Consider the following 57,150-nt stretch of genomic DNA (forward strand, 5'->3'; position numbering starts at 1 on the left):
GGCGATGGCGCTGTCGCAGTCGACCCATTGGCCGTCGTCCAGATAGGCGCGGATACCTTCGTCGGTTCGCTCCAGTCGTTGCAGGCCGCTGCCCAGGCGCAGTTGCGCGCCACTGGCGACCAGGCAGGCCTGCAGGCGGGCGCTGACCGCCGCCGGCATCAAGGACGCCAGCAGGCTGCTGGCCTGGTCGACCAGTACCACCTGCTTGCCGCTGCTGAGCAGATCCATTGCCAGCTCGCTGCCGATCAGCCCGGCGCCGAGCACCAGCACGCGGCGGGCGTCGCGCAGCTGCGCCTCGGCGGCCTGGTATTCGCCCTGGCTGTTGAGCGTCAGCAGCAGTTCATGGCCCGGCACCGGCGGCACCAGGGCGTTGGCCCCGGTGGCCAGCACCAGTTGCGCGTAGGCGTGGCTGCCGTCGGCGGTGTGCACGCGACGAGCCTGCGGGTCGATCGACTCGACCCGGGTGAAGGGTTGTATGGCGACCTGGTACTGCTCGGCGAAGCGCGCGGCGCTCAGACGGGTCAGCTCGGCACTGCTGCGGCCCTGGCTGAACGCATGGCTGATGTCCGGCTTGTTGTACTCGTCGCCGCTGTCGGCAGTGAGCAGGCGGATGGGCACCTGCGCGTCGAGCTTGCGCAGACTCTTGACCAACTGGCAGGCGGCGAACCCCGAGCCGATGATGAGGATTTCGTGGCTCATGCTGCTTTCTCCCGCAGTACTTCGAAGACATCCTTGCCCAGGCTGCATTCCGGGCAGAGGAAATTATCCGGCACCTCGCTCCAGGGCGTGCCGGCGGCCACGTTCTGCATCGGTTCGCCGAGCTCGGGCTGGTAGACCCACTGGCAGACGCTGCACTGCATGGCCGGGCCGGCATCTGCCGAAGCGGCGGCGGACGCCTGAGCGGCGGGCTTGGCCGCTGCCGGGGCAGCGGCTTGGCGGGTGCCCGGCGGGGTGGCCAACGCCCATTCGCGCGCCAGTTGCCGACCATGGGCGCGGCAGGCCTCCAGGGCGTTGCCGTCGGGACGCCATTTACTCTTCAGCGACAGCGAAGTGGTAAAGCCGGCGTCCATCAGACGGGTCTGGATGCGATCCACGGCGCCGCCGTTCCAGCCGTAGCTGCCGAAGGCGGCGGCCTTCTTGTTGCGAAAGCGCAGGCCGGTGATTTCCTCCAGCATGCCGGCGATCTTCGGCATCATCACGTTGTTCATGGTCGAGGAGCCGACCAGGATGGCCTTGGAGCGGAACACCTGGGTGAGGATCTCGTTCTTGTCGTGGCGGGCGACGTTGAAAATCTTCACCGCCACGCTCGGATCGGCCTCGTGGATGCCCTGGGCCAGGGCGTCGGCCATCATCCGGGTGTTGTTCGACATGCTGTCGTAGAACAGGGTGATGCGGTTCTCCTGGTAGTGGTCGGCCCACTCCAGGTACTTGCCGACGATCTGCGCCGGGTCGGTGCGCCAGACCACGCCGTGGGCGGTGGCGATCATCGACAGCGGCAGGTTGAAGCCGAGCACCTCGTTGATCTTGGCGGTGACCAGCGGGCTGAAGGGGGTGAGGATGTTGGCGAAGTAGCGCAGGCACTGCTCCATCAACTCCTGCTGGTCGACCTCGTCGTTGAACAGGTGTTCGTCGCAGTAGTGCTGGCCGAAGGCGTCGTTGCTGAACAGCACGGCGTCGCCGCTGAGGTAGGTCATCATGCTGTCGGGCCAGTGCAGCATCGGCGTCTCGATAAACACCAGTTGCTTGCCGTTGCCGATGTCCAGACTGTCGCCGGTCTTCACCGGGATGAAGTTCCACAGCGGCTGGTGGTGGTGGCCGGTGATCGAGTCGATGGCGTTGGCGGTGCAGTAGATCGGCGTGCCGGGGATGCGCGCCATCAGCTCGGACAGTGCGCCGGCGTGATCCTCTTCGGCATGGTTGATGACGATGTAATCGATGCTCGCCAGGTCGATCTGGCTGGCCAGGTTGAGAATGAACTCACGGCTGAAGCGATGGTCGACGGTGTCGATCAGCACGGTCTTCTCCTCGCGGATCAGATAGCTGTTGTAGCTGGTGCCCTTGAGGGTCTTGTATTCGGTGCCGTGAAAGTCACGAACCTCCCAATCGCGCTGGCCGACCCAGTGGATGTTTTCTTTGAGCAGAATAGTCATACAAATGCGTACCTTGCAGAGGTGGACAGATAAGCCTGCCCGTCTCTACTGCAGGGTGCGTGCCAGTATTTAAGTAATTGAAATATAAGAGATTTACAATGTACATTTGTCAAATGTACAGTGCCTGTGTAATGTCTTTCCGACATATCTTGGTCATAAAGACAGAACATGTCGCTTTCAATGGATAACCTGGCGCGTATCGCCCTCGACCTGCAGTGGGGCATCTCCAATCAGGATCGTTTTCAGCAGTTGATCAACAGCCTGCGCCAGCTGTTGCTGTGCGATGCCCTGGCCCTGCTGCGTTACGAGGGCCAGCTGTTCCGCCCGCTGGCGATCGATGGCCTGACCCCGGACGTGCTCGGCCGGCGCTTCCGCCTTGGCGAACACCCGCGCCTGGAGGCCATCGCCCGCGCCGGCGACGTGGTGCGCTTCCCCGCCGACAGCCAGCTGCCGGATCCTTACGACAACCTGATCCTGCCCAGTCGCGAGCAGCTCAAGGTGCATGCCTGCATCGGCCTGCCGCTGTTCGCCAACCAGACCCTGATCGGCGCGCTGACCATCGACGGCTACGACCCGGCCCAGTTCGACCATTTCAACGACGAGGAGCTGCGCCTGATCGGTGCCCTGGCCTCGGCGGCCCTGAGTAACGCGCTGCTGGTCGAGCGCCTGGAGCAGCAGACGATGGCGCCGATCGGCAACCCGCTGGCGAACAAACCGGGCGCGGATGAGATCGTCGGTCTGTCGGCCGGCATGCTGCAGCTGAAGAAGGAGGTTGGCGTGGTCGCCGGATCCGACCTCAACGTGCTGATCATGGGCGAGACCGGGGTCGGCAAGGAGCTGGTGGCCAAGGCCATTCACCTGGCCTCGTCGCGCGCCGAGCATGCGCTGGTGTATCTCAACTGCGCGGCGCTGCCCGAGTCGGTGGCCGAGAGCGAGCTGTTCGGCCACGTCAAGGGTGCCTTCACCGGCGCCATCCACCACCGCGCCGGCAAGTTCGAGATGGCCGACCAGGGCACCCTGTTCCTCGACGAGATCGGCGAGCTGTCGCTGACCCTGCAGGCCAAGCTGCTGCGCGTGCTGCAGTACGGCGACCTGCAGCGCATCGGCGACGACCGCAGCCTCAAGGTCAACGTGCGTATTCTCGCCGCCACCAACCGCGACCTGAAGGGCGCGGTGCTGGCCGGGCAATTCCGCGGCGACCTCTACCACCGCCTCAGCGTGTTCCCGATCACCGTGCCGGCGCTGCGCGAGCGGCAGGAGGACATCGCCCTGCTCAGCGGCTTCTTCTGCGAGCGCTGTCGCAGCCAGTTGGGCCTGGGCAGTCTGGCGCTGAGCAAGGCCGCGCTGGCGCTGTTGCAGCGTTACCCCTGGCCGGGCAACGTGCGCGAGCTGGAGCACGCCATTCACCGCGCCGCGGTGCTGGCGCGTGCCGAGCAAGGCCTGGGTGAGGTGCTGCTCAATCCGGCCTATTTCAACCTGGAAACCTCGGCCCAGGCGACCAGCCAGACCGCGCTGACGCCCGCCACGGCGGTCAGCGCAATGCCTGGCGTGGGCCTGCGCGAGGCACTCGACGAGTTTCAGGGGCAACTGATCCGCCAGACCCTGGAGAGCTTCAGCGGCAATTGGTCGGCCACCGCCCGCCACCTGCAGATCGACGGCGGCAACCTGCATCGTCTGGCCAAGCGTCTGGGGATCAAGTAGCGGCGCGGGCCGCCTGCGGTTACTGGACGAATCCGGCGTTCAGCATTAAATCCAGCAGCGGTTGCGGGTAGACGCCAAGGAAGAACGCCAGCAGGGCGACGATCAGCAGCATGATGCCGCCCGCCCGCTGGCCCCAGTTGAACGGCGCATCGTGGCGGCGCAGGTTGGGTTCGACCATGAACAGGGTGACCATCACCCGCAGGTAATAGAACACCCCGATCGCGCTACCGAGCACCAGTGCGCCGAGCAGCCACCAGAGCTCGGCCTGCACGCCGACGGTGATGATGTAGAACTTGCCGATAAAGCCCGCGGTCAGCGGAATGCCCGCCAGCGACAGCATCATCACGGTGAGCACGGCGGTCAGGTAGGGGCGGCGCCAGAACAGCCCGCGGTATTCGTAGAGCGCATCGCAGTCGCGGCCGTTGTAGGGCGTGGACATCAGGGTGACCACGCCGAAGGCGCCGAGCACGGTCAGCACGTAGGTGACCAGGTACACGCCGACCGCCTCGACCGCCAGGCCCTCGCTGGCGATCAGGGCGACCAGCAGGTAGCCGAAGTGGGCTATCGAGGAGTAGCCGAGCAGGCGCTTGAGGTTGCTTTGCAGCAGGGCCAGCAGGTTGCCGAAGAGCATCGAGGCGACGGCGATTACTGCCAGTAGAGCGTGCAGCGCCGGGCTCGCGGCCGCGGGCGACAGCTGGAACAGGCGCAACAGCACGGCGAACACGGCGACCTTGCTGGCCGTGGCGAGAAAGGCCGCAACCGGTGCTGGCGCGCCTTCGTAAACATCCGGTGTCCACAGATGAAAGGGCACCAACGACAGCTTGAACGCCAGGGCGACCAGCAGTATGGCCATGCCCAACTGCACCAGCGCGCCTGGCTGCGCGGCTGGCGCCAGGATGGCGCCGATCCCGGCAAAGCTCAGGCTGCCGGCGTCGGCATACAACAGGGCCATGCCGAACAGCAGAAACGCGCTGCCGGCGGCCGACAACACCATGTACTTGAGGCCCGCCTCCAGCGAGCGCTTGTTGAAGAAGGCATAGGCGACCAGCCCGTAGGTCGGCAACGAGAGCAGTTCCAGGCCGATGAACAGCCCGGCCAGGTGCTGCGCGCTGACCAGCACCAACCCCCCCACGGCGGCCAGCAGCATCAGCAGATACAGCTCCTCGCGGTTGCCGGGATAGCCCTTGCCCAGCTTTTCGCCGAGGTAGGCGTGGGCCAGGGTGATGCAGGCGAGGGTGGCGACCAATAGCAGGGCCATATAGAAACAGGCGAAGCGGTCGACGATCAGCAGCGCGGTGACTTCCAGTGGGGCGACCTGCAACGCCGGGAGCAAGGACAGCAAGGCCAGGTTGAGACCGATCACCGAGAGCACAAAGCTCTGGGTGTGATTACGTCGCCAGGCGATCCCGAGCATCACCAGCACGGCGGTGGCGCTGGTGATCAGCAGCGGCAGCAGGGCGATGAAATGGCGCAGGGTCAGATCCAATTCCATGTCCATGTGCACTACCGAGCCGAAAGCAGTTGAGAGAAGGCCGTGGCCAGCCATTGCTGCACGCCGTGCATGCTCGCCGCCGAGGTGTCCAGCACCGGTTGCGGATAGACCCCGAGCAGCAGCAGCAAGCCGATCAGGCCGAGCATCATGCTCAGCTCGCGGCCATCCAGCCCCTGCAATGGGCCTTCGGCCTTGGCCGGGCCATAAAACGCGCGTTGGATCATGCTCAACGAGTACACCGAGGCCAGCACCAGGCCGCCGGTGGCGATCACGGTGACCAGCGGGGCGACCTTGAAGGTGCCGAGCAGGATCAGGAATTCGCCGACGAAGTTGCCGGTGCCGGGCAGGCCCAGCGAGGCGGCGGCGAAGAACAGCATCACCCCCGGCAGGTAATTCAGCCGCCCCCACAGGCCGCCCATCAGGCGCAGGTCGCGGGTGTGCAGGCGCTCGTAGAGCTGGCCGCAGAGGATGAACAGCGCGGCGGCGGACAGACCGTGGGCGAGCATCTGAATCACCACGCCTTGCAGCGCCAGCTGAGTGCCGGAATAGATACCGATCAGCACGAAGCCCATGTGCGACACGCTGGTGTAGGCGATCAGGCGTTTGATGTCGGTCTGGGCGAAGGCCAATAGCGCACCATAGACGATGCCCAGTACGCCGAGGCCCATGGCGATCGGGGCGAATTCGGCCGAGGCATTGGGAAACAGCGGTACGCCGAAGCGCAGCAAGCCATAGGCCGCGGTTTTCAGCAGAATCCCGGCCAGATCCACCGAGCCGGCGGTCGGTGCCTGGGCGTGGGCATCCGGCAGCCAGGAGTGCAGCGGCACCACCGGCAGCTTGACCGCGAAGGCGATGAAGAAACCGAGCATCAGGGTGTATTCGACTGTCGGGTCGAGCTTGGCTTGCAACAGCAGGGCGTAGTCGAAGGTCAGCACGCCAGTTGTGTGGAAGTTGGCGAACACCAGGCCGAGAATCGCCACCAGCATGATCAGGCCGCTGGCCTGGGTGTAGATGAAGAACTTGGTCGCCGCGTTGATCCGCGAGGTCTTGCCGTCCGCCGCGCTGTGCCCCCACAGGGCGATGAGGAAGTACATGGGCACCAGCATCATTTCCCAGAAGAAGAAGAACAGGAACAGATCCAGGGCCAGGAACACGCCGATCACGCCACCGAGGATCCACATCAGGTTGAGGTGGAAGAAGCCGACACGCTGCTGGATTTCCTGCCAGGAGCAGAGTACCGAAAGCACCCCGAGCAGGCCGGTGAGCAGGATCATCAACAGCGACAGGCCGTCCAGCGCCAGGTGCAGGCTGATGCCGAAGCGGGCGATCCACAGGTACTTGAATTCCAGCTCCCAGGTCGGTTCGCGGCCGCCGCCCGGTGCCAGCTGGAAGTCGCCCTGCTGCCACAACCACAGGCCGATCAGCAGCACCAGGCCCATGGTCAGCAGCGCCAGCCAGCGCGGCAGGGTGCTGCTGTGGCGCTCGGCCAGCCAGCAGAGCAGGCCGCCGATAAAGGGAATCAGGATCAGCCAGGGCAGAATCACGTGGTCACGCTCCTTGGTTGCATGATCAGAGCACCTTCAGCAGGCCGAGCAGCAGCACGGCGCCGCCGACCAGGGTTGCGGCATACCAGCGCACCTGGCCGGTCTGGCTGCGGCTGAGCAGCAGGTGCAGAAGCCGGGCCAGGCGCGGCAACAGGCCAATGCTGCGGTCGAACGGGTCACGCCGCAGCACCCGGCAGAGCCACAGGTAGGGTTTGACGAACAACCGGTCGTAGAGCCAGTCGAAGCCCCAGGCGGCGAACCACCAGGCCCTGAAGAAACGCCCCGGCCCACTGGCGGCCAGACGCCTGACCAGGTCGCGCTGGCCGAGAAACAGGGCCGCGGCAGCAGCGATGCCCAGCACCGCGATGAAGCCGGAGAACAGCTCCAGGCCGTGTTTGCCTGCGCCGCCGGCATGCCCGACGCTGTCTGGCAGCACCCCGGCCAGGGGCGGTTCGATCAGCGCGCCGACGAAGGTCGACAACAGCATCAACAGCGTCAGCGGCAGCCAATAGGCGATGCCCTTGCCCGCATGGGCCTCGCTCTGTTGCGGGCCGTGGAAGACGATGAAGATCAGGCGGAAGGTATACAGCGAAGTCAGCACCGCACCGAGCAGACCGGCCAGCAGCAGCGGCTGGTTGCCGCTGGCCAGGGCTTCCCAGAGAATCTCGTCCTTGGAGTAGAAGCCGGCCGTGACCAGGGGCAGGGCGGCCAGTGCCGAGCCGCCGACCAGGAAGCACAGGTAGGCCAGCGGCAGGGGTTTGCGCAGCCCGCCCATCCTGAAGATGTTCTGCTCGTGGTGGCAGGCGACTATTACCGCGCCGGCGGTGAGGAACAGCAGGGCCTTGAAGAAGGCATGGGTCATCAGGTGGAAGATCGCTGCCTGCCAGGCGCCGACGCCGAGGGCGAGGAACATGTAGCCGATCTGGCTCATGGTCGAGTAGGCGAGAATGCGCTTGATGTCGGTCTGCACCAGGGCGGCGCAACCGGCCAGCAGCAGGGTCACACCGCCGACCAGGCCGACCAGGCCCAGGGTCAGCGGCGTCAGGCTGAACAAACCATGGCAGCGGGCGATCAGGTAGACCCCGGCGGTGACCATGGTCGCCGCGTGGATCAGCGCGGAGACCGGGGTCGGGCCGGCCATGGCATCGGCCAGCCAGGTCTGCAACGGCAGTTGCGCCGACTTGCCCACCGCACCGCCGAGCAGCAGCAGGGTCGCGGCGGTCAACAGCGGATCGCCGCTGGCGAATTTCTGCGGCGCCAGCGCCAGCATCTCCTGGATATTCAGGGTGGCGAAGGCATGGAACAACACGAACAGACCCAGGGCCATGAACACATCGCCGATGCGGGTGACGATAAAGGCCTTGAGCGCCGCGCCGCCGTTGGCCGGTTTGCGGTAGTAGAAACCGATCAGCAGGTAGCTGCACAGGCCGACGCCCTCCCAGCCGAAATACAGCAACAGCAGGTTATCGCCGAGCACCAGCAGCAGCATGCTGGCGATAAACAGGTTCATGTAGGCGAAGAACCGCGAATAGCCTTCCTCGCCACGCATGTACCAGGAGGCGAACAGGTGGATCAGAAAACCCACGCCGGTGACCACCCCGAGCATGGTCAGCGCCAGACCATCCAGGTGCAGGGCGAAGCTCGGGGTAAAGCCATCTACCGCCAGCCATTGCCAGAGCACCTGCACATACACGCCGTCGGCTGGCGGAGTGGCGAAGAACTGCCAGCCGACCAGTAGGCTGAACAATGCCGCCAGACCCACCGAGCCAACGCCGATCAGCGCCGTGAGAGGTTCCGCGAAGCGCCCACGGGAGAAGGCCAGCAGGCAGAAACCCAGCAGGGGAAACAGCAGCGTCAGGTAGAGAAGGTTCATCCGTGCATCTCACTGGCAGCGTCGATGTCCAGGGTGTGAAAGCGGCGGTACAGCTGCAGCAGTATGGCCAGGCCGACGGCCGCCTCGGCGGCCGCCAGGGTGATCACCAGGATAAACATCACCTGGCCATCGGCCTGCGCCCAGCGGCTGCCGGCGACGATAAAGGCCAGGCCGGCGGCATTCATCATGATCTCCAGGCTCATCAGTATGAACAGGATGTTGCGCCGTACCATCAGGCCGACCAGGCCCAGGCAGAACAGCACGCCGGCCAGCGCCAGGCCGTGTTCCAGCGGAATGGAGCTGATCATGGCTGCGCCTCGGATCGACCCAGGTGGAAGGCGGCGACCAGTGCCGCCAGGAGCAATAGGGAGGCCAGTTCGACCACCAGCAGGTAGGGGCCGAACAAGCTGATACCGACGGCCTTGGCCGCCACTGTCTGGGTGCCCAGTACGGCGCCACTGGGCGTGCCGAACAGCGTGTAGAGCAACTCGCCGAGCAGCAATAACGCCAGCAGCGCCGGCCCCAGCCAGATACCCGGGGTCAGCCAGTGGCGCTCCTGTTCGATGGCCGCCGGGCCGAGGTTGAGCATCATCACCACGAAGACGAACAGCACCATGATCGCCCCGGCGTAGACGATGACCTCCAGGGCGCCGGCAAAAGGCGCGCCTAGGGCGAAAAAGCACATCGCCACCGCCAGCAGCGAGATGATCAGGTAGAGCAGGGCGTGCATCGGGTTGCGGTTAGTGATCACCCGCAGGGTGGCGAGCACCGCGATACCGGCGGCGAAGTAGAAGGCGAACTGCATCAGCGGCTCCTCGGCATCATGGCAGCAACCCCTTGACGTTGACCGGTTCGGCCTCGTTCTGCGCCGCGCCCTTGGGTTTGCCGGCGATGGCCAGGCCGGCGACCCGGTAGAAGTTGTAGTCCGGGTACTTGCCGGGGCCGGCGATCAGCAGGTCGGCCTTCTCGTAAACCAGTTGCTGGCGATCGAACTCGGCCATCTCGAAGTCCGGGGTTAGCTGGATGGCGTTGGTCGGGCAGGCCTCCTCGCACAGGCCGCAAAAAATGCAGCGCGAGAAGTTGATCCGAAAGAACTCGGGATACCAGCGGCCATCGGCGCTTTCGGCCTTCTGCAGGGAGATGCAGGCCACCGGGCAGGCCACCGCGCAGAGGTTGCAGGCCACACAGCGCTCCTCGCCGTCCGGATCGCGGGTCAGTACGATGCGCCCGCGGTAGCGCGGCGGCAGGTACACCGGCTCCTCGGGGTACTGCAGGGTGTCGCGCTTGCGCCAGGCATGGGCGAAGATCATCCCCAGGCTGCGCAACTGGGTGAAGGTGCCATGCAGGATGTGCCCGATGTACTTGAACATGGCGTACTCCTCAGGCGGCGGCCAGCACCAGGGCGCCGGTCAGCAGCAGGTTGAGCAGGGTCAGAGGCAGGCAGAAGACCCAGCTGAAGCTCATCACCTGGTCATAGCGCGGCCGCGGGATGGCGGCGCGCAGGAGGATGAACAGCATGATGAAGAATCCGGTCTTCAGGGCGAACCAGGCGAAAGGCGGCAGCAGCGGGCCGTGCCAACCACCGAAGAACAGGGTCACCAGCAGCGCCGAGATCAGCACGATGCCGATGTATTCGCCGACGAAGAACATGCCCCATTTCATCCCGGCGTATTCGATGTGGTAGCCGTCGGCCAGTTCCTGTTCGGCTTCCGGCTGGTCGAACGGGTGGCGGTGGGTGACCGCCACTCCGGCAATGAAGAAGGTACAGAAACCGAGAAACTGCGGAATGATGAACCACAGGTGCTGGTGCTGGTATTCGACGATCTCGCGCAGGTTGAACGAACCGGCCTGGGCCACCACGCCCATCAACGCCAGGCCCATGAACACCTCGTAGGACAGCGTCTGCGCCGAGGCGCGCAGGCTACCGAGCAGGGCGAACTTATTGTTGCTGGCCCAACCGGCGAACAGCACCGCGTACACCGACAGCCCGGCCATGGCGAAGAAGAACAGCAGGCCGATATTGAGGTCGGCCACGCCCCAGGTCGGGGTAATCGGCACCACCACGAAGGCGATCAGCAGCGCGCTCATGGCCAGCACCGGCGCCAGGGTGAAGATGAACCTGTCGGCGAACGGCGGCGTCCAGTCTTCCTTGAAGAACATCTTGAGCATGTCCGCGGCGATCTGGAACATGCCGTACGGGCCAACCCGGTTGGGCCCGTAGCGATCCTGCCAGAGACCGAGCAGGCGGCGCTCGACCCAGCTGAGCAGGGCGCCGCAAATCACCACGCTGAGCAGGATGACCACGGCCTTGAGTACCGCGAGCACGATCGCCAGCAACTCGGGTGTCAACCAGTTCATGGCGCAGCCTCCTGCACCGCGGTGACCACGGCGCCGGCGATCAGCGCCGGAATCCCGGGCAAGCCGACCGGCAGGCCGATCAGGCCGCTGGCCAGCTCGTCACACAGGCGCAACGGCAGACGCAGCACCTGAGCGTCGAGGGTCAGCGCGACCAGCGCGCCGTCGCCAAACCCGAGACGCTCGGCGTCGACGCTTCCCAGCGCCACATAGGGCGGCGGGATGCGCACCTGCAGCGGCGCGGCTCGGGCGCTGGTTTCTTCACTGCCGAACAGGTGATGCAAGGGCACGGCCTGCCAGGTGCCGGGTGCCGGCTCGAACGCGGCAGGCACGCCGAACCAGGGCATGGCTTCACCCTTGGTTTCGATCAGGCGCACGCCCGGATCGCCGGCGCGCAGATGGCCGCCGACTTCGTCCTGGAACTTGTTCCACGCCTGCGGCGAGTTCCAGCCCGGCGACCAGGCGAAGGGGATCTGCTGGCGGTTTTCCTGGCTGCCGCAATAGCCTTCCATGGAGAAGGCCAGGGCCGAGTCCTGATCCTGCGGTTGGCGTGGCTCGTGCACGCTGATGTTGGCGCGCATGGCCGTGCGGCCGCTGTAGCGCAAGGGTTCGCGGGCCAGCTTGAGGCCTTTGATGCGGAACGAGGCATCCGGCGCGGCTTCGCCGATTCGCGCCAATAGAGGGTTGCTGGCCGCGCAGGCGGCGGTGACTTCATCGAGTCGAGTCCAGTCGAGCGGCTTGCCGAGCAGGGTGCTGTGCAGCGCATGCAGCCAGCGCCAGCTCTCGCGCACCAGGTTTTCGGCGTCGTAGTAGGCGGGGTCGAACACCTGGAAAAAGCGCTGGGCGCGGCCTTCCTGACTGACCAGGGTGCCGTCGGCTTCGGCAAAACTGGCCGCGGGCAGCAGCAGGTGCGCTTTGGCACTGGTGGCCGTGTGTTGGTGGTCGGCGACTATCACCAGCTTGGCGGCCTGCAGCGCGGCGTCTACCCTGGCGCTGTCGGCGCGGCGGTAGAGGTCGTTTTCCAGCACCACCACGGCATCGGCCTGACCGCTGCTCAGAGTCTGCAAGGCGGCGTCCAGCGACTTTTCGCCGAGCTGTTCACCCAGCAGCAGTGCCAGGCCCATGCTGTTGGCTTCCGCCACGACCGGGCTGATGGCGGCGTTTTTGCCGCGATTGTGCAAGGCGTTGGCGATATTCGCGGCCGCTTCGATCAGCGCCGTGCAGCCCAGCGAGGCGCCGCAGACCAGCAGCGGGCGCTCGGCTTCGAGCAGGGCCGCGGCGATGCGCTGCGCCAGCTCGGCGGCGTCGCCTGGCAGGTCATGCACCGCCGGCGCATGCGGGTCGATGGCGTGGGCCACGGCGTGGCCCAGGCGCGCCAGGTCGACCGGGGCGGCATGCACGCACTCGGCGGCGATGTCATCCAGGCGGGTGGCCGCGACGCTGGCGATAAACAGCGGGTGCAACGCCTGTTGGCCAATGTTGTGCACGGCGGCGCTGTGCCAGGGCGCAATGTTCAGCGCGGCGGCCCTGGCCCTGGCCTTGCCTTTCACCGCCTGGCGCAGGGCCAGCGCCAGGCGGGCGGCGGTCTGGGTCAGGTCTTCGCCGAGGACGAACACGGCATCCTGGCTTTCCACCTCGCGCAGGGTCGCGACCGGCAGCGGCCCGTTCAACAGCAGATCGCGGATCAGTACCAGGTTTTCCAGCTCTGCGGCGCCGATGCCGCAATAGTAGTTTGCGCTGCCGACCAGCTCGCGCAGGGCGAAGTTGCTCTCCAGGCTGGCGCGGGGCGAGCCGATGCCGATCACCTTGCGCGGCTTGAGCAATGCCGCCGCCTGGTCGAGGGCCGAGTCGAGGCCCATGGTCATCTGGCTCAGCAGCATCATCGGCTGGCGCGGACGGTCTGCGCGGTTGACGTGGCCATAGCCGAAACGCCCGCGGTCGCAGAGGAAGTACTGGTTCACCGCGCCATTGAAGCGGTTCTCGATACGGCGGATCTCGCCGTAGCGCTCGCCGGGGCTGATGTTGCAGCCGAGCGAGCAGCCATGGCAGATGCTCGGGGCGAACTGCATGTCCCACTTGCGGTTGTAGCGGGCCGAGTGGGTCTTGTCGGTGAACACCCCGGTCGGACAGACCTCGGTGAGGTTGCCGGAGAACTCGCTTTCCAGCACCCCGTCCGTTACGCGGCCGAAATACAGATTTTCATGGGCGCCATACACGCCCAGGTCGCTGCCGCCGGCGTAGTCCTGGTAGTAGCGCACGCAGCGGTAGCAGGCGATGCAGCGGTTCATCTCGTGGCCGATGAAGGGGCCCAAGTCCTGGTTCTGGTGAGTGCGTTTGCTGAAACGGTAACGCCGGCGGTTGTGCCCGCTCATCACCGTCATGTCCTGCAGGTGGCAGTGGCCGCCTTCCTCGCATACCGGGCAGTCATGCGGGTGATTGGTCATCAGCCACTCGACCACGCTGGCGCGGAACTGGCGGGCTTCCTCGTCGTCGATGGAAATCCAACTGTTGTCGCTGGCCGGGGTCATGCAGGACATCACCAGGCGCCCTCGGGTGTCGTTCTCGTCGCTGAACTGCTTGACCGCGCACTGCCGGCAGGCGCCCACGCTGCCGAGCGCCGGATGCCAGCAGAAATAGGGAATATCCAGCCCAAGCGACAGGCAGGCCTGGAGCAGGTTAGCCGCACCATCGACTTCGAATGCTTTGCCGTCTACGTGAATAGTGGCCATTTCTTCAGTCTTCTCATGCCCATGGGAGTGGGCGGGCTAAGGTCATCGTTGCTGCACCTGCGGCCTTCGCCGCACATGCGGTTACACGCCGAGCGCCTGGTTGCTCGGGGTCAGGGGCGTTGTGGCAATCCCCGCCTCGAACTCTTCACGAAAATACTTGAGTGCACTGGCCAGCGGCTCGACGGCGCCCGGCGCATGGGCGCAGAAGGTCTTGCCGGGGCCGAGGAAGTTGCACAGTTGTTCGAGGACTTCGAGATCGCCGGGTTGGCCCTGGCCGCGTTCCAGCGCGCTGAGCAGCTTGACGCTCCAGGGCAGGCCATCGCGGCAGGGGGTGCAGAAACCGCAGGACTCGCGGGCGAAGAACACCTCCATATTGCGCAGCAGACCGACCATATTGACCCGGTCGTCCACGGCCATGGCCAGACCGGTGCCCATGCGCGTGCCGACTTTGCCGATGCCGCTGCTGCACATAGGCGCATCCAGATGCTCGGGCAGCAAAAAACCGGTGCCGGCGCCGCCCGGCTGCCAGGCTTTCAGCCGATAGCCGTCGCGCATGCCGCCGGCGTAGTCCTCGAACAGCTCGCGCGCCGGGATGCCGAACGGCAATTCCCAGAGCCCGGGGCGCTTGACCTTGCCGGAGAAGCCCAGCAGCTTGCTGCCCATGTCTTCGCTGTCCGGCCGAGCCAGAGACTTGTACCAGTCGACGCCGTTGCCGATGATCGCCGGCACGTTGCACAGGGTCTCGACGTTGTTGACGCAGGTCGGCTTGCCCCATACGCCGACGGCGGCCGGGAAGGGCGGCTTGGCCCGCGGGTTGGCCCGGCGCCCTTCCAGGGAGTTGATCAGCGCGGTTTCTTCGCCGCAGATATAGCGACCGGCGCCGCTGTGCACCAGCAGCTCGAAGTCGAAGCCGCTGCCGAGGATATTGCGCCCGAGCAGGCCGGCCGCTTCGGCCTCGGCGATGGCGCGCTTGAGGTGCCGGGCACAATCGACGTATTCGCCGCGCAGGAAGATATAGCCGCGATAGGCCTTGAGCGCGAAGGCGCTGATCAGCATGCCCTCGATCAGCAGGTGCGGCAGCTGCTCCATCAGCAGGCGATCCTTGTAGGTGTTGGGCTCCATCTCGTCGGCGTTGCACAGCAGGTAGCGCTGCTTCTGGGTGTCGTCCTGGGGCATCAGCCCCCACTTCACCCCGGTGGGGAAGCCGGCGCCGCCACGGCCCTTGAGGCCGCTGTCCTTGACCTGTTGGGTGATCTGCTCCGGGCTGAACTGGGCGAGCGCCTTGCGCGCGGCGGTATAACCGTTCTGGCGGACGTATTCGTCGAGCCAGACCGGTTCGCCGTCGTCGCGCAGGCGCCAGGTCAGCGGCTGGCTTTCGGCGCTGCGCGGGCTCTGGTTGGCGGTACTCAAGGAGACGCAGCTCATGGGTAGCGCTCCAGTAGCTGGGCCACATTGCCGGCATCCAGGTGGCCGTAGGTGTCGTCGTCGATCATCAGGCTCGGCGCCTTGTCGCAGTTGCCCAGGCAGCACACCGGCAGCAGGGTGAAGCGGCCGTCGCTGCTGGTTTCGCCCAGGCCGATGCCGAGCCGTTGCTGCAACGCGGCCTGGATCGCCTCATGGCCCTGGAGATAGCAGACCATGCTGTCGCACAGGCGAATGATGTGGCGGCCTACCGGCTGGCGGAAAATCTGGCTGTAGAAGGTGGCCACGCCTTCCACGTCGCTGGCCGGGATGCCGAGCATCTCGCCAATGGCCGCGATCGCGCCGTCCGGCACCCAGCCACGCTGCTGCTGGACGATTTTCAGCGCCTCGATGGACGCCGCACGCGGGTCTTCGTAATGCGCGAGTTCGTGCTCGATGGCCAGGCGTTCGCTGGCGCTGAGGCTGAAACGGTCGGTTTGGATCAAGGAGTCGGTCATATCAGCGGTCCACGTCGGCCATGACGAAGTCGATACTGCCCAGGTAGGCGATCAGGTCGGCAACCATGCTGCCCCTGATCACCGCCGGGATCTGCTGCAGGTGCGGGAAGCTCGGCGTGCGGATGCGGGTGCGGTAACTCATGGTGCCGCCGTCGCTGGTCAGGTAATAGCTGTTGATGCCCTTGGTCGCCTCGATCATCTGCAGGGATTCGTTGGCCGGCATCACCGGCCCCCAGGACACCTGCAGGAAGTGGGTGATCAGGGTTTCGATGTGCTGCAGGGTGCGCTCCTTCGGCGGCGGCGTGGTCAGCGGGTGATCGGCCTTGTAGGGGCCGGCCGGCATGTTGCGCAGGCATTGCTCGATGATCCGCAGGCTCTGGCGCATCTCCTCGACGCGGATGATGCAGCGGTCGTAGGCATCGCCATTGCTCGTCAGGGGGATCTCGAAGTCGAAGTGCTGATAGCCGGAGTAGGGCCGCGCCTTGCGCAGGTCGAAGTCCAGGCCGGTGGCGCGCAGGCCCGAGCCGGTGACGCCCCATTCCAGCGCCTGTGCGCTGTTGTAGGCGGCGACGCCCTGGGTGCGGCCGCGCAGGATGCTGTTCTGCAGGGCGGCTTTCTGGTACTCGTCGAGGCGCTTGGGCAGCCAGGCGACGAATTCCTCCACCAGTTTGTCCCAGCCGCGCGGCAGGTCATGGGCGACGCCGCCGATGCGGTACCAGGCCGGGTGCATGCGAAAGCCGGTGATGGCCTCGATCACCCGGTAGGCGCGCTGGCGGTCGGTGAAGGTGAAGAACACCGGAGTCATGGCGCCGACGTCCTGGATGTAGGTGCCGAGAAACAGCAGGTGGCTGTTGATGCGGAAGAATTCGGCGAGCATCACGCGGATAAAGTCGACCCGATCCGGCACCTGGATTCCGGCGAGTTTCTCCACCGCCAGCACATAGGGCAGGTTGTTCATCACCCCGCCGAGGTAGTCGATGCGGTCGGTGTAGGGAATGAAACTGTGCCAGCTCTGGCGCTCGGCCATCTTCTCGGCGCCGCGGTGGTGGTAGCCGATTTCCGGCACGCAATCGACGATTTCCTCGCCGTCCAGTTGCAGGATGATGCGAAAGGCGCCGTGGGCCGAGGGGTGGTTGGGGCCGAGGTTGAGGAACATGAAGTCCTCGTGCTCGCTGCGGCGCTGCATGCCCCAGTCTTCCGGCTTGAAGCGCAGGGCTTCCTGCTCCAGATCCTGCTTGGCGGCGGACAGGCTGTAGGGGTCGAATTCGGTGGCGCGCGCCGGGTAGTCCTTGCGCAGGGGATGGCCTTCCCAGGTCGGCGGCAGCATGATCCGGGCCAGGTGCGGGTGGCCGTCGAAGCGGATGCCGAACAGGTCCCAGACTTCCCGCTCGTACCAGTTGGCGTTGGCCCAGATGCGCGTCGCGCTGGGCAGCCTGAGGTCGTTCTCCCGCAGGGCGACCTTGAGCATGATGTCGCTGTTCCGCTCGATCGACAACAGGTGGTAGAACACGCTGAAATCCGCTGGCGGCAGGCCGCGGCGCTGGGTGCGCAGGCGTTCGTCCATGGCGCTGAGGTCGTAGAGCATGACGTAGGGCTTAGGCAGATGGCGCAGGTAGTCCAGCACCTGCAGGAGCAGGTCGCGGTCGACCCAAAGCACCGGCATACCGCTGCGGGTGTCTTGCACGGTTAGGCTGTCGGCGCCGAAGCGCGCCTGCAACTCGGCGACCACATCGTTCGCGGCTGTCGGTTGGGGCAGTGCCTGTAGGGTGCTTGATGCAGTCATTGTCTCGCTCGCTATCCGTTAGCGTGGACACTCGATTCAGACGTCGTCGGGGCTGCGCAGGTTGGTCACTTGAATGCGCCCGGCGCGCCGTTGCTCGCGTTGCGAGGGCATATCGGCACGATAGATGCCCTGGTCGCCGACCACCCAGGACAGCGGCCGGCGCTCCTGGCCGATGGACTCCTGCAACAGCATCAAACCTTGCAGGAATGCCTCGGGCCGTGGCGGGCAACCGGGCACGTAGACGTCCACCGGGAGAAACTTGTCGACCCCCTGCACCACCGAGTAGATGTCGTACATGCCGCCGGAGTTGGCGCAGGAGCCCATGGAAATCACCCACTTGGGCTCGAGCATCTGCTCGTAAAGGCGCTGGATGATCGGCGCCATCTTGATGAAGCAGGTGCCGGCGATGACCATGAAGTCCGCCTGGCGCGGCGAAGCACGGATCACTTCGGCACCGAAGCGGGCGATGTCATGCGGCGCGGTGAAGGCGGTGGTCATCTCCACGTAGCAGCAGGACAGGCCGAAGTTGTAGGGCCACAGCGAATTCTTGCGGCCCCAGTTGACCGCGTCGTTGAGCACCTCGTGCAACTTGCCCATGTAGATATTGCGGTGCACCTGGCCGGCGAGCGGGTCAGCGACGGTCTCCCGCTCGCCAACCGGATATTGCGCATTGGCCGCGTCGGGATCGATTCGCGTGAGTGTGTACTGCATGCCCGCACCTCAATTTTTGTGCTGGTTGGCGAGGCGTTCGCGCCGCGCTTGGGGTGCCCAGTCGAGCGCACCGATGCGCGCCAGGTAAAACAGCCCGATCAGCAGGATCACGATGAACACCAGGGCCTCGATAAAGCCTGGCCAACCGCTTTCGCGCAGGGAAATGGCCCAGGCAAAGAGAAACAGGGCTTCGACATCGAAGATCACGAACAGCATCGCGACCAGATAGAACTTGGCGGAAAAGCGCAGGCGCGCGCCGCCGGTAGAAACGATGCCGGATTCGAACGGCTGGTTCTTGCTGTGCCCCCAGGCTTTGCTACCCAGCAGGCTGGAGACCCCGAGCATGAAGGCGCACAACCCGGCTACGCCCAGCAGAAAAATCGCAAACCCCCAGTTATGGGCCAGGCTCGATACCACATCAGACATGTCGTACTCCTCGACAAGGATGGGTGTTGCTGACGCATCACTCCCCGTGACTGCGTCACAGCGGTTTACTCAATACTAGGCGGGCTTCGGCGAGTCAGTGGCTTTCTGCTGAAAAAAAACCGATCGATGATCTCGCCCGGGTTCTGCAGCCTTGTCCGAGGGCGCGCTTGGGTCGGCGCGCGAGCTTGCCTGGCGCGAGGGGCTCAGCCGGCTGTGTCGGCCCCGGCTTGCTTGCCGAGGGTGCCGTATTCGGCCGGTGTTTTCACGTAGAACAAGGCGAGATCCTCCTGTTGCAAACGTTCGAACAGGCGCTGGCATTCCTCTTCGCTGAGCACCAGGGCAACCTCCATCGGCTGATCGGCAAGTTCGAAGAAGTGGTAGGAGTGGAGCCGCCCCGTGTGCCCGAAGCCTTCGATTGCGGATACCAGGGTGGCACCCGGCAAATGCATCTCCTTGGCCAGGGTGACCAGCCAGTCGGCGAGCATCTTGCCGCGATGGCGGCGATTCTGTTGGGTAAAGAACGTCACCTGATAGCCTTGCATGGTTGCTCTCCGGCAGCGTGCGCTGATGCTTTCAGCATAGCGCCAGCTTGGCCGCTAGAGACAACGGCGAGAGCCGCCCTGCGCTCGAGTCTTCGTCGGGGCCATGCAACCTATACCGGGGGATCGTCGATGCAAATGACCCTGCACCGGTGTGCGCCAGGCCGCAGCCGCGATTCTGCCGATGGCTAGATGATATTCGCGGATCAATCTGCTCCTACAAAAGCACTATCCCTCAGCAACGCATGACGAAGGCATAGCCATGAAAAAGGCTATGTCCCAAGACTGTGTTGCATGCGCGATCTCTTGTAGGAGGTGCGACCCCGCGGCGAATGCAGCCCGCAGGGCTGCCTGCCCATCGTTTCGCGGTATAGCCAAAGCTCGCCCCGAGGTCGGGCCTCCTACGGATCGCAGGCAGTTCGCGCCTGGTGATACAACACCTAACGGGTACAGAGCCATGAAAAAGCCCCAGCTGTTTAAGGCCGGGGCTTTCTTGTAACGGGCTCAGTCGAGACGCGAAGTCCTGACCGAGTGAACCAATAGTCGTTAGCTGAACTGGTTCATGGTGTTGTCTTTACCGCTGGCTTTCAGAGCTGCTTCGCCGGCGAAGTACTCTTTGTGGTTGTCGCCGATGTCGGAGCCAGCCATGTTCTGGTGCTTGACGCAGGCGATACCCTGGCGCAGTTCCTGACGCTGTACGCCTTTGACGTAGGCCAGCATGCCTTGCTCTGCGAAGTAACCTTTGGCCAGGTTGTCGGTGGACAGCGCGGCGGTGTGGTACGTCGGCAGGGTGATCAGGTGGTGGAAGATGCCCGCCTGAGCCGAACCGTCGCGTTGGAAGGTGCGGATCATTTCGTCTGCACGAGCAGCCAGTTCGGTCTCGTCGTAGTCAACGCTCATCAGCTTGGCGCGGTCGTAGGCCGATACGTCTTTGCCTTCACCAGTCATGATGTCGAACACTTGCTGACGGAAGTTCAGGGTCCAGTTGAAGGACGGGCTGTTGTTGTAGACCAGCTTGGCGTTCGGGATCACTTTGCGGATCTCGTTAACCATGGCCGCGATCTGACCAACGTGCGGCTTCTCGGTTTCGATCCACAGCAGGTCGGCACCGTTCTGCAGCGAGGTGATGCTGTCGAGTACGCAGCGCGCTTCACCGGTGCCCTTGCGGAACTGGAACAGGTTGGACGGCAGGCGCTTGGGACGCAGCAGTTTGCCTTCGCGGTTGAGCACCACGTCGCCGTTTTTCAGGTCGGAGGCGGAGACTTCTTCGCAATCGAGGAAAGAGTTGTACTGGTCGCCCAGGTCACCCGGCTGGTTGGTCACGGCGATCTGCTTGGTCAGGCCGGCACCCAGGGAGTCGGTACGCGCAACGATCACGCCGTTGTCGATACCCAGCTCGAGGAAGGCGTAACGCACAGCATTGATCTTGGCCAGGAAGTCGGCGTGAGGAACGGTCACTTTACCGTCCTGGTGACCGCACTGCTTCTCGTCGGAAACCTGGTTTTCGATCTGAATGCAGCAAGCGCCTGCTTCGATCATGCGCTTGGCCAGCAGGTAGGTGGCTTCCGGGTTACCGAAGCCTGCGTCGATGTCGGCGATGATCGGTACTACGTGGGTTTCGTAGTTGTCGATCTGGTTCTGCAGATCGGCGGCTTTGGCTTTGTCGCCAGCTTCGCGAGCGGCGTCCATGGCGGTGAACAGCAGATCCAGTTCGCGGGCGTCAGCCTGGCGCAGGAAGGTGTACAGCTCTTCAATCAGGTCGGAAACCGAAGTTTTCTCGTGCATGGACTGGTCCGGCAGTGGGCCGAACTCGGAACGCAGAGCCGCAACCATCCAGCCGGACAGGTAGAGGTAGCGCTTGTTGGTGGTCTTCAAGTGCTTTTTGATCGAAATCAGCTTCTGCTGACCGATGAAACCATGCCAGCAGCCCAGGGACTGGGTGTAGACGGAGGAGTCGGCATCGTACTCGGCCATGTCTGTGCGCATGATATCGGCGGTGTACTGCGCGATTTCCAAACCGGTCTTGAAGCGGTTCTGGGCGCGCATGCGGGCCACGGACTCCGGGTTGATAGCGCTCCAGCTGCTGCCGTTGATCTCTTTCAGAGCGGCGACTGCCTTGATGTCGTTTTGATAAGCGGACATGGTCAATCCTTCAATGTATGTGTTTGGTTGAGCACCGACTTTCCCACGCAAAACCTGTACAGGTCATGGTTGCGGGGCTCACAGCAGTACGAGAGAGAGTGACCAGGGCGCAGTTGAAACTGGGGGGAGGGGGACGAAACGAACAGTGCGGTCGACTACAGCTGCTGCAAATGACAGGTCATTTGGCGTTTACCGGCTCGTGGATGCCGTTGGACGACTCAGTAGGCTGTAACTGTCTGCTGGCTGATACGTTGAAGCGCTTCCCCGTCCCTCAGGACAACTTCGTTCCAGTCGCAATCTCGTCGAACTGCCTTGTGGGCTTCACAACACGAATCGGTTCTGGCGGTAAGCTGGAACACGACCCGGAGACCCTTTTCAGGGCCCCTGATTAGCGGGAGCGAGGCCATGATGCCTCTGCTAAAAGTGTTCGTCAAACGTTTTGTAGTGGTTTTTTATGACTACTACATAAGTATTGCGACGACCGGCGGGTCAGTTCTGCTGGGGTTCAGTCGACGATTTCGACCTTGACCCGCAGCGTCATGTCTTCACGTCCCTGGGTCGAACGGTGGCGCAGGAAACCGCCGTGCTCGGCCTGGCTCTGTTGGTTAACGCCACCGATGCTGATCCACTCCCCAAGCCGGCCACTGACCCGGGTATCGGTGTTCTGGATGTCGATTACCCCGGGCTGCGACTGGTTCAGCCGATCGCGATTGCTGCTGATGTTTATATGCACGATATCGCCCGTCAGGCTGGCGGTGACATAGAAACCGCGGGTGACGTCGCGGTATTCGGTGCTGTTGTACACCTGGCCATAGGCATCGCGGCTGGTCGAGCTGAGGGGGACGCTCTGGCCGACCTGAATCAGCGCTGGGTAACCCTCGGTGGCTTGTACCTGCTGGGTGCCACCGCCACGGCTGTCGGTGCTGCGGCTGATGATGCGCACCTGGTCGCGGCCGTTGATTTCGCCCCGACCAATCTGCGCCTGGGCATTGCCGGCGCTGAGCGTGCCGTCGGCACGATAGCCGCGGTCGCTCTGGTAGCTGGATTCCGAGCTGTCGACGCTGATCAGCAAGCGCCGCGGACGGGTGTCCAACTGCTCGAGCAGTTGGCGGATTTCCTCGATCTTCGCCGGCGTAGCGTTGACGATCAACTGGTTGCCATAGGCAGTGACGCGCCCATCGCGGCCCAGCACCGACTGCGCCACTGGCAGCACCTCATCGGCGCTGCGGTAATTCAGCGCGATGACCTCGGTGGCCGCACTGAGGGGCAGGGCAATGCCGAACAGCAGGGCGGCGAGCAAGGTACGCGCACTCATAGCAGGAAGCTCCTTAGATCCGGGTCAGTGATGCTGGTCTGCCAGGCCTGATCGAACTGCGCCTGGCGTAAGCGCACGCGGGCGGGATCCTGGTACAGCGCATAGCCGGCACATTGCTCGGGCTCTGGACGCAGCAGCAAGCCGCGATCGTCGGCCAGCAAAAAGGCCACCTCCTCGCCGGGGTAGTCCGGGTGCAGCTTGCGAATATGCAGATTGCTCGACAGGCGACGCGACAAGCCGAGCAGGCGGTGGCCCAGTTTCACCGCGCGGGCGATGTCTTTGACCAGGATGCGCAGCTGGTTTTTCGGGCTGGCCAACAGGAAGCGGGTGCAGGCCTCCTGGACGCTGCTGTGGTGATACAACCAGGGTTCCAGGTCAATGCTGTAGATGCACAGGCTGCGTTGGGCCTGCTGGAGCATGGCCAGGGCGTGGGCACGGGCCATCTCGGGCTGATCGAAGCGCTCCAGCGCCAGGTGTTCGCCGAGGATGAACGGTGCCGGTTCTGTCAGCGGATTTTCCGCCAGGGCAGATTCGGGATTGTGCACGGCAAAACGCCCCGGCGACTGAAACTCGATGGCGGGAAGCTCTGCTGGCTCGTTGCTCTCGGTGGCATCTGACGGGGCGTTTTCGTTCATCCTGACCTCGCGGTTATTGGCTGTGGCGCACCATATCCACATGGGGAATACCGGCGTCGAGGTATTCGCCGCTGACGATGGCAAAACCAAGCCTTTCATAGAACGGCGTGGCCTGCACCTGGGCGCTGAGCATTTGTTGCTGCAGGCCACGCTTTTCCGCTTCCGCGATCACCGCGCGCAGCAGTGCATCGCCGACTTTCAGGCCGCGCCAGTCCTTGAGCACCGAAACCCGACCGATATGCCCGTCCGGCAGCAGGCGTGCGGTGCCGATCGGATAATCGCCCTCGTAGGCGAGAAAGTGCGATGCCTCGACATCTTCCGCATCCCATTCGAGTTCCGGCGGCACCGCTTGCTCGGCAATGAACACGGTCTCGCGAATGCGCCGCAGTTCGGCGTTGTCCTTTTGCCAATCGGCCAGACGGACGTGAATGTCATTCATCAGCAAACTCCAGACTACCCTGCTTGGCCAGTTCCAGCAGCAGATTACGCCCCTCGTCATCGCCCAGCCATGCACCAAGGTTATCGATATGTAACGCGTCGGCCGAGCAGATCAGTTTCAGCAGTTCGCGCAGGCCGGCAGACAGCAGACGGCTCTGGCCGCTGGCGAACAGCACCAGGTCTTCGCCCACTTCGGACCAGGCCAGGCGGGCGCTGGGGTTGCGAATCAGCACCGCGCCGTCTTGCAGGCTGGCGCGGAAGGCCTGCTCGTCGATCTCGATGCCGGCGATCAGTTCAGGGTAGCGCGGCTCGGTCATGAACTGGCCAAACCAGGTCATCAGCAGGCGCTCATCGCTCATGTGTTCATTGAGCAGGGCTTTCAAACGATCCAGGGCGTCACGCTGGATCTGGTGCGGGTCGCTGGCCGGCTGCGCATCGGCGTCGCTGTAGCGATCCTCATCGGGCAGGAACTGGCCGAGAAAGTCGGTGAAATGGGTCAGTACTTCGGCGGCGCTTGGCGCGCGGAAGCCTACGGAATAGGTCATGCAATCATCCTCAGCGGTACCACAGTGGGCCAGGAGCGGCGGCAGATAGAGCATGTCGCCGGGTTCCAGAACCCATTCTTCAGTTTTAGCGAATTCGGCGAGGATCTTCAGATCCGCGTGTTGCAGTAACGGGCTATCGGAGTTGCACATCTGGCCGATCTGCCAACGGCGTTTGCCGTAGCCCTGCAGCAGGAACACATCGTAATTGTCGAAGTGCGGGCCGACGCCGCCGCCAGGCGCGGCAAAGCTGATCATCACGTCGTCGATGCGCCACTTGGGCAGAAACTTGAACTCTTCGAGCAGTTCGGCCACCTCCGGCACGAACTGGTCGACGGCCTGCACCAGCAACGTCCAGTCATGCTCCGGCAGGTGGGCGAAGGCATCTTCGGCGAACGGGCCACGGCGCAATTCCCAGGGGCGCTCGCCGTGTTCGATGATCAGGCGCGACTCGATTTCTTCTTCCAGGGCCAGGCCAGCCAGTTCGTCGGGCGAGATCGGGCTCTCGAAGCCGGGCATGGCCTGGCGCACCAGCAGGGGTTTCTTCTGCCAGTAGTCGCGCAGGAATTCACGGGCCGTAAGACCGCCCAGAAGTTGCAGCGGAGTATCAGATTTCATCGCCAAGCCCTTGAAATAAATAAAATCCTGAAAAAGAAAACGCCCGGCATAGCCGGGCGTCAGAGGGCTATTGCCGCTTAAATTCGCTTGGCCTGAGCCACCGCATTGCCGATGTAGTTGGCTGGGGTCAGCAACTTGAGTTCGGCTTTGGCGGCGTCCGGCATATCGAGGCCATCGATGAAGGTCTGCAGTGCGGAGGCTGAGATGCCCTTGCCGCGGGTCAGCTCTTTGAGCTTCTCGTAGGGGTTTTCGATGGCGTAGCGGCGCATGACGGTTTGGATCGGCTCGGCCAGCACTTCCCAACAGGCGTCCAGATCTTGAGCAATGCGTTGAGCATTCAGCTCCAACTTGCTGATTCCCTTGAGACTTGCCTCGTAGGCAATCACGCTATGGGCGAAGCCGACACCCAGGTTGCGCAGCACCGTGGAGTCGGTCAGGTCACGCTGCCAGCGCGAGATCGGCAGCTTGCTGGCCAGGTGCTGGAACAGTGCGTTGGCGATACCCAGGTTGCCTTCGGAGTTCTCGAAGTCGATCGGGTTGACCTTGTGCGGCATGGTCGAAGAGCCGATTTCGCCGGCGATGGTGCGCTGCTTGAAGTAGCCGAGGGAGATATAGCCCCAGATGTCGCGGTCGAAATCGATGAGGATGGTGTTGAAGCGGGCGATGGCGTCGAACAACTCGGCGATGTAGTCGTGCGGCTCGATCTGGGTGGTGTAGGGGTTGAACTGCAGGCCCAGGTCGCCTTCGATGAACTCGCGGGCGTTGGCTTCCCAGTCGACCTGCGGGTAGGCCGACAGGTGGGCGTTGTAGTTGCCCACGGCGCCGTTGATCTTGCCCAGCAACGGCACTGCCGCGACCTGCGCGACCTGCCGCTCGAGGCGGTAGACCACGTTGGCCAGTTCTTTGCCGAGGGTGGTCGGCGAGGCCGGCTGGCCATGGGTGCGCGAGAGCATCGGCACGTTGGCGAACTTCACCGCCAGCTCGCGGATGGCTTCGGCCGTCTGGCGCATCAGCGGCAACAGTACGTTATCGCGACCTTCACGCAGCATCAGGGCATGGGACAGGTTGTTGATGTCTTCGCTGGTGCAGGCGAAGTGAATGAACTCGCTGACCTTGTCCAGCTCCGGCAGCTTGGCAGCCTGTTCCTTGAGCAGGTATTCCACGGCCTTGACGTCGTGGTTGGTGGTGCGCTCGATCTCTTTCACCCGTTCGGCGTGCTCGATGGCGAAATTGTCCGCCAGTTCGTTGAGTACGGCCTGGGCTTCGGCGGAGAAGGCTGGGACTTCGCCGATGCCTGGGTGGGCGGCCAGGCGTTGCAACCAACGCACTTCAACCAGGACGCGACAACGGATCAGGCCGTATTCGCTGAAAATCGGGCGCAAGGCGCTGGTTTTGCCGGCATAGCGGCCATCGACGGGGGAAACCGCGGTGAGCGAGGAAAGCTGCATAAGAGGGCGTTCTCGGACAATCGGCGACGAAAAGGGCGCATATCATACATTAAATTGCTGTCCTGGCCGCGTTTGCTCGACAGCCGTTCAGCGGCTGCGCCGGGCAATCGACAGCAGGCTGGAAGCAAAAATCAACGCGGCACCGATCAGCGAGGTCAGATCCGGGGTTTCGCCCCAGCGCAGCCAGGCGATCGCCCCGGCGAAGACGATGGCCAAGTAAGCGAAGGGGCCAATCAGGCCGGGCGGCGCCATGCCATAGGCCTTGGACATGATGATCTGGCTGATGGTGGCGAGCAGGCCGATTGCCAGCAACAGGCTCAGTTGATGATGGTTCAGCGGTTGCCAGGCCCAGCTCAGCGGGATTGCCGACCCCAGCGCGCCGAATAGCGAGAAGTAGAACACGATGCGATACGCCGGTTCGGTATCGCTCATCTCGCGAATGGAGACAAAGGCGAACGCCGCCAGAACACTGGCCGCCATGCCGATCAGGGTATTGCCGCCGAGCAAGGCGCTCGAGGGTTTCGCCACCAGCAGCACGCCGAGCAGGCCGATGCCGGTCGTTAGCAGGATGCGTTTGCTCAGCGGCTCCTTCAGCCACCACCGGGCGATCAGGGGCGTGAACAGCGGGGCCGAGTAGGTGAACAGCATGGCGTCGGCCAGGGGCAGGTGGGCAATCGCGTAGAAGAAGCAGTACATCGCCGCCAGGCCATAGCCGGTGCGCCACAGATGCGACTTGAGACGCGTGGTTCTGAGCGGGGCTACACCCTTGAGCAGAACCAGCGGCAGAAAGAACAGCACGCCGACCAGGTTACGAAAGAACACCACCGACTCGTTATTGACGCTGCTCGAGACTTCGCGAACGCCGACGCCCATCAGCGCGAACAGCAGTGCCGACAGTGCCAGCAAGGCGGCGCCCTGCATGGGTTTGACCATGCGGGTGGCCATGCTTAACCGCGCAACAGCGGGTAGAGTTCCTTGAGCAACTTGCTGCGGCTGAACACCAGTTGCCAGCGATGGCCGCCAAGTTGGCGCCACAGGCGTGCCGAGCGGATGCCGGCGAGTAACAGGGCGCGAATCTTCGAGGCATTGCTCGGTTGCTGCAGGTGGCGCACGTCGCCCTGTACCTGGATGCGCTGGCGGAAGGTGCTGATGGTGTCTTGATAAAGGCTGCCACAGGCGGCGATGACGTTTTCATGCACCAGGCCGAAATGGCCGACCTGGTTCTGAATCTGATCCAGGCGGCTACCCATGACTTGCAGCATGTCGTCGCGCTTGGCCAATTGCCTCTCCAGCCCGAGCAGGGCCAGGGCATAGCGCAGCGGTTCGCGCTGCAGGCTGGCCGGATCGCGCTCCAGAGCGCTGATCAGGGCGCGGTAGCCGTCGCGCAGGTTGAGGTCATCGCCACCGTACACATCCAGGGTATTTTGTGGGTCGCGCACCAGTAGGCTGCCGAGCATGCACACCAGCCCTGGCTCGCCAACCTGGCCGGTCTTGGCCAGCTTATCGACCAGCACGGCGGCTTCGAAAACCGCACCCAGGGCGATCAGTTGTTCCTGCGTCGGGCTCATGGATGCTTATCCTTGCTGCTCCAGGGCTCTGCTATTTCGATCACGCTGCCGCCGAGGCAGACCTCGCCGTCGTAGAACACCACCGACTGGCCCGGGGTGACCGCGCGTTGCGGCATGGCAAAACTGGCGCGATAGCCAGTGGCCGTTTGTGTCAGGGTGCAGACTTGATCGCCTTGGCGATAGCGCACCTTGGCCGTTAGCTGGCGCGGTTCGTTGAGCTCGAGCGGGTTGACCCAGTAAATCTGCGAGACGAGCAGGGCGCTGGAAAATAGCCAGGGGTGATCGTTGCCCTGACCGACGACCAGCACATTGCGCTCGAGGTCTTTTTGCAGCACGTACCAGGGCTCGTCGCTGGCGTCTTTCAAGCCGCCGATCCCCAGACCCTGGCGCTGGCCAATGGTGTGGTACATCAAACCATGGTGGCGGCCGATGACCTCGCCCTCGGCGGTTTCGATATCGCCGGGCTGGGCTGGCAGGTACTGCTTGAGGAAGTCGCTGAAACGCCGCTCGCCGATAAAGCAGATGCCGGTGGAGTCTTTTTTCTTCGCCGTGGCCAACTGGTGTTTCTCGGCGATGGCGCGCACGGCCGGTTTTTCCAGTTCACCCACCGGAAACAGGGTCTTGGCGATCTGTTCGCCACCGACCGCGTGCAGGAAGTAACTCTGATCCTTGTTCGGATCCAGCCCCTTGAGCAGTTCGGTGCGGCCAGCGCGATCGCGGCGGCGCACGTAGTGGCCGGTAGCGATCAGGTCGGCGCCGAGCGCCAGGGCGTAATCGAGGAAGGCCTTGAACTTGATTTCGCGGTTGCACAGGATGTCCGGGTTGGGCGTGCGCCCGGCCTTGTATTCGGCGAGGAAATGCTCGAACACGTTGTCCCAATACTCAGCGGCGAAGTTGGCGGTGTGCAGTTCGATGCCGATTTTGTCGCACACGGCCTGGGCATCGGCCAGGTCATCCATGGCGGTGCAGTATTCGGTGCCGTCGTCTTCGTCCCAGTTCTTCATGAACAGGCCTTCGACCTGATAGCCCTGTTCGAGCAGCAGCAGGGCGGAGACGGAGGAGTCCACGCCGCCGGACATGCCGACTATGACGCGTTGCTGTTGTGGGCTGGGGAGGGCTGGATCAGGCATGGGAGTGTCTGCACAAAAGACGAAATTCTAACAGGCTGCCGCTGCCAAGGCTAAGACGGTATTCAGTCCCGGATCAGTTTCAGGTCATGCAGCGGTTCGGCGAGGTAGTCGTCGATGCAGCGCAGAACCAATTCGCTACGCCAGCGCTCTGGCTGGCTGGACAGCTCATCGCGGGTCAGCCATGAGGTGCCGACTATGTCGCTGTCCAGGCTGCGCTGCGGGTGGTGGCGCAGCGCTTTGGCGGCAAAGCAGATGCGCTGATAGGTCACGCCATTGCTCGGCGCGGTGTACAGATAAACGCCGACGACGCCGCTGAGTTCGACATCCCAGCCGGTTTCTTCGAGGGTCTCACGCAGCGCTGCCTCGCGCAGGGTTTCGTTGGCTTCAAGGTGTCCGGCAGGTTGATTGAAGACCAGCCGTCCACCTTTAAGCTCTTCGACGAGGAGAAAGCGGCCTTGGTTTTCGACAACAGTGGCTACGGTGATGTGGGGATGCCAATCCATGTGTTTGCCCTGTTAGGAGTGGGTCGATCATAGCAGTCGCCGGCCGGTGAACCGCCATGCTCTGCACCTGCTGCACCTGGACGCACAAGCAGAAGCCCCGGCACTTGGCCGGGGCTTCTGCTTGTGCGGCGCGGTCAAGCGCCGGGTGTTACGCCTTACAGCAGCGAGGCGATCGCGGCGTTGAAGGTTGGGCTCGGACGCATGACTTGGCTGGTCAGTTGCGGGTTCGAGCGGTAGTAGCCGGCAATGTCCACCGGCGAGCCTTGCACGGCGCTGAGCTCGGCAATGATGGTTGTTTCATTGTCGGTCAGGTTTTTTGCCAGCGCGCTGAAGTGCGCCTGCAAAGCGCTGTCTTCAGTCTGAGCGGCCAGCTCTTGTGCCCAGTACAGCGCCAGGTAGAAGTGGCTGCCACGGTTGTCCAGTTCACCGGTTTTACGCGACGGCGACTTGTTGTTGTCGAGCAGCTTGCCGGTGGCGGCATCCAGGGTTTTACCCAGCAGTTTGGCGCGCTGGTTGTCGTTCTTGATCCCGGTTTCCTCCAGAGACACCGCCAGGGCCAGGAACTCGCCGAGCGAGTCCCAGCGCAGATGGTTCTCTTCGAGCAGTTGCTGCACGTGTTTCGGTGCCGAACCGCCGGCGCCGGTTTCGTACATGCCGCCACCGGCCATCAGGGGCACGATGGACAGCATCTTGGCCGAAGTACCCAGTTCCATGATCGGGAACAGGTCGGTCAGGTAATCGCGCAGCACGTTGCCGGTCACCGAGATGGTGTCCTGGCCGCGAATCAGGCGCTCCATGCTGGTGCGGATGGCTTGGTTGTAATCCATGAGGCGAATGTCGAGGCCGCTCAGGTCATATTCCTGCAGGTAGGTTTCAACCTTCATCTGCAGCTGTCGATCATGGGCGCGCTCCGGATCCAGCCAGAAGATCGCCGGAGTATTGGATTGGCGGGCGCGGGTAACGGCCAGCTTGACCCAGTCGCGAATGGCTGCGTCCTTGGTCTGGCAGGCGCGCCAGATGTCGCCGGCTTCGACTTCGTGCTGCATCAGCACGCTGCCGTCGGCCAGCACCACGCGCATGGTGCCGTCGACGGTCATTTCAAAGGTCTTGTCGTGGGAGCCGTACTCTTCGGCCTTCTGCGCCATCAGGCCGACGTTCGGTACGCTGCCCATGGTGGTTGGGTCGAAGGCGCCGTTGGTCTTGCAGAAGTTGATCATTTCCTGATAGATGCGGGCGTAGGTGCTTTCCGGCATCACCGCCTTGGTGTCTTTCAGCTTGCCGTCTTTGCCCCACATTTGCCCGGAGCTGCGGATCATCGCCGGCATCGAGGCGTCGACGATCACGTCGCTCGGAATGTGCAGGTTGGTGATGCCCTTGACCGAGTCGACCATGGCCATTTCCGGGCGACCGCTGTAGCAGGCGTGGATGTCGTGGAGGATCTCTTCCTGCTGCGAGGCAGGCAGGGATTTGATCTTGTCGTAGACGCTGCTGATGCCGTTGTTCGGATTGACGCCGAGCTCGGCGAATAGTGCGGCATGCTTATCGAAGGCTTCTTTGTAGTAGACGCTGACCGCGTGGCCGAAGACGATCGGGTGGGACACCTTCATCATCGTCGCCTTGACGTGCAGCGACCACATCACGCCGGTTTCCTTGCAGTCCTGCAGGGTCGCCTCCAGGAAATCGCGCAGCTTCTTGCAGCTCATGAACATGCTGTCGAAGACTTCGCCTTCCTGCAGGGCGAGTTGCTTCTTGACTTCGACCTGACCGTCCTTGCCGACGAACTCGATGCGCACGTCACCGGCTTTGTCCATGGTGATCGACTGTTCGCTGGAGAAGAAATCGCCGCCGCGCATGTAGTCGGCATGGGACTGCGACGCCATGCTCCATTTGCCCATCGAATGCGGGTGCTTGCGGGCGAAGGCTTTGACTGCGGCTGGAGCGCGACGGTCGGAGTTGCCTTCACGCAACACCGGGTTCACTGCGCTGCCGAGAATCTTGCTGTAACGCGCGCGGGCTTGTTGTTCCGCCTCGTTCTGCGGGTCTTCCGGGAAGTCGGGGATGTTGTAACCCTGAGCCTGCAGCTCGGCGATGGCGCCTTTGAGTTGCGGTATCGAGGCGCTGACGTTGGGCAACTTGATGATGTTGGCTTCTGGCGTAGTGGCCAGAACAGCTAGCTTGGCGAGGTCGTCCTGGACTCGCTTGTCGGCGTCCAGGTGCTCGGCAAAGCTTGCAAGAATACGTCCCGCAAGAGAGATGTCGCTGGTTTCGACGGCTATATCAGCGGATGCAGCGAAAGCTTCTACAATGGGCAGAAGCGAATAGGTGGCAAGGGCTGGAGCTTCGTCGGTGAAGGTGTAGATGATCTTCGAGCGGTTGGACATTTTGGATTAACTCTCTTCTTTGCTGAGCGTGCACAGAATCTCGAGATGCGCAGGTAGGCGCGTTCGCTCAAAGTCGTCAATGAGCCGAAAGTCGAGGATTTGCCGCGGTGATGTTGGATGCACCAGTAGAGCGTTGAGCGGTTGAACAATTGCGCTGGGGTAGCGGCACAACTGATTCAGGGTCGGTTGTCTCGTTCAGGCCAGACAAACCGGTATGACTCGTTAGTCATGGCGCGCAGTATACCATTGCTCTCAGGCGCTGAAGAATGCCCTTGCACTTAAGACGAAGGAACAAGTGGTTTCACCCGATTCAAGTGAGTTACTCTCGGCCGATGCGTACTGTTTAACCACAAGACGGAGTCCAGCATGGGATACCAAAAGATCCAGGTGCCAGCAAGCGGTGACAAAATCACCGTCAATGCCGATATGTCCCTGAACGTACCGAACAACCCGATAATCCCCTACATCGAGGGTGACGGCATCGGCATCGATATCAGCCCGGTGATGATCAAAGTCGTCGATGCGGCTGTCGAGAAAGCTTACGGCGGCGAGCGCAAGATCTCCTGGATGGAAGTTTATGCCGGCGAGAAGGCCACCCAGGTTTACGATCAGGACACCTGGTTGCCCCAGGAGACTTTGGACGCAGTCAAAGACTATGTCGTTTCCATCAAGGGGCCGTTGACCACTCCGGTCGGCGGAGGCATCCGCTCCCTCAATGTAGCCTTGCGCCAGCAGCTGGATCTGTACGTTTGCCTGCGCCCGGTACGCTGGTTCGAGGGCGTGCCCAGCCCGGTGAAGAAGCCTGGCGACGTCGACATGACCATCTTTCGTGAAAACTCCGAAGATATTTATGCCGGGATCGAGTGGAAAGCCGGCTCGCCGGAAGCCGACAAGGTCATCAAGTTCCTTAAAGAGGAAATGGGCGTCACCAAGATCCGCTTCGACGAAAACTGCGGTATCGGCGTCAAGCCGGTTTCCAAAGAAGGCACACGCCGCCTGGCGCGCAAGGCTCTGCAGTATGTGGTCGACAACGACCGCGACTCGCTGACCATCGTGCACAAAGGCAACATCATGAAGTTCACCGAAGGTGCCTTCAAAGAGTGGGCTTACGAAATCGCCGCCGAAGAGTTCGGCGCGACCCTGCTCGACGGCGGTCCTTGGATGCAGTTCAAGAACCCGAAAACCGGCAAGAACGTCATCGTCAAGGACGCCATCGCCGACGCCATGCTGCAGCAGATCCTGCTGCGCCCGGCTGAATACGATGTAATCGCCACCCTCAACCTGAACGGCGATTATCTGTCCGACGCCCTTGCGGCCGAAGTCGGCGGTATCGGTATCGCCCCTGGCGCCAACCTGTCCGACAGCATCGCCATGTTCGAGGCGACGCACGGCACGGCACCCAAGTACGCCGGCAAGGATCAGGTGAACCCAGGGTCGCTGATCCTGTCTGCCGAAATGATGTTGCGCCACATGGGCTGGGTCGAGGCAGCGGATCTGATCATCAAGGGCACCAACGGCGCTATCGCGGCCAAGACCGTGACCTATGACTTTGAGCGCCTGATGGACGGCGCCCAGTTGCTGTCCTGCTCGCAGTTCGGCGATGCCATGATCGCTCACATGTGAGTGTCAGCGGTATGGAAAGGGCCGCTCGCGTGGCCCAGTGCTGTTCACTCAAGGGTTTGTCGACTAATCCTTGAGCAATAGACAAATCCGGATCTCCACGAGGGATCCGGATTTTTCATGTTTGCGGCTAGATGCTCTGGTTGAGCTGATTCCCCAGGAGTGGTTTCAGACCGCTGTCGCGTTGGCCAACAAGGCCGCCACCCGCCGCCGCTTACTCTCAAGGTAGGGTGTTATGGCTGGAGCAGTTTCTCCCTCGCCGCCCCGGGCGACTGGCAGGGTTGCGCGGCAGCATCAGGTGTCTGCTCATTACAAAACCTCCCGGGCCATCAAGGCCCGGGTCGGTGAGGATTGCCAAGGCACGCTTCCCGATTGACCGCAATGCTGCCCCTTGTCAGTGGCAGCATTGCGATCCGTGACCGGCCTTTGGGGGAGCGCCAAGCATCTGGTTGCTCAGGCTTCAGCCGTATTGCCGCGGGCTTGGCTAGTAGCGACGGGCATTTCGGTGTTGGCCGAAAGCGCGTTGATGTTCACGGCGTGGAGTCCTTTCGGGCCTTGGATAATATCGAAGCTTACCGCCTGGCCAGCTTTCAAGGTTTTATAGCCATCCATCTGGATTGCCGAGTAATGGGCGAACAGATCCTCATCCCGGCCATCGGCCAGAATGAACCCATAGCCCTTGGCGTTATTGAACCACTTGACCTTACCGCTAAGCATGCTGATATCCCTCTGCAAAGAACTCCACCACTGGAGTATCATCCACTTCTGATTCCGCGCGCGAATCAACTGGCTTGGGCGAGGGCGCGGAATCCCTCATACCTACACAACAGGTGGGTATTCATTGTTTGTAACACCGTTTTGCCGATAGTCAAGGCGCTGCTCAATTGCCTGAGAACCCGGTCAAACGCCATCTATCATCCGTGCTCGCCCAGCCACGAACCTTTATTCCAGCATGCATGCAAGTAGCCAGATTCGACTAACATTCAATCAGGATCGTCCGGCAACACGTGAGGACGATTCCACCGGCCTTGCCGTGCAGGAATCCAAGCCCGCGTTGCAGGCACCACCGCTGTATAGGGTGGTCATATTCAATGATGACTACACGCCGATGGATTTTGTGGTCGAAGTGCTCGAGGTGTTTTTTAACTTAAACCGGGAGCTGGCGACCAAGATCATGCTGACCGTTCACACAGAGGGGCGGGCAGTATGTGGCGTGTTTACCCGCGACATCGCCGAAACCAAGGCAATGCAGGTTAATCAGTACGCTAGAGAAAGCCAGCATCCGCTACTCTGTGAGATAGAGAAGGACGGTTAACGCCGGCCGCTTGGGTATGAGGTGAAGCCATGTTAAATCGAGAACTCGAAGTCACCCTCAATCTGGCCTTCAAGGAGGCCCGCACCAAGCGTCATGAATTTATGACGGTTGAGCACCTCCTTTTGGCTCTATTGGATAACGAGGCCGCCGCCAGCGTCTTGCGCGCATGCGGTGCCAACCTCGACAAATTGCGCCACGACCTCCAGGAGTTCATCGATTCCACCACCCCGCTGATTCCGCAGCATGATGAAGAGCGTGAGACTCAGCCGACGCTGGGCTTCCAACGGGTATTGCAGCGCGCCGTCTTCCACGTGCAAAGCTCCGGCAAACGTGAAGTGACGGGCGCCAACGTGTTGGTGGCGATTTTCAGCGAGCAGGAAAGCCAGGCAGTGTTCCTGCTCAAGCAGCAGAGCGTTGCACGCATCGATGTGGTCAATTTCATCGCCCACGGCATTTCCAAGGTGCCAGGGCATGGTGGCCATACAGAAAGCGAGCAGGAAATGCAGGACGAAGAGGGTGGCGAGGTCTCGGCTTCAGGCAATCCGCTGGATGCTTACACCACTAATCTCAATGAGTTGGCCCGCCAAGGGCGGATCGACCCGCTGGTCGGCCGAGAACTGGAAGTCGAGCGGGTCGCGCAGATCCTCGCGCGTCGGCGCAAGAACAACCCGCTGCTGGTCGGCGAAGCCGGTGTGGGGAAAACTGCCATAGCCGAGGGCTTGGCCAAGCGCATTGTCGACAATCAGGTGCCCGATCTACTGACGACCAGCGTGGTCTACTGCCTGGATCTGGGCGCCTTGCTGGCCGGCACCAAATACCGTGGCGACTTCGAGAAGCGCCTCAAAGCCCTGCTCAACGAGCTGCGCAAGCGCCCGCACGCCATTTTGTTTATCGACGAAATCCACACCATAATCGGCGCCGGCGCTGCGTCTGGCGGGGTGATGGATGCTTCCAACCTGCTCAAGCCCATGCTCTCTTCGGGGGAAATCCGCTGCATCGGTTCCACCACCTTCCAGGAATTCCGCGGCATTTTCGAGAAGGATCGCGCACTCGCGCGGCGCTTCCAGAAGGTCGACGTCAGCGAGCCCTCGGTGGATGACACCTACGGCATCCTCAAGGGCCTCAAGGGGCGTTTCGAGCAGCATCATGGGATCGAGTACAGCGACGAGGCTCTGCGCGCGGCGGCCGAGCTTGCGGCGCGCTATATCAATGATCGGCACATGCCGGACAAGGCCATCGACGTAATCGACGAGGCCGGCGCCTATCAGCGCCTGCAGCCGGTGGAGAGGCGGGTCAAGCGCATCGAGGTGGCGCAGGTCGAGGATATCGTGGCGAAAATTGCGCGAATCCCGCCAAAACACGTCAGCAGCTCGGACAAAGAGTTGCTGCGCAACCTGGAACGCGACCTCAAGCTCACGGTGTTCGGCCAGGAAGCCGCTATCGACTCCCTGTCCACGGCGATCAAGTTGTCACGGGCCGGGCTTAAGGCACCGGACAAGCCGGTCGGCTCTTTCCTTTTTGCCGGGCCTACCGGAGTCGGTAAAACCGAAGCGGCTCGTCAGTTGTCCAAGGCTCTGGGGGTAGAGCTGGTGCGCTTCGACATGTCCGAGTACATGGAGCGGCACACGGTTTCCCGGCTGATCGGTGCGCCGCCAGGCTATGTCGGTTTCGACCAGGGCGGTTTGCTGACCGAGGCTATTACCAAGACGCCGCATTGCGTGTTGTTGCTCGATGAAATCGAGAAGGCTCACCCGGAGGTCTTCAATCTGCTGTTGCAGGTAATGGATCACGGTACCCTGACCGACAATAACGGGCGCAAGGCCGATTTTCGTAACGTGATTCTGATCATGACCACTAATGCCGGGGCGGAAACCGCGGCGCGGGCGTCCATCGGCTTCACCTTCCAGGATCACGCGTCCGATGCCATGGAAGTGATCAAGAAGAGTTTCACGCCGGAGTTCCGTAACCGTCTGGATACCATTATCCAGTTCGGTCGTCTGAGCCATGAAGTGATCAAGAGTATCGTCGACAAGTTCCTCACCGAACTACAGGCGCAACTCGAAGACAAGCACGTGATGCTCGAGGTCAGCGATGCCGCACGCGGCTGGCTGGCAGAAAAAGGCTACGATGTGCAAATGGGGGCCAGGCCCATGGCGCGCTTGATTCAGGAGAAGATCAAACGTCCCTTGGCCGAGCAGATCCTGTTTGGCGAACTGGCCGAGCATGGCGGCGTGGTTCATATCGATCTCGCTGGCGACGAATTGACCTTCGAGTACGAAATCGCCGTGGAAATGGCCTGAGGTCGTTATTGCGCTGGTTGAATAGCGCTGACAAAAACGCCCGGCAATGCCGGGCGTTTTTGTCAGCGCCTGATTTGACGAGCCCTTGAAAAACCGAATGCAGGGAACCTAGGCTGAGCCACGGGAAGGTTGCCAAGCCAGTCAGGCGAAAAGCGCAAGTCTCGAACTGAGCATGAGATGCGTTGCTGATTTTGCCCAAAAGGCTGTCGGACTTCAGCTGCAGGACAGTCTCAAGTCCGGCAGGCTCCTGGAACCAGGTTGAAGCGCGCTGGCGCGTTCAACTGCCTGTCCTCGTGCCTGTGGTCGAAAGCAATGGTTTATGCAGTGGTCTGTCAGCGGGCGCGGTAGGTGATACGACCCTTGCTCAGGTCATAAGGCGTCAGTTCTACGCGAACCTTATCGCCAGTCAAAATGCGGATATAGTTTTTGCGCATCTTTCCGGAGATGTGCGCGGTAACGACGTGCCCATTTTCCAACTCCACACGGAACATGGTGTTGGGCAGGGTGTCGACGACAGTGCCTTCCATTTCGAAGCTGTCTTCTTTCGACATGCAGTAAAGCCCTCGGTATCCAAAGTATGACCATGGCCCGGTGCAACTGGCTCCAGGCAAAAGCGGCGTGCATTGTGCCCGAAAAGGAAGGTGCGCGCCAAGTGACTTCAGGTGAGCGTGATCCAGCGCTGGTTGACGAACAGTTCGATTGGGCGGTATTGCGTCTTGTAGCTCATCTTTCGGCAGTTCTTGATCCAGTAACCGAGGTACAGGGCGTGCAGTCCAAGGCGCACGGATTCCCGGATTTGCCAAAGAATGGCAAAGCGGCCAAGGCTGCGGCGTTCTTCGCTGGGTTCGTAAAAGGTATAAACCGCGGAAAGCCCATTGGGTAACACGTCAGTGACCGCAATCGCCAGTAGCCGGCCGTGCTGGCGAAACTCGTAGAAGCGGGAAAACGGCAGGTCGCGCACCAGGAAGGTGGAGAACTGCTCGCGGTTCGGCGGGTACATGTCGCCATCGGCATGTCGCTGCTCGATATAGCGGACATAGAGGTTGTAGTACTCCTCGGTAAACGCCGGACGCATCGCGCAGATCTGTATGTCGAGGTTGCGCTTGAAAATTCGCCGTTGTTGGCGGTTGGGTTTGAACTGGGTGACGGGAATGCGCGCCGGCACGCAGGCCGAGCAGCGCTCGCAATGGGGACGGTAGAGATGGTCGCCGCTGCGGCGAAAGCCCATTTCCGAAAGTTCGGCATAGACCCCCGCATCCATCGGCTGACTGGGGTCGAGGAACAGGGTGGTGGCCTGTTCCTCGGGCAGATAGCTGCACGGATGAGGCTGGGTGGCGTAAAACTTCAGGCGGGCCAGTTCGGTCATGATCGCCTCTCGGGGTAAAGCCTGAAACAAGTGTAAGCCACCCTGCCGGACTCGCCTAGGCGATCCAGGGCGCCTTATTCGGCTGGTCGATGTGGCGCTTCAAGTAGTTGGCGAAATCGGCACGAGCAATCGCCCTGGCACCGAAGCTGTGCAGGTGCTGCGTGGGCATCTGGCAGTCAACAAGGACGAAGCCCCAGGCCTTCAGCTGCTGTATCAGGGTGACGAAGCCGACCTTGGAAGCATTGTCGGCGCGGCTGAACATGGATTCACCGAAAAATAGCCGGCCCATGGCCAGCCCGTATAAGCCGCCGACCAGTTCGCTATCGCGCCAGACCTCGACCGAGTGGGCAATGCCGCGCTTATGCAGCTCCCAATAGGCGTGCTGCATCGGCGTGGTGATCCAGGTGCCGTCGGCATAGGCGCGTGGCGCAGCGCAGGCCTGGATCACCTCGGCAAAGGCTTGGTCGAAGCTCACCTGGTAGCGTGCTTGGCGCAGTAGCTTGGCCAGGCTGCGCGAGACATGCAGTTCATCGGGAAAGAGCACGGTGCGCGGATCCGGCGACCACCACAGAATGGGTTGGTCGTCCTGATACCAGGGGAAACAACCGTGGCGGTAAGCCGCTATCAAGCGCTCGGCACTTAAGTCGCCGCCGAGCGCAAGCAAGCCGTTGGGTTCGCGCAGGGCTTTGCTCAGCGGCGGAAAACTCAAGGAGTCGCGTTGTAACCAGGTCAGCATTCGACGAAACCGCGAGAGACGAGGGCGGGCTTGGCAGCCAGTCAGGCTGTGGCGCCCGCCTGGGAGCGATCAATTGTCGTCGAGGAACTTTTCGACATCCAGCGCGGCCATGCAACCGGCACCCGCGGAGGTGATCGCCTGACGGTAGACATGATCGGCCACGTCGCCAGCGGCGAACACGCCGTCGATACTGGTTGCCGTAGCATTGCCTTCGCTACCGCCCTTGATCAGCAGATAGCCGTCGCGCATTTCCAGTTGGCCCTGGAACAGGTCGGTATTGGGTTTGTGGCCGATGGCGATGAAGACGCCAGTCAACGGCAGCTCCTTGGCTAGGCCGCTAGTGGTGTCTTTAAGGCGTACGCCGGTTACACCGCTGGCATCGCCAAGCACTTCGTCAAGGGTGTGATTCCAGTGCAGGCGGATGTTGCCGTTGGCCGCCTTGTCGAACAGTTTGTCTTGCAGAATCTTTTCCGAGCGCAGCTTGTCGCGACGGTGAACGAGGTGCACTTCCTTGGCGATATTAGCCAGGTACAGCGCCTCCTCTACGGCGGTGTTGCCGCCACCGATCACCGCAACGACTTGATTGCGATAGAAGAAGCCGTCGCAGGTTGCGCAGGCCGAAACCCCTTTGCCGGCAAACGCTTCCTCCGATGGCAGGCCGAGGTACTGAGCGGATGCGCCAGTGGCGATGATCAGTGCGTCGCAGCTATAGCTACCGCTGTCGCCCTTGAGGATAAAGGGTCGCTGCTGCAACTCGGCCGTGTGAATGTGGTCATAAATGATCTCGGTATCGAAGCGCTCGGCATGTTTTTGCATGCGCTCCATGAGGGCGGGGCCGGTCAAGCCTTCGACGTCGCCTGGCCAGTTGTCCACTTCGGTTGTAGTGGTCAGTTGGCCGCCGGGCTGGATGCCGGTGATCACTACAGGCTTGAGGTTGGCGCGGGCAGCGTATACCGCCGCAGCGTAACCGGCAGGGCCGGAACCCAGGATAATCAGGCGTGAATGCTTGACTTCGCTCATAGAAACACCTCATAAGCCTTTGTCACAAAAGAGAATGCATGCTCCAATTGGGCCGCACGTAAGAAACTGGGGAATATGCTACACCGAAGCGCGACCGCTGCGGGAGGCTGGCTTGCTTCTTTGTCCGGCCCGTCCGGTTCGACCCTTCTGGTAGTGTTCGGCTAAACCCGTAGAATATCGCTTATCGCGGTTAACCCTCTGATGGACGCGTATTAGGCGCAGGAAAAGCTGTTTTGAAGAACTCCACCACCACCGCCCAGCCCCAAGAATGGCGCAGCAAGTTGCAGTACCGCCTGAAAGAGGGCGCGTTGATCGCCCTGGCGGCGCTCTGCGCCTTTTTGCTGATGGCGCTGCTGACCTATGATGCCGCCGACCCAGCTTGGGACAATAGCATCCAGGCAGGTCGTATTCAGAATGCTGGTGGCAGTATTGGCGCTTGGCTGTCCAGCGCGCTGTTCGGTGCTTTGGGCTATTTCGCCTATCTCTTCCCTTTGCTGTTGGGGGTCAAGGCCTGGCAGGTATTGCGTACGCGCAACCAAGCTTGGCAGTGGAATGGCTGGCTGTTTTCCTGGCATAGCATCGGTTTGGTCTTTTTGATCCTGTCCGGCACAACCCTCGCGGATATCCATTTCCAGGCAGCGCTCGGTATGCAGAACTCCGGTGGAGGCATGCTGGGTGCCAGTCTGGGCGAACTGGCGACCAATGCCCTCAACGTGCAGGGCAGCACCTTACTGCTGATTGCGCTGTTTCTCTTCGGCTTGACCGTGTTCAGCGACCTGTCCTGGTTCAAGGTCATGGATCTCACCGGCAAGATCACTCTGGATCTCTTCGAGCTGGTGCAGAGCCTGGTCAACCGCTGGTGGAACGCACGCACCGAGCGCAAGCAGTTGGTTGCCCAGTTGCGCGAAGTCGACGAGCGGGTCAGCGAAGTGGCGGCGCCGATGGTGCACGACCGCCGCGAGCAGGCCAAAATCAAAGAGCGCCTGCTTGAGCGCGAGGAAGCGCTGAGCAAGCACATGAGTGCCCGTGAAAGCCGTACGGCGCCCGTGATCACTCCGCCAGCGGAGCCAAAAGCCGCCGAGCCGAGCAAGCGCGTACAGAAAGAGAAGCAGGCGCCATTGTTCGTCGACAGCGCCGTCGAAGGCACCTTGCCGCCGATATCGATTCTCGATGTCGCCGAGAAGAAGCAGAAAAAATTCTCCCCCGAGTCATTGGAGGCCATGTCGCGCCTGCTGGAGATCAAACTCAAGGAGTTCGGCGTCGAAGTCATGGTCGAGTCCGTGCACCCGGGCCCGGTGATCACCCGTTTCGAGATCCAGCTCGCCGCCGGGGTCAAGGTCAGTCGCATTTCCGGGTTGGCCAAGGATCTGGCGCGTTCGATGGCGATCATCAGCGTGCGGGTGGTCGAAGTGATTCCCGGTAAAACCACCGTGGGCATCGAGGTGCCCAATGAAGACCGGCAGATCGTGCGGTTTTCCGAGGTGCTGTCGTCAGCCGAATACGATGACGCCAAGTCTCCGGTGACACTGGCCCTCGGCCACGACATCGGCGGCCGTCCGGTGATCACCGACCTGGCCAAGATGCCCCACTTGCTGGTTGCCGGCACCACCGGCTCGGGCAAGTCGGTCGGGGTTAACGCGATGATCCTGTCGATCCTGTTCAAGTCCACGCCGGAAGAGGCGCGCCTGATCATGATCGACCCGAAAATGCTCGAGCTGTCGATCTACGAAGGCATTCCGCACCTGCTGTGCCCGGTGGTCACCGACATGAAGGAGGCAGCCAACGCCCTGCGCTGGAGCGTCGCCGAAATGGAACGGCGCTATAAGCTGATGTCGAAGATGGGCGTGCGCAACCTGGCCGGCTTCAACCGCAAGGTCAAGGATGCCGAGGAGGCGGGCGAGCCCCTGGCCGATCCGCTGTACAAACGCGAAAGCATGCACGACGAGGCGCCGCTGCTGAAAACCCTGCCGACCATAGTCGTTGTGGTCGACGAGTTTGCCGACATGATGATGATCGTCGGCAAGAAGGTCGAAGAGTTGATCGCGCGGATCGCGCAGAAGGCCCGCGCCGCGGGCATTCACCTGATTCTCGCCACCCAGCGCCCGTCGGTGGATGTGATCACCGGTCTGATCAAGGCCAATATTCCGACGCGCATGGCCTTTCAGGTGTCGAGCAAGATCGATTCGCGCACCATTCTCGACCAGGGCGGCGCCGAACAACTGCTCGGCCACGGCGACATGCTTTACCTGCCACCGGGCACCGGCTTACCGATTCGGGTGCATGGCGCCTTCGTCTCCGACGAGGAAGTTCATCGTGTGGTCGAGGCCTGGAAGTTGCGCGGCACCCCGGACTACATCGAAGACATCCTGGCGGGCGTCGAAGAGTCCGGCAGTGGCTTTGACGGCAGCAGCGAGGGGGGTGGCGAAGGCAGTGAAGAAGATCCGCTGTATGACGAAGCCGTACGTTTCGTCACCGAAAGCCGGCGCGCCTCGATTTCGGCCGTGCAGCGCAAGTTGAAGATCGGCTACAACCGCGCGGCGCGGATGATCGAAGCGATGGAAATGGCTGGCGTGGTGACATCGATGAGCACCAATGGCTCGCGCGAAGTGATCGCACCGGGCCCTGCTCGTGACTGACGCCTATAAATTAATCTGATAAGGAGTTCCATGCGCCTGATTCGTATGCTGTTGCTGGCAGCTTTGAGTATTTCCAGCGTTGCCGTCCTGGCGGACGAGGATGCGTCGGCACAGCGTCTGACCGCATTGCTCAACCAGGCACAAACGGTCAGTGCGCGCTTTTCGCAGCTGACCCTGGATGGCAGCGGTACGCAGTTGCAGGAAACCGCCGGTCAATTAGTGCTCAAGCGTCCGGGGCTGTTCCGCTGGCACACCGACGCGCCCATGGAGCAGCTGCTGGTGTCCAACGGCGAGAAGGTCTGGCTGTATGACCCGGATCTGCAACAAGTGACCATCCAGACCCTCGATCAGCGTCTGACCCATACCCCGGCACTGCTGCTGTCTGGTGACGTCTCGAAGGTTCAGGAAAACTTCGAGATCAGCCACCAGGAAGGCGGTAACGTGGTCGACTTCATGCTCAAGCCGAAGTCCAAGGACACCCTGTTCGATAGCCTGCGCCTGTCGTTTCGCGGCGGGGTGCTGAATGACATGCAACTGATCGACAGCATCGGCCAGCGCACCAATATCTTGTTCCTCAGCGTGAAGATGAACGAAGCCGTGGACGACACGCTGTTCCGCTTCGATATTCCCGAAGGCGCGGATGTCATTCAAGAGTAAGAGGTCGTAGCCCGCTACCATGGATTTGTTCCGCAATGCCCCCATCGCTCAGCCCCTGGCGGCTCGCTTGCGTGCCGCCAGCCTGGACGAGTACGTTGGCCAGGAGCATCTGCTGGCACGCGGCAAGCCGCTGCGCGAAGCGCTGGAGCAGGGCGCGCTGCACTCGATGATCTTCTGGGGCCCGCCGGGCGTGGGCAAGACCACCCTGGCGCGTTTGCTGGCCCAGGTCACCGATGCCCATTTCGAGACGATTTCCGCGGTGCTCTCCGGGGTCAAGGAAATCCGCCAGGCGGTCGAGATCGCGCAACAGCACGCGGCCCAGTATGGCCGCCGAACCATCCTGTTCGTCGACGAGGTGCATCGCTTCAACAAGTCGCAGCAGGATGCCTTTCTGCCCTACGTGGAAGACGGCACCCTGATCTTCATCGGTGCCACCACCGAAAACCCCTCGTTCGAACTGAATAACGCACTGCTTTCGCGGGCGCGCGTTTATGTGCTGAAAAGCCTCGATGAAGACGCGCTGCGCAAACTGGCGAACCGCGCCTTGGCCGACCCCAAAGGCTTGGCCGAGCGCCAACTCAGCCTGCCAGAGGAAAGCTTCAAGATTCTTCTGGCTGCTGCCGACGGCGATGGCCGACGCTTGCTGAATTTTCTGGAAAATGCCGCGGATCTGGCCGAGGACGGCGGGGTCATCAGCAGCGAACTGTTGCTGGATCTGCTCGGCGACAGTCGCAGGCGCTTCGACAAGGGCGGCGAAGCCTTCTACGACCAGATTTCCGCGTTGCACAAGTCGGTGCGCGGCTCCAGCCCGGACGGCGCGCTCTATTGGTTCGCGCGCATGCTCGATGGCGGTTGCGACCCGCTGTACATTGCCCGCCGGGTGGTGCGCATGGCCAGCGAAGACATCGGCAACGCCGATCCGCGCGCACTGACGCTGTGTCTCAATGCCTGGGATGTGCAGGAACGTCTGGGCAGCCCGGAAGGCGAGCTGGCGGTGGCCCAGGCCATCGTTTACCTGGCTTGCGCGCCGAAGAGCAACGCGGTGTACGGCGCGTTCAAGGCGGCGATGCGCGATGCCGCCGAACATGGCTCCCTGGAAGTGCCGCTGCACCTGCGTAACGCCCCGACCAAACTGATGAAGGAACTGGGCTACGGCGACGAATACCGCTATGCCCATGACGAGCCGGAAGCCTACGCCGCAGGTGAGGATTACTTCCCCGAGCAACTGCCGCCACGGCGCTACTATCAGCCTGTGCCGCGCGGCCTCGAGCAGAAAATTCGCGACAAGCTCGCGCATCTGGCCAGCCAGGATGCGACCAGTGTGCGCAAGCGGAGAAAGCCATGATTGCGGTCGTTTTCGCCGTGGCGGCTGGTGGTGCTTGCGGAAGCCTGTTGCGCTTTGCCACGGGCAACTGGATCAACGCAAACTGGCCGCACTATTTCTACACCGCAACCCTGGCGGTAAACATCCTCGGCTGCCTGCTGATCGGCTACCTGTACGGGCTGTTTCTGCTGCGCCCGGACATCCCGCTGGAATTACGCGCCGGCTTGATCGTTGGCTTTCTGGGCGGCTTCACCACCTTTTCATCCTTTTCCCTCGACACCTTGCGCCTGCTGGAAAGCGGCCAGGCGCCAATAGCCTTCGGCTATGTGGCGCTGAGCGTGTTGGGCGGTCTGCTCGCGACCTGGGCAGGCCTATCATTCACCAAACTCTGATCGACGAGAATCTGACATGCTCGACTCCAAACTGGTGCGCAGCCAACTCCACGATGTGGCTCAGCGTCTCGCCGCCCGCGGCTTTCAACTGGACGTGGCGCGTTTTGAAGCGCTGGAAACCCAGCGCAAGACGGTGCAGACCCGCACCGAGCAGTTGCAGGCCGAGCGTAACAGTCGCTCCAAAGCCATCGGCCAGGCCAAACAGCGCGGTGAGGACATCGCGCCGCTGCTGGCGGATGTCGACCGCATGGGCAGCGAACTGGAGCAAGGCAAGCAGGAGCTGGATGCCATTCAGCTTGAACTGGACAACCTGCTGCTGAATATTCCCAATCTGCCACACGAGTCGGTGCCGGTCGGCGACGATGAAGAGGGTAACGTCGAGGTGCGTCGCTGGGGCACGCCCAAGACCTTCGACTTCGCCATTCAGGATCACGTAGCCCTGGGCGAACAGCACGGCTGGCTGGATTTCGAAACCGCCGCCAAACTGTCCGGTGCGCGTTTCGCCCTGTTGCGTGGGCCGATCGCTCGCCTGCATCGCGCCCTGGCGCAGTTCATGCTCAACCTGCATACCGCCGAACATGGCTATGAAGAGGCCTACACGCCTTATCTGGTTCAGGCGCCGGCGTTGCAGGGCACCGGTCAGTTGCCCAAGTTCGAGGAAGATCTGTTCAAGATCAGCCGCGAAAACGAAGCCGACCTGTACCTGATTCCGACCGCCGAAGTATCGCTGACCAATATCGTCGCCGGCGAAATTCTCGACGCCAAACAATTACCGCTGAAGTTGGTCGCCCACACCCCGTGTTTCCGCAGCGAAGCCGGTGCGTCCGGCCGCGATACCCGTGGCATGATCCGTCAGCATCAGTTCGACAAGGTCGAGATGGTGCAGATCGTCGAGCCGGGCACCTCCTACCAGGCTCTGGAAGAGCTCACCGGCAACGCCGAAAAAATCCTGCAACTGCTCGAACTGCCGTATCGCGTGCTCGCCCTCTGCACCGGCGACATGGGCTTCAGCGCAACCAAGACCTACGACCTGGAAGTCTGGGTGCCGAGCCAGGACAAGTACCGCGAAATCTCCTCCTGCTCCAACTGCGGCGACTTCCAGGCGCGGCGTATGCAGGCGCGCTATCGCAACCCCGAAACCGGCAAGCCCGAACTGCTGCACACCCTCAACGGCTCCGGCCTGGCCGTGGGCCGCACCCTGGTGGCGGTGCTGGAGAACTACCAGCAAGCCGACGGCAGCATTCGTGTGCCCGAGGTGCTCAAGCCCTACATGGGCGGCATCGAAGTTATCGGCTAAGCCGCAACTTGGCAGGGTGGGCTTGAGCCCGCCGCTGCAGGCAATTTTGCTGGGCCGAAGCCCAGCCTACGGGCAAGTCACTGCCACTTACACGGATTACAACCATGGACTTTCTCCCACTGTTCCATAAATTGCAGGATCGCCTGGTGCTGGTGGTCGGTGGCGGTGAAGTTGCCCTGCGCAAGGCACGCCTGCTGGCCGATGCCGGCGCCAGGCTGCGGGTCGTCGCGCCCGAGGTGCGCGACGAACTGCGTGAGCTGGTCGGGCAAGGCGCTGGTGAGGTGCTGCTGCGCAGCTACCAACCCGGCGACTTGAGCGGCGTGGTGTTGATCATTGCCGCCACCGACGACGAACCGCTCAACGCGCAGATATCGGTACAGGCCCAGAGCTTGGGGATTCCGGTCAATGTGGTGGATGCGCCGAAACTGTGCAGCGTGATCTTCCCGGCGATCGTCGACCGTTCGCCGCTGATAGTCGCGGTCACCAGTGGCGGCGACGCACCGGTATTGGCGCGTTTGATTCGCGCCAAAATCGAAACCTGGATCCCGGCGACCTATGGCCAGCTGGCCGCACTAGCGAAGAAGTTCCGCGCGCAGGTCAAAGGCCTGCTCCCTGACGTCCAGCAACGCCGGGTGTTCTGGGAAGACGTGTTCCAGGGCCAGATCGCCGAGAGCGTATTCGCCGGTAAGTTGCAGGAAGGCGAACGTCTGCTCGAGGAGAAAGTCGCGGGCGGCGCGCCGCTTGCCCTGGGCGAGGTGTATCTGGTCGGTGCCGGTCCGGGCGACCCCGATCTCTTGACCTTCCGCGCCCTGCGCCTGATGCAGCAGGCCGATGTGGTGCTCTACGACCGCCTGGTCGCCCCGGCGATCATCGAGCTGTGCCGGCGTGATGCCGAGCGTATTTATGTCGGCAAGCAGCGCGCCGAACATGCAGTGCCGCAGGAACAGATCAACCAGCACCTGGTCAACCTGGCCAAGGAGGGTAAGCGGGTGCTGCGGTTGAAGGGCGGTGATCCGTTTATCTTCGGTCGTGGTGGCGAGGAGATCGAAGAGCTGGCTGCCCACGGCATTCCCTTCCAGGTGGTGCCCGGCATAACCGCTGCCAGCGGTTGCGCGGCTTATGCCGGAATTCCGCTGACCCATCGCGACTATGCACAGTCGGTGCGTTTCGTTACCGGCCACCTCAAGAACGGCAGCTGCAATCTGCCCTGGGCGGAGTTCGCGGCGCCCAGCCAGACCCTGGTGTTCTATATGGGCCTGGTCGGCTTGCCGCTGATTTGCCAGCAGCTGATCGCTCACGGGCGCTCAGCCAGCACGCCTGCGGCGCTGATTCAGCAGGGCACCACACGCAATCAGCGAGTATTCACCGGCACCTTGGCGAACTTGTCGGAACTGGTCGGCCAGCATGAAGTGCATGCCCCGACCCTGGTGATCGTTGGCGAAGTGGTGCAACTGCGCGACAAGCTGGCCTGGTTCGAAGGCGCACAGGCCCAGATCTGAACCTGGCCGGGTAGCACCCAAGAGCGGCGTTTGGCCTAAGCATCGAGGCTTTTGCCAAACGTCCTTGCCCGGCAAGTGCTCGCCGCGCCTCCAGCCGCTCCAGGTCATCGAGCCGCTCGCCGAAGGCTTCCTCATAGGCTATGTCCCAATTATGTGTTGCATGCGCGATCTCTTGTAGGGGGGGCGCGCCTGTTCCTGACAGGCTAGCGGCATTTCCCACATCCATGTGGGTCACGCGACCCCGCGGCGAATGCAGCCCGCAGGGCTGCCTGCCCATCGTTTCGCGGTATAGCCAAAGCTCGCCCCGAGGTCGGGCCTCCTACGGATCGCAGGCCGTTCGCGCCTGGTGATACAACACCTAACGGGTACAGAGCCTTCTCATAGGCTTGTTGCGTGGTGGCAAAACCGGGGCGGTTCAATGGCGCAAAAAGTGGTCTTATGAGATCGCCAAGATCGATTTATTCCGCGCATCCCAACGCTGCTGCGCCTGTTCGAACGCCTCTTCGCGCGGCATACCCAGGCCTCGTAGTGCCACGGCCATGCTGCTCACGACCGCTAGCTGAGCGTAATCGTCCTCGACCTCGCCGCGCCAAAACGCTTGCAGGTGTGCGGGTTGTAAGGACTCGGGCTTGACGTGTCGTTGCGCCGATAGCGCTGGCCAATCCTCGTCCCAATTCTCGCCGTTGGCCGTGCCATAGAGATGGCTGGTGGCGTCCGGATTGATTTCAGCCTCGCCACCTTCACCCTTGATCACCAGCGCGGTGTCGCCGAGCAGTTGGCTGGCTTCGCGGTGTACCGCCTGGTAGCCCGGGTGAAAGATGCTTTGCAAGCCGCAGCGCGCCGATAAGGGGTTGAGGATGCGGGTCAGCGAGTGAATCGGCGAGCGCAAACCGAGGATGTTGCGCAAATCGATCATCCGTTGCAGTTGCGGCATCCAGTCGCCCAGGGGGATAAACGCCAGCTGCTGTTCCTGTAGGGCCTGTTCCACTTCGCCCCAGCTGCGGCACAGTGGAATATCCAGAAGCCCGATTACTTGCTCGCTATACAACCGCCCGGCGGTGTGCGCGCCGCCGCCATGCAGGAGGATGCGCACGCCGCTGTTGGCCAAGGCCTTGGCGGCGAGCAGGAACCAGGGCAAGTGGCGCTTCTTGCCGGCATAGCTGGGCCAGTCCAGGTCGACTGCAATGGCCGGCGCCTGTAAGCGTTCGCGTACCGCCTCGGCAAAGCCGGCCATCTCCTCGGCGCTTTCCTCTTTGTGCCGCAGCAGCATCAGGAAGGCGCCGAGTTGGCTGTCCTCGGTCTTGCCGTCGAGCAGCATGCCCATGGCGGCACGGGCTTCTTCTCGGGTCAGGTTGCGCGCGCCGCGCTTACCTTTGCCGAGGATGCGTACGAATTGGGCAAACGGGTGTTCTGCTGGGGTGACAAGGTTCATAGGCAATTCGTCGGTTTGGGCAGGCCCGCCAGCTTGGCGGCAAGTTTGGCGGGAGCGCCTTTGAACAGAAGATTGAGGTGCAGGCTGTTGCCTTGTTCCGGGCCCAGTTTGAGCGCCACATATTTGATCAGTGGGCGATTGGCTGGCGATAGCTGGAACTCGGCGTAGAAACTGCGCAATAGCAGCAGAATTTGCCAGTGTTCGGCGCTCAGAACCAATGCTTCCTGCTGCGCCAAGGCCTCGGCAACCGGCTCCGACCAGTCCGTCAGGCTAACCAGGTAACCGTCCTTGTCCAGTGCAATACGGCGGCCGGCGACTAGCATGTGGTTCATAACCAGCTGTTGACCTTGTCGAAGCGGCAACTGAGCTCGACGAACCCCGGATAGTCGACCACCTGTACCCGCGACGGGGCGGCGAGGGCGCGCGCGCAGAGGTCTTCGTCGAGGGCGAATATGCCGATGCTGCTCGGCAGCAGATCCAGAGCCTGGCGTTGTGCAGTCCCCGGTTGCAGGGCGTACACCGCATCGCCGCTGAGCAGCAGGCCGTCGGCGGGGCCGAGCAGGCGCAGACAACTGCTCAGGCGACTGTCGCTGAACGGCGAATGGGACAACACATGCAACGTAGCCATTAGAGTGTGATCACCTGGTCGTAGCGGTCGATAAGCGCGATTAGCGCAGCATCATCCAGCACCTGTACCGCTAGCGTCAGCTCATCCAGGCCGCGTTCTTGCAGGCTGCGTGCCGATGCATAGAGCGATTCCACGCCGAACATCGGTAACGCTTGCAGGTTGGCGCTTAGGTTCTTTTGTTGCAGGACTCGGGGCTGTTGCGCGGGCGCCAGCTGGAACACCCCGTCGTCGAGAAACAGCAGGCCGAGGGGCAAATCGAACGCGCCGCCAGCCAGGGCTATATCCAGCGCTTCACGAGCACCAGGCCCCGCCCAAGGCGGCTGACGGCTGATGATCAGCAAGGATTGGCTCATTTCAAGGCCCTCCGAAACAGACCAGGCGATCTACCGTTTGCGCCGCCTCATGCAACTGCCCCAGCCCGGAAAGCTCCCAGGACGCGTCCAGGTTGGCACCGTGGCGCTGGTAACGCTGCGCCTCCTGGTCGTTGAGGATGCCGCGACGCAACGCAGCGGCGATGCATACAACGCCATCGAGATGCTGCTGACGTACCAGATCGCGCCATTCAGCGCAGATATCCAGCTCATCCTGTGCGCTGACCACATTGCCCGAAGCGCTGTGCACGCCGTCCTGGTAGAAGAACAGCCGCACGATCTTATGGCCGCCGGCCAAGGCTGCCTGCGCGAAGCGCAGGGCGCGCCGGGAGGAGGGCGCATGCGGTGGGGCGAAGAGGGCGATGGCGAATTGCATATAAAACCCAGCAGGAAAATCTGCCGTAATGATAAAGCTTGAGCGCGCAAGATGCTTGTTGCAGGGATGAAAAAGCCCGCCGAAGCGGGCTTCGGGCGCCGCTCGGCGATCAGTCGTCGCTGCCCATGATGCCCATGATCTGCAGCAGGCTGATGAACAGGTTGTAGATCGACACATACAGGCTGATGGTCGCCATGATGTAGTTGCGTTCGCCGCCATGAATGATGGCGCTGGTCTGGAACAGGATGCAGGCCGAGGAAAACAGCACGAAACCGGCGCTAATCGCCAGTTGCAGGCCGCTGATCTGGAAGAAGAAGCCCGCCAACATGGCACCGATCAGGACGAAGAAGCCGGCCGTGATGAAACCGCTGAGGAAGCTCATGTCCTTGCGCGAAATCAGTACATAGGCGGACAGGCCACAGAAAACCAGGGCGGTCATGGTGAATGCCGAACTGACCACTTCCGCGCCGTTGGCCATGCCCAGGTAGCGATTGAGGATCGGTCCCAGGGTGTAGCCCATGAAACCGGTCAGGGCGAGAGTGGAAACCAGGCCCCAGGACGAGTCGCGCAGTTTAGTGGTGAGGAAGAACAGGCCATAGAAACCGATCAGCACCACGAAGATATTCGGATAGGGCACATTGGCGCGTTGTGCCAGAAAAGCGACCAAGCCGCTGAAGGCCAAGGTGATGGCCAGCAGGCCGTAAGTGTTGCGCAGTACGCGGCTGACTTCTTGCTGCTCAACCTGGGCGTGACTGAGTGCGTAATCCTGTTCGTGCATGGCGACGCTCCTGTAGAGGCTAATGGTTCCGTGACCAGAGTCGAGCTCGATAATAGCAGAGCTATGGCCACAGCCAACCCAGAGAGTTTGACAGTGTGTTGCGTTCCGGTAAGATTGCCGCCCGCACTTACGCCGCAAGCGTAACAAGGCGGTTGGATCTAGTGACCTGCTCGACTGTTGTCGACTGTTGTCAAGAGTGCGCGCAGTTGCAGTTTGCGAGAGGCGAAGGAAAAGCCTTAAAAATCTGGAGGGTTGGCAGAGCGGTTGAATGCACCGGTCTTGAAAACCGGCGAACGTTAATAGCGTTCCCAGGGTTCGAATCCCTGGCCCTCCACCATAATCAACAAAATCAAGGGCTTAGGTGAAAACCTAAGCCCTTTTTTGTGTGCGCCGCGACTGGCGCTGTTCGGTTCGCTGTGGCGGTGAGCTGGATGACTTGGAGGCGAAAGTCCTCCACACAGCCGGCAAGGGGAAGCGTTAGCTGGGCGGCAAGGGTGTCGCGGGGAACTGCGAACCTGAAGGAAGCCGAAGGCAAACTGCCGATCTTTCCGCAAGGGAGGCGCCGTCGATATCCCCGAGCGGCGCGACGGGACAAACCGGCGGGGTATCTGCCGCGTGATGAGTCGTCTGATTCAGCCCGCGCCGTTGTAGCTCGCCCTGGTCTTCGACCCTTTGTTCTCGGACTTCAGCTCCGCCTCCACTCCGGGCAGAAACCTTCATCAAGCCACCGAAACAGCCCGCGACCAAGTGGCGGCGGATTATCGCTGGAGCCTGAACTCGAACTGGAGAAGTTCTTCGTCGGCTCAACCACGACAAGCTTGATTGCTGAATTCGCTACCTGACTTCGAGAGCGCCAATCCGTTCGCTGCTGCTGAGCGTGCCATTTACGTGCATTTTGCCGCTTCTTTCTGTGCCTGCCGCAGCTACAGAGCAGATTGTCGATCCTGTCGCGGTGACGAATAAAGACCATGGATTGGTGCGCTTTATTCCATTAATTAGCTTTAATAACAATGATTTACCGGACAAAATGTCAAGTGTTTGTCGTTTCGACGTTATCTTGACAAATAGCGGAAGTGAACCTTTAGTTAGTCATGGGTGAGGGTGAGTTAATGGGGCTTGGCGTGCAGAAGAGGGCGCCAGTTCCGATGTTATCTGCCGCAACATGGAAGGAGTGTGTGATGGACAGGGTTACGCTTATGCAGAGCGTGAAGGCGTCTGTGCGGGATCATCTTGTTATGGGCCCCCTTCGTGGGCCGCCTTTCAGCTGAGCGATAGCATCAGGCAAGCGTCGCAGCACTGCTAGGGACTTTCCCCACTTCTGATCACTGATGAGCGAATGCAACTCAGAGGGAAAGTGCGTGCCAGTGATTGTGATGGCCACCATCTATCTAATCGTCGAGCAAGGTGTACACGGAGCAGCCGAGGCTAGGGTGTCTAGGGCATATAAGCAGGGCTGCAGTTGGACAAAAAGAAGCGCTGAGAGGTAAAAGCCATGACATCCCAATTTGCGGAGAGTCTGGGCAAGCTAGGGGTGGGAAACTGGAAAATTTCCATTAAGGCCGGAGGATGGGAGCCTTTGCTCAGCAATCCTCAGGCGCAGCTGGAGGGCGAGGGCAGGCGCTCTTTTCTGAAACTCACCGCTGCGGCAATGGCGGCACCGCTGCTTTTGGCTTCGCCCGATAGCAGTGCCAGACGCCGGCGCCGCCCGGATCCAACTCCAGACCCGGTTCCGGAGCCCGGCCCGGCAGTATTGCCGCCCAGCCCGCCAACCACACCCTGGGTGCAGTTTCTGCCTGAAGCCATCACGCCGCTGCAACCGGTCACCCTGAACCCTACGCCCACCGGCGTGCCGAACCCTGCTGACGGCGAATGCGGCCGCGCGCTGCACCAGCGCTGGGATGAGTTGTACGCCACGCCACGGCAATATCCGCCGGAGCACTACGAGCTGAGCGCCAAGGAAAACCCGGCCTGGGTGTTCAATCCGGCCTATCCGCCGCAGCGGATCTGGGGCTTTGCCATCGGCGAGGGGGCGGCGACAACACCGGGGCCGACCATCATGACCCGTTATGGCAAGCCGGTGATCGTACGCTTTAAAAATCGTTTGCCGCAGAACCATGTCGGCTTCGGCTCGCCGGAGATCTCGATGCATTTGCACAATGCGCACACCGGCTCGGAGAGCGATGGCTATCCCGGCGATTACTTCAGCCCGATCAAGGCCGGGCCAACGCTGGCCGGCCCAGGGCAGTGGAAGGATCATTTCTACCCGAACATCTATGCCGGCTATGATCAGATGCAGAACGGCATCGGCGACGAGCGCGAGGCCCTGGCCACCCTCTGGTACCACGACCACACCTTCGACTTCACCGCGCCCAACCTGTACCTCGGCATGGCCGGCTTTTACCTGCTGTATGACCATATCGACTCGGGCAATGAGCGCGATCCAGATCCGCGGGCCTTGCGCCTGCCGAGCCACCCCTACGATTACCCGTTGAGCTTTGGCGATCGCCGCTTCGATGCCAGCGGCCGACTGATCTACGACCAGGTCGAGCCGGACGGCACGCTGGGCGACAAGATCGTGGTCAACGGCAAGATCGAGCCGGTGCTCAAGGTCGCCGCGCGCAAGTACCGCTTCCGCCTGCTCGATATTGGCCCCAGCCGGATCTACGAGTTTTACCTGCAGAGGGCCAACGGCGTCTCGCTGACCTTCACCCATATCGGCAACGACGGCAATCTGTTCGCGGCGCCGCTGAAGAATACGGTCAATGTGCATATCGCCGTGGCCGAGCGCGCCGACATCGTGATCGATTTTTCTCAGTACCCGATCGGCACCGAACTGTACCTGGTCAATCGCCTGGTGCAGACCAGGAGCCGCCAGCCCGACGGTTTGGGCGCGGCCACCCGGGTGCTGAAGTTTGTCGTCGATCGCCATCCGCCAGAGCAGGATCTGAGCCAGGTGCCCAATGTGTTGCGCGCACAGCCACCGCTCGATCTGGCGGAAATCGCCGCCGCGCCGGTGCGCCGCTGGGTATTCGAACGCAAAAACGGCATGTGGGCGATCAACGGCCAGTTCTTCAACCCCAACAGTGCGCGGGCGGTAATTCCCAAGGGCGGTGCCGAGGTCTGGGAGCTGGTGAATATCGATAACGGCTGGGATCACCCAATCCATATCCACTTCGAGGAGGGGCGCATCATCAGTAAGACCCAAAATGGCGTCGCGGTGCCGGTGCCGCCGTACGAGCAGGGGCGCAAGGACGTGTATCTACTCAAAGGGCAGTCGACCATCCGGGTATTTATCCGCTTTCGCGATTACGTCGGCAAGTACGTGATGCACTGCCATAACCTGATCCACGAAGACCACGCGATGATGCTGCGCTGGGACATCAAAGACGACAACTAGTCGCTGAGACTGGAGGAATTTCTATGAACACTCGAAGAAAGCTCCTGGCTGGCATAGGCACAGCGGCACTGGGCGGATTGTTGTTGGGTCGCTCTTCGCTGCAGGCGCATGAGGCATTTGAATCGGCCGATATCGACATGGCCGACGCCAGTGTGGATGGCGCGCAGACCAGCTATTTTCCTAACGTTTGGCTCGACAGCCACGAGGGCAAAAGAGTCCGGTTCTACGACGATCTGGTGCGCGGCAAGATCGCCGTCATCAACTTTATGTTTGTCCAGTGCGGCGACATCTGCCCGACCATGACCGCCAACCTGCTCAAGGTGCAAAAGCTCCTGGGCGAGCGCATGGGGCGCGACATTTTCATGTATTCGGTCAGTCTGCAGCCGGAGATGGATACGCCCGAAGTACTCAAGGCTTACGCCGAGATGCATCGCGTCCAGCCGGGCTGGCAGTTCCTCACCGGCACGGCGGCGGACATCAAGCGCCTGCGCTATGGGCTGGGCTTCTATGACCCGGTCGAGGAAGTCGATAGAAACCTCGGGACTCACACCGGCATGTTGCGCATCGGCAACGACCGCAGCGAGCGCTGGACCATGGCGCCGGCACTGGCTGAGCCTGAGCGGATCATCGCCACCATCAATCATGTGGACGGGGCCATGGTGCACACGGCGTACCGACGTGCCGACGATGCTGTTCGAGCCTGATCGCGCACCCTTGAGGGCGTAGGGCGCGCCCTGCTCAACAATCCAGGGAGGAGTAATTCTGCGGCCATGACTGTTGCCCGCGCGAATGGAATGCTCTGGGGGCTGCAGGGAGGGTATGTCCATGCACGCCACACGGCTGAAATGCTGGGAAGGTAAACTGAAAGCCGGGGCTTGGAAAGTGTCCGTCAGGGCCGGCGGCTGGGAACCCTTGACCGCCATCCTGGAGCATTCGTCCGCTGAGCAAGCGCGACGCTCCTTCCTCAAGTTCGGCGCCGCGGCAATCGCTGCGCCGTTGCTGCTGATCCCCCTCGGCAGCTCCGCGCGGAGCCGTCGACGTGACGACGACGAGGACGCCGGCCCGGTGCTGCCGCCAAGCCCGCCGACCATGCCCTGGCGGATCGAGCTGCCCGCGGCAATCGACCAGCTGCAGCCGGTGGTTCTCGATCCGCCGCCGATGGAGGTGGCCAACAGCGCCGCCGGCGAGGCCGGGCGCGCCCCGCATCAGCGTTGGAACGAGCTGTACGAGACGCCGCGCCAGTATCCGCCGGTGCACTATGAGCTGAGCGCCAAGGAAAACCCGGCCTGGGTGTTCAATCCAGCCTATCCGCCGCAGCGCATCTGGGGCTACGAGGGCAATTCGCCGGGTGCGACCACGCCGGGGCCGACCATCTTCGCCCGTTATGGCCAGCCGACCATCGCCCGTATCCACAACCGCCTGCCGCAGGATCACGTCGGCTTCGGTTCGCCGGAGATATCCACCCACCTGCACAACATGCACACGGCATCGGAGAACGACGGTTACCCCGGCGATTACTACAGTGCCAACAAGGCCGGCCCGACCCTGGCCGCGCCCGGGGAGTTCAAGGATCATTTCTACGCCAACATCTATGCCGGTTACGATGAGCAGCAGAACGCTATCGGCGACCCGCGCGAAGCATTGGGCACGCTGTTCTACCACGACCACACCCTGGACTTCACCGCACCGAACGTGGTTCGCGGGCTGATGGGCTTCTTCCTGATCTTCGATCATATCGACTCGGGCAACGAGCACGACCCGAGCCCGAGCGCGCTGCGCCTGCCGAGCTACCCCTACGATTACCCGCTGGACTTCTCCGACCGGATTTTCGACCAGAACGGGATCATGCTCTGGGATCAGGTCAACCCCGAAGGCGTGCTCGGCGACAAGGTGATCGTCAACGGCTACATCGAGCCGCTGCTGCGGGTGGCGGCACGCAAGTATCGCCTGCGTCTGCTCAATGGCGGGCCTAGTCGTTTCTACGAGTTCTATCTGGTCACCTCGAATGGCAAGGAGCAACGCTTCACCTATATCGGCAACGACGGCAACCTGCTGCCGGCGCCG

51 protein-coding genes, 1 tRNA gene and 1 pseudogene (2 of these 53 cut by a window edge) are annotated in these 57,150 nt (G+C 62.2%); 15 read left to right on the forward strand and 38 right to left on the reverse strand.

The window, feature by feature from the left end:
* Window positions 1-699: the 5' portion of an NADH:flavorubredoxin reductase NorW gene (gene norW / locus P8H27_RS12000; RefSeq protein ID WP_289637784.1), read on the reverse strand. 435 nt of this gene lie to the left of the window's left edge; only the first 699 of its 1,134 coding nucleotides appear in the window; the start codon lies at window positions 697-699; its stop codon lies off the left edge, out of view.
* The gene (gene norV / locus P8H27_RS12005) at window positions 696-2,150 is read right to left on the reverse strand and encodes an anaerobic nitric oxide reductase flavorubredoxin (RefSeq protein ID WP_289637786.1); all 1,455 of its coding nucleotides are present in this window, start codon (window positions 2,148-2,150) and stop codon (window positions 696-698) included. Before norV ends, norW begins: the two co-directional genes overlap by 4 nt.
* A 168-nt stretch (window positions 2,151-2,318) precedes the next feature.
* On the opposite strand from norV, the gene norR reads away from it, so the two are divergent.
* Window positions 2,319-3,851 carry a nitric oxide reductase transcriptional regulator NorR gene (norR, locus tag P8H27_RS12010; RefSeq protein WP_289637788.1) on the forward strand — a complete coding sequence of 511 codons (1,533 nt, stop codon included), beginning with the start codon at window positions 2,319-2,321 and terminating at the stop codon, window positions 3,849-3,851.
* A 19-nt stretch (window positions 3,852-3,870) separates the two neighbouring features.
* On the opposite strand, the gene nuoN is transcribed toward norR, so the two are convergent.
* The 25 genes from nuoN to P8H27_RS12135 all read right to left on the reverse strand — a co-directional run bounded on the left by nuoN (window position 3,871) and on the right by P8H27_RS12135 (window position 31,942).
* A complete protein-coding gene (nuoN, locus tag P8H27_RS12015; protein ID WP_374761347.1) occupies window positions 3,871-5,343 on the reverse strand; it encodes an NADH-quinone oxidoreductase subunit NuoN in 1,473 nt (490 codons plus the stop codon).
* Window positions 5,344-5,354: 11 nt separating this feature from the next.
* Window positions 5,355-6,887, reverse strand: coding sequence for an NADH-quinone oxidoreductase subunit M (gene nuoM, locus P8H27_RS12020; protein WP_289637790.1), 1,533 nt, complete (start codon window positions 6,885-6,887; stop codon window positions 5,355-5,357).
* A gap of 25 nt (window positions 6,888-6,912) precedes the next feature.
* Window positions 6,913-8,760, reverse strand: a complete 1,848-nt coding sequence (gene nuoL / locus P8H27_RS12025; RefSeq protein WP_289637792.1) for an NADH-quinone oxidoreductase subunit L — start codon at window positions 8,758-8,760, stop codon at window positions 6,913-6,915.
* Window positions 8,757-9,065, reverse strand: coding sequence for an NADH-quinone oxidoreductase subunit NuoK (gene nuoK, locus P8H27_RS12030; RefSeq protein ID WP_289637860.1), 309 nt, complete (start codon window positions 9,063-9,065; stop codon window positions 8,757-8,759). The genes nuoL and nuoK overlap by 4 nt, the downstream gene beginning before the upstream one ends.
* Window positions 9,065-9,565 carry an NADH-quinone oxidoreductase subunit J gene (gene nuoJ, locus P8H27_RS12035; protein ID WP_289637794.1) on the reverse strand — a complete coding sequence of 167 codons (501 nt, stop codon included), beginning with the start codon at window positions 9,563-9,565 and terminating at the stop codon, window positions 9,065-9,067. The genes nuoK and nuoJ overlap by 1 nt, the downstream gene beginning before the upstream one ends.
* 16 nt (window positions 9,566-9,581) lie before the next feature.
* Entirely contained in the window at window positions 9,582-10,130 is a 549-nt protein-coding gene (gene nuoI / locus P8H27_RS12040; RefSeq protein ID WP_289637796.1) for an NADH-quinone oxidoreductase subunit NuoI, read from the reverse strand.
* Between the two features lie 10 nt (window positions 10,131-10,140).
* A complete protein-coding gene (nuoH, locus tag P8H27_RS12045; protein ID WP_289637798.1) occupies window positions 10,141-11,118 on the reverse strand; it encodes an NADH-quinone oxidoreductase subunit NuoH in 978 nt (325 codons plus the stop codon).
* On the reverse strand, window positions 11,115-13,844 hold the full coding sequence (gene nuoG, locus P8H27_RS12050) for an NADH-quinone oxidoreductase subunit NuoG (RefSeq protein WP_289637799.1): 2,730 nt from the start codon (window positions 13,842-13,844) through the stop codon (window positions 11,115-11,117). The genes nuoH and nuoG overlap by 4 nt, the downstream gene beginning before the upstream one ends.
* A gap of 81 nt (window positions 13,845-13,925) precedes the next feature.
* Window positions 13,926-15,269, reverse strand: coding sequence for an NADH-quinone oxidoreductase subunit NuoF (nuoF, locus tag P8H27_RS12055; RefSeq protein WP_289637801.1), 1,344 nt, complete (start codon window positions 15,267-15,269; stop codon window positions 13,926-13,928).
* Window positions 15,266-15,763 carry an NADH-quinone oxidoreductase subunit NuoE gene (gene nuoE / locus P8H27_RS12060; protein WP_289637803.1) on the reverse strand — a complete coding sequence of 166 codons (498 nt, stop codon included), beginning with the start codon at window positions 15,761-15,763 and terminating at the stop codon, window positions 15,266-15,268. Before nuoE ends, nuoF begins: the two co-directional genes overlap by 4 nt.
* Window position 15,764: 1 nt before the next feature.
* Window positions 15,765-17,546 carry an NADH-quinone oxidoreductase subunit C/D gene (nuoC, locus tag P8H27_RS12065; RefSeq protein ID WP_289637805.1) on the reverse strand — a complete coding sequence of 594 codons (1,782 nt, stop codon included), beginning with the start codon at window positions 17,544-17,546 and terminating at the stop codon, window positions 15,765-15,767.
* A 36-nt stretch (window positions 17,547-17,582) separates the two neighbouring features.
* Window positions 17,583-18,257, reverse strand: a complete 675-nt coding sequence (locus tag P8H27_RS12070; protein WP_289637807.1) for an NADH-quinone oxidoreductase subunit B — start codon at window positions 18,255-18,257, stop codon at window positions 17,583-17,585.
* A gap of 9 nt (window positions 18,258-18,266) precedes the next feature.
* Window positions 18,267-18,683 carry an NADH-quinone oxidoreductase subunit A gene (locus P8H27_RS12075; protein ID WP_289637809.1) on the reverse strand — a complete coding sequence of 139 codons (417 nt, stop codon included), beginning with the start codon at window positions 18,681-18,683 and terminating at the stop codon, window positions 18,267-18,269.
* 203 nt (window positions 18,684-18,886) lie between these two features.
* The gene (locus tag P8H27_RS12080; RefSeq protein ID WP_289637811.1) at window positions 18,887-19,225 is read right to left on the reverse strand and encodes a DUF190 domain-containing protein; all 339 of its coding nucleotides are present in this window, start codon (window positions 19,223-19,225) and stop codon (window positions 18,887-18,889) included.
* A gap of 543 nt (window positions 19,226-19,768) precedes the next feature.
* Window positions 19,769-21,364: an isocitrate lyase gene (locus tag P8H27_RS12085; RefSeq protein WP_289637813.1), complete on the reverse strand. Its 1,596-nt coding sequence runs from the start codon at window positions 21,362-21,364 to the stop codon at window positions 19,769-19,771.
* 505 nt (window positions 21,365-21,869) lie between these two features.
* Window positions 21,870-22,679, reverse strand: a complete 810-nt coding sequence (locus P8H27_RS12090) for a secretin N-terminal domain-containing protein (RefSeq protein ID WP_289637815.1) — start codon at window positions 22,677-22,679, stop codon at window positions 21,870-21,872.
* Entirely contained in the window at window positions 22,676-23,314 is a 639-nt protein-coding gene (locus P8H27_RS12095; RefSeq protein WP_289637817.1) for a histone acetyltransferase HPA2, read from the reverse strand. Before P8H27_RS12095 ends, P8H27_RS12090 begins: the two co-directional genes overlap by 4 nt.
* A gap of 13 nt (window positions 23,315-23,327) precedes the next feature.
* Window positions 23,328-23,753: a GNAT family N-acetyltransferase gene (locus tag P8H27_RS12100; RefSeq protein ID WP_289637819.1), complete on the reverse strand. Its 426-nt coding sequence runs from the start codon at window positions 23,751-23,753 to the stop codon at window positions 23,328-23,330.
* A complete protein-coding gene (locus P8H27_RS12105) occupies window positions 23,746-24,912 on the reverse strand; it encodes a cupin domain-containing protein (RefSeq protein ID WP_289637821.1) in 1,167 nt (388 codons plus the stop codon). Before P8H27_RS12105 ends, P8H27_RS12100 begins: the two co-directional genes overlap by 8 nt.
* Window positions 24,913-24,989: 77 nt before the next feature.
* Window positions 24,990-26,360, reverse strand: coding sequence for an adenylosuccinate lyase (purB, locus tag P8H27_RS12110; RefSeq protein WP_289637823.1), 1,371 nt, complete (start codon window positions 26,358-26,360; stop codon window positions 24,990-24,992).
* 87 nt (window positions 26,361-26,447) lie between these two features.
* Entirely contained in the window at window positions 26,448-27,293 is an 846-nt protein-coding gene (locus tag P8H27_RS12115) for a DMT family transporter (RefSeq protein WP_289637825.1), read from the reverse strand.
* Between the two features lie 14 nt (window positions 27,294-27,307).
* Window positions 27,308-27,928, reverse strand: coding sequence for a high frequency lysogenization protein HflD (gene hflD / locus P8H27_RS12120; RefSeq protein ID WP_289637826.1), 621 nt, complete (start codon window positions 27,926-27,928; stop codon window positions 27,308-27,310).
* On the reverse strand, window positions 27,925-29,058 hold the full coding sequence (mnmA, locus tag P8H27_RS12125) for a tRNA 2-thiouridine(34) synthase MnmA (protein WP_289637827.1): 1,134 nt from the start codon (window positions 29,056-29,058) through the stop codon (window positions 27,925-27,927). The genes hflD and mnmA overlap by 4 nt, the downstream gene beginning before the upstream one ends.
* 62 nt (window positions 29,059-29,120) lie before the next feature.
* Window positions 29,121-29,561 (reverse strand): NUDIX hydrolase, encoded by a 441-nt coding sequence (locus P8H27_RS12130; protein ID WP_289637828.1) that lies wholly within the window; start codon window positions 29,559-29,561, stop codon window positions 29,121-29,123.
* A 155-nt stretch (window positions 29,562-29,716) separates the two neighbouring features.
* On the reverse strand, window positions 29,717-31,942 hold the full coding sequence (locus P8H27_RS12135) for an NADP-dependent isocitrate dehydrogenase (RefSeq protein WP_289637829.1): 2,226 nt from the start codon (window positions 31,940-31,942) through the stop codon (window positions 29,717-29,719).
* Window positions 31,943-32,308: 366 nt separating this feature from the next.
* Between P8H27_RS12135 and icd the strand changes: the two genes are divergently transcribed.
* Both icd and P8H27_RS20670 read left to right on the forward strand, forming a co-directional pair.
* Entirely contained in the window at window positions 32,309-33,565 is a 1,257-nt protein-coding gene (gene icd, locus P8H27_RS12140) for an NADP-dependent isocitrate dehydrogenase (protein WP_289637830.1), read from the forward strand.
* 229 nt (window positions 33,566-33,794) lie between these two features.
* Window positions 33,795-33,981 (forward strand): annotated as a pseudogene (locus P8H27_RS20670) (hypothetical protein); the annotation flags it as partial.
* A 34-nt stretch (window positions 33,982-34,015) separates the two neighbouring features.
* Here P8H27_RS20670 and cspD read toward each other — a convergent pair.
* Window positions 34,016-34,279 carry a cold shock domain-containing protein CspD gene (cspD, locus tag P8H27_RS12145; protein ID WP_289637831.1) on the reverse strand — a complete coding sequence of 88 codons (264 nt, stop codon included), beginning with the start codon at window positions 34,277-34,279 and terminating at the stop codon, window positions 34,016-34,018.
* A gap of 235 nt (window positions 34,280-34,514) precedes the next feature.
* On the opposite strand from cspD, the gene clpS reads away from it, so the two are divergent.
* Both clpS and clpA read left to right on the forward strand, forming a co-directional pair.
* Entirely contained in the window at window positions 34,515-34,877 is a 363-nt protein-coding gene (clpS, locus tag P8H27_RS12150; RefSeq protein ID WP_289637832.1) for an ATP-dependent Clp protease adapter ClpS, read from the forward strand.
* Window positions 34,878-34,906: 29 nt separating this feature from the next.
* Window positions 34,907-37,177, forward strand: a complete 2,271-nt coding sequence (clpA, locus tag P8H27_RS12155) for an ATP-dependent Clp protease ATP-binding subunit ClpA (protein WP_289637833.1) — start codon at window positions 34,907-34,909, stop codon at window positions 37,175-37,177.
* A gap of 332 nt (window positions 37,178-37,509) precedes the next feature.
* Here clpA and infA read toward each other — a convergent pair whose 3' ends face one another.
* From infA to trxB, 4 genes are all read right to left on the reverse strand, one after another.
* Window positions 37,510-37,728 carry a translation initiation factor IF-1 gene (gene infA, locus P8H27_RS12160; RefSeq protein WP_002553999.1) on the reverse strand — a complete coding sequence of 73 codons (219 nt, stop codon included), beginning with the start codon at window positions 37,726-37,728 and terminating at the stop codon, window positions 37,510-37,512.
* A gap of 107 nt (window positions 37,729-37,835) precedes the next feature.
* Window positions 37,836-38,543, reverse strand: coding sequence for an arginyltransferase (locus P8H27_RS12165; protein ID WP_289637834.1), 708 nt, complete (start codon window positions 38,541-38,543; stop codon window positions 37,836-37,838).
* Window positions 38,544-38,598: 55 nt separating this feature from the next.
* Window positions 38,599-39,279: a leucyl/phenylalanyl-tRNA--protein transferase gene (gene aat, locus P8H27_RS12170; protein WP_289637835.1), complete on the reverse strand. Its 681-nt coding sequence runs from the start codon at window positions 39,277-39,279 to the stop codon at window positions 38,599-38,601.
* 69 nt (window positions 39,280-39,348) lie between these two features.
* Window positions 39,349-40,299, reverse strand: a complete 951-nt coding sequence (gene trxB, locus P8H27_RS12175) for a thioredoxin-disulfide reductase (RefSeq protein WP_289637836.1) — start codon at window positions 40,297-40,299, stop codon at window positions 39,349-39,351.
* Window positions 40,300-40,532: 233 nt separating this feature from the next.
* Here trxB and ftsK point away from each other — a divergent pair, with 233 nt between their 5' ends.
* The 6 genes from ftsK to cysG all read left to right on the forward strand — a co-directional run bounded on the left by ftsK (window position 40,533) and on the right by cysG (window position 48,104).
* A complete protein-coding gene (gene ftsK, locus P8H27_RS12180; RefSeq protein WP_289637837.1) occupies window positions 40,533-42,935 on the forward strand; it encodes a DNA translocase FtsK in 2,403 nt (800 codons plus the stop codon).
* Window positions 42,936-42,965: 30 nt separating this feature from the next.
* A complete protein-coding gene (gene lolA, locus P8H27_RS12185) occupies window positions 42,966-43,592 on the forward strand; it encodes an outer membrane lipoprotein chaperone LolA (protein WP_289637838.1) in 627 nt (208 codons plus the stop codon).
* Between the two features lie 19 nt (window positions 43,593-43,611).
* A complete protein-coding gene (locus tag P8H27_RS12190; protein ID WP_289637839.1) occupies window positions 43,612-44,937 on the forward strand; it encodes a replication-associated recombination protein A in 1,326 nt (441 codons plus the stop codon).
* A complete protein-coding gene (gene crcB, locus P8H27_RS12195; protein WP_289637840.1) occupies window positions 44,934-45,308 on the forward strand; it encodes a fluoride efflux transporter CrcB in 375 nt (124 codons plus the stop codon). The genes P8H27_RS12190 and crcB overlap by 4 nt, the downstream gene beginning before the upstream one ends.
* 16 nt (window positions 45,309-45,324) lie before the next feature.
* A complete protein-coding gene (gene serS / locus P8H27_RS12200) occupies window positions 45,325-46,605 on the forward strand; it encodes a serine--tRNA ligase (protein ID WP_289637841.1) in 1,281 nt (426 codons plus the stop codon).
* A gap of 104 nt (window positions 46,606-46,709) precedes the next feature.
* Entirely contained in the window at window positions 46,710-48,104 is a 1,395-nt protein-coding gene (gene cysG / locus P8H27_RS12205) for a siroheme synthase CysG (protein WP_289637842.1), read from the forward strand.
* 436 nt (window positions 48,105-48,540) lie between these two features.
* Here cysG and P8H27_RS12210 read toward each other — a convergent pair whose 3' ends face one another.
* From P8H27_RS12210 to P8H27_RS12235, 6 genes are all read right to left on the reverse strand, one after another.
* Complete coding sequence (locus tag P8H27_RS12210; RefSeq protein WP_289637843.1) at window positions 48,541-49,536, reverse strand: glycosyl transferase family protein; 996 nt, start codon at window positions 49,534-49,536, stop codon at window positions 48,541-48,543.
* Entirely contained in the window at window positions 49,533-49,868 is a 336-nt protein-coding gene (locus P8H27_RS12215; protein WP_289637844.1) for a TusE/DsrC/DsvC family sulfur relay protein, read from the reverse strand. Before P8H27_RS12215 ends, P8H27_RS12210 begins: the two co-directional genes overlap by 4 nt.
* Window positions 49,865-50,164 (reverse strand): sulfurtransferase complex subunit TusB, encoded by a 300-nt coding sequence (gene tusB, locus P8H27_RS12220; protein WP_289637845.1) that lies wholly within the window; start codon window positions 50,162-50,164, stop codon window positions 49,865-49,867. Before tusB ends, P8H27_RS12215 begins: the two co-directional genes overlap by 4 nt.
* A complete protein-coding gene (gene tusC, locus P8H27_RS12225) occupies window positions 50,164-50,517 on the reverse strand; it encodes a sulfurtransferase complex subunit TusC (protein WP_289637846.1) in 354 nt (117 codons plus the stop codon). Before tusC ends, tusB begins: the two co-directional genes overlap by 1 nt.
* Before the next feature lies 1 nt (window position 50,518).
* Window positions 50,519-50,911: a sulfurtransferase complex subunit TusD gene (tusD, locus tag P8H27_RS12230; protein WP_289637847.1), complete on the reverse strand. Its 393-nt coding sequence runs from the start codon at window positions 50,909-50,911 to the stop codon at window positions 50,519-50,521.
* A 109-nt stretch (window positions 50,912-51,020) separates the two neighbouring features.
* Window positions 51,021-51,689 carry a Bax inhibitor-1/YccA family protein gene (locus tag P8H27_RS12235; RefSeq protein WP_289637848.1) on the reverse strand — a complete coding sequence of 223 codons (669 nt, stop codon included), beginning with the start codon at window positions 51,687-51,689 and terminating at the stop codon, window positions 51,021-51,023.
* A 246-nt stretch (window positions 51,690-51,935) separates the two neighbouring features.
* On the opposite strand from P8H27_RS12235, the gene P8H27_RS12240 reads away from it, so the two are divergent.
* The 4 genes from P8H27_RS12240 to P8H27_RS12255 all read left to right on the forward strand — a co-directional run.
* Window positions 51,936-52,026 (forward strand) — tRNA-Ser (locus P8H27_RS12240).
* 1,443 nt (window positions 52,027-53,469) lie between these two features.
* Window positions 53,470-55,086: a multicopper oxidase family protein gene (locus tag P8H27_RS12245; protein ID WP_289637849.1), complete on the forward strand. Its 1,617-nt coding sequence runs from the start codon at window positions 53,470-53,472 to the stop codon at window positions 55,084-55,086.
* A 137-nt stretch (window positions 55,087-55,223) separates the two neighbouring features.
* Window positions 55,224-55,790 carry an SCO family protein gene (locus P8H27_RS12250; protein WP_289637850.1) on the forward strand — a complete coding sequence of 189 codons (567 nt, stop codon included), beginning with the start codon at window positions 55,224-55,226 and terminating at the stop codon, window positions 55,788-55,790.
* Between the two features lie 121 nt (window positions 55,791-55,911).
* Window positions 55,912-57,150: the 5' portion of a multicopper oxidase family protein gene (locus P8H27_RS12255; RefSeq protein WP_289637851.1), read on the forward strand. The gene runs 774 nt beyond the window's last position; 1,239 of the gene's 2,013 nt are visible here — the first part of the coding sequence; it begins with the start codon at window positions 55,912-55,914; the stop codon falls past the right edge of the window.

This window comes from Pseudomonas sp. sp1636 (assembly GCF_030376615.1).
Lineage (GTDB): Bacteria > Pseudomonadota > Gammaproteobacteria > Pseudomonadales > Pseudomonadaceae > Aquipseudomonas.

Bases quoted from the DNA above. Each gene is read 5' to 3' on its own strand.
- norV (WP_289637786.1), bottom strand. From the start codon at position 2,150: ATGACTATTCTGCTCAAAGAAAACATCCACTGGGTCGGCCAGCGCGAT.
- norR (WP_289637788.1), top strand. From the start codon at position 2,319: ATGTCGCTTTCAATGGATAACCTGGCGCGTATCGCCCTCGACCTGCAG.
- nuoN (WP_374761347.1), bottom strand. From the start codon at position 5,343: ATGGAATTGGATCTGACCCTGCGCCATTTCATCGCCCTGCTGCCGCTG.
- nuoL (WP_289637792.1), bottom strand. From the start codon at position 8,760: ATGAACCTTCTCTACCTGACGCTGCTGTTTCCCCTGCTGGGTTTCTGC.
- nuoJ (WP_289637794.1), bottom strand. From the start codon at position 9,565: ATGCAGTTCGCCTTCTACTTCGCCGCCGGTATCGCGGTGCTCGCCACC.
- nuoI (WP_289637796.1), bottom strand. From the start codon at position 10,130: ATGTTCAAGTACATCGGGCACATCCTGCATGGCACCTTCACCCAGTTG.
- nuoH (WP_289637798.1), bottom strand. From the start codon at position 11,118: ATGAACTGGTTGACACCCGAGTTGCTGGCGATCGTGCTCGCGGTACTC.
- nuoG (WP_289637799.1), bottom strand. From the start codon at position 13,844: ATGGCCACTATTCACGTAGACGGCAAAGCATTCGAAGTCGATGGTGCG.
- nuoF (WP_289637801.1), bottom strand. From the start codon at position 15,269: ATGAGCTGCGTCTCCTTGAGTACCGCCAACCAGAGCCCGCGCAGCGCC.
- nuoE (WP_289637803.1), bottom strand. From the start codon at position 15,763: ATGACCGACTCCTTGATCCAAACCGACCGTTTCAGCCTCAGCGCCAGC.
- nuoC (WP_289637805.1), bottom strand. From the start codon at position 17,546: ATGACTGCATCAAGCACCCTACAGGCACTGCCCCAACCGACAGCCGCG.
- P8H27_RS12070 (WP_289637807.1), bottom strand. From the start codon at position 18,257: ATGCAGTACACACTCACGCGAATCGATCCCGACGCGGCCAATGCGCAA.
- P8H27_RS12075 (WP_289637809.1), bottom strand. From the start codon at position 18,683: ATGTCTGATGTGGTATCGAGCCTGGCCCATAACTGGGGGTTTGCGATT.
- P8H27_RS12080 (WP_289637811.1), bottom strand. From the start codon at position 19,225: ATGCAAGGCTATCAGGTGACGTTCTTTACCCAACAGAATCGCCGCCAT.
- P8H27_RS12085 (WP_289637813.1), bottom strand. From the start codon at position 21,364: ATGTCCGCTTATCAAAACGACATCAAGGCAGTCGCCGCTCTGAAAGAG.
- P8H27_RS12090 (WP_289637815.1), bottom strand. From the start codon at position 22,679: ATGAGTGCGCGTACCTTGCTCGCCGCCCTGCTGTTCGGCATTGCCCTG.
- P8H27_RS12095 (WP_289637817.1), bottom strand. From the start codon at position 23,314: ATGAACGAAAACGCCCCGTCAGATGCCACCGAGAGCAACGAGCCAGCA.
- P8H27_RS12100 (WP_289637819.1), bottom strand. From the start codon at position 23,753: ATGAATGACATTCACGTCCGTCTGGCCGATTGGCAAAAGGACAACGCC.
- P8H27_RS12105 (WP_289637821.1), bottom strand. From the start codon at position 24,912: ATGAAATCTGATACTCCGCTGCAACTTCTGGGCGGTCTTACGGCCCGT.
- purB (WP_289637823.1), bottom strand. From the start codon at position 26,360: ATGCAGCTTTCCTCGCTCACCGCGGTTTCCCCCGTCGATGGCCGCTAT.
- P8H27_RS12115 (WP_289637825.1), bottom strand. From the start codon at position 27,293: ATGGTCAAACCCATGCAGGGCGCCGCCTTGCTGGCACTGTCGGCACTG.
- hflD (WP_289637826.1), bottom strand. From the start codon at position 27,928: ATGAGCCCGACGCAGGAACAACTGATCGCCCTGGGTGCGGTTTTCGAA.
- mnmA (WP_289637827.1), bottom strand. From the start codon at position 29,058: ATGCCTGATCCAGCCCTCCCCAGCCCACAACAGCAACGCGTCATAGTC.
- P8H27_RS12130 (WP_289637828.1), bottom strand. From the start codon at position 29,561: ATGGATTGGCATCCCCACATCACCGTAGCCACTGTTGTCGAAAACCAA.
- P8H27_RS12135 (WP_289637829.1), bottom strand. From the start codon at position 31,942: ATGTCCAACCGCTCGAAGATCATCTACACCTTCACCGACGAAGCTCCA.
- icd (WP_289637830.1), top strand. From the start codon at position 32,309: ATGGGATACCAAAAGATCCAGGTGCCAGCAAGCGGTGACAAAATCACC.
- cspD (WP_289637831.1), bottom strand. From the start codon at position 34,279: ATGCTTAGCGGTAAGGTCAAGTGGTTCAATAACGCCAAGGGCTATGGG.
- clpS (WP_289637832.1), top strand. From the start codon at position 34,515: ATGCATGCAAGTAGCCAGATTCGACTAACATTCAATCAGGATCGTCCG.
- clpA (WP_289637833.1), top strand. From the start codon at position 34,907: ATGTTAAATCGAGAACTCGAAGTCACCCTCAATCTGGCCTTCAAGGAG.
- infA (WP_002553999.1), bottom strand. From the start codon at position 37,728: ATGTCGAAAGAAGACAGCTTCGAAATGGAAGGCACTGTCGTCGACACC.
- P8H27_RS12165 (WP_289637834.1), bottom strand. From the start codon at position 38,543: ATGACCGAACTGGCCCGCCTGAAGTTTTACGCCACCCAGCCTCATCCG.
- aat (WP_289637835.1), bottom strand. From the start codon at position 39,279: ATGCTGACCTGGTTACAACGCGACTCCTTGAGTTTTCCGCCGCTGAGC.
- trxB (WP_289637836.1), bottom strand. From the start codon at position 40,299: ATGAGCGAAGTCAAGCATTCACGCCTGATTATCCTGGGTTCCGGCCCT.
- lolA (WP_289637838.1), top strand. From the start codon at position 42,966: ATGCGCCTGATTCGTATGCTGTTGCTGGCAGCTTTGAGTATTTCCAGC.
- P8H27_RS12190 (WP_289637839.1), top strand. From the start codon at position 43,612: ATGGATTTGTTCCGCAATGCCCCCATCGCTCAGCCCCTGGCGGCTCGC.
- crcB (WP_289637840.1), top strand. From the start codon at position 44,934: ATGATTGCGGTCGTTTTCGCCGTGGCGGCTGGTGGTGCTTGCGGAAGC.
- serS (WP_289637841.1), top strand. From the start codon at position 45,325: ATGCTCGACTCCAAACTGGTGCGCAGCCAACTCCACGATGTGGCTCAG.
- cysG (WP_289637842.1), top strand. From the start codon at position 46,710: ATGGACTTTCTCCCACTGTTCCATAAATTGCAGGATCGCCTGGTGCTG.
- P8H27_RS12210 (WP_289637843.1), bottom strand. From the start codon at position 49,536: ATGAACCTTGTCACCCCAGCAGAACACCCGTTTGCCCAATTCGTACGC.
- P8H27_RS12215 (WP_289637844.1), bottom strand. From the start codon at position 49,868: ATGAACCACATGCTAGTCGCCGGCCGCCGTATTGCACTGGACAAGGAC.
- tusB (WP_289637845.1), bottom strand. From the start codon at position 50,164: ATGGCTACGTTGCATGTGTTGTCCCATTCGCCGTTCAGCGACAGTCGC.
- tusC (WP_289637846.1), bottom strand. From the start codon at position 50,517: ATGAGCCAATCCTTGCTGATCATCAGCCGTCAGCCGCCTTGGGCGGGG.
- tusD (WP_289637847.1), bottom strand. From the start codon at position 50,911: ATGCAATTCGCCATCGCCCTCTTCGCCCCACCGCATGCGCCCTCCTCC.
- P8H27_RS12235 (WP_289637848.1), bottom strand. From the start codon at position 51,689: ATGCACGAACAGGATTACGCACTCAGTCACGCCCAGGTTGAGCAGCAA.
- P8H27_RS12250 (WP_289637850.1), top strand. From the start codon at position 55,224: ATGGCCGACGCCAGTGTGGATGGCGCGCAGACCAGCTATTTTCCTAAC.